At 68.3% G+C, this 56,721-nt stretch carries 51 protein-coding genes, 1 tRNA gene and 1 pseudogene (2 of these 53 cut by a window edge); 35 read left to right on the forward strand and 18 right to left on the reverse strand.

Annotation, left to right across the window (positions count from 1 at the left end; translation table 11 throughout):
- From smpB to ACTJI6_RS07475, 3 genes are all read left to right on the forward strand, one after another.
- Window positions 1-368: the 3' portion of an SsrA-binding protein SmpB gene (smpB, locus tag ACTJI6_RS07465; protein ID WP_126153670.1), read on the forward strand. It extends 103 nt beyond the left edge of the window; only the last 368 of its 471 coding nucleotides appear in the window; its start codon lies off the left edge, out of view; the stop codon is at window positions 366-368.
- 63 nt (window positions 369-431) lie between these two features.
- Window positions 432-1,286, forward strand: coding sequence for a 3-mercaptopyruvate sulfurtransferase (gene sseA / locus ACTJI6_RS07470; protein ID WP_440799243.1), 855 nt, complete (start codon window positions 432-434; stop codon window positions 1,284-1,286).
- Entirely contained in the window at window positions 1,286-2,467 is a 1,182-nt protein-coding gene (locus tag ACTJI6_RS07475) for an amino acid aminotransferase (RefSeq protein WP_440799245.1), read from the forward strand. The genes sseA and ACTJI6_RS07475 overlap by 1 nt, the downstream gene beginning before the upstream one ends.
- Here ACTJI6_RS07475 and ACTJI6_RS07480 read toward each other — a convergent pair.
- Window positions 2,448-4,613, reverse strand: coding sequence for a ComEC/Rec2 family competence protein (locus tag ACTJI6_RS07480; protein WP_440799247.1), 2,166 nt, complete (start codon window positions 4,611-4,613; stop codon window positions 2,448-2,450). The two genes, ACTJI6_RS07475 and ACTJI6_RS07480, sit on opposite strands and share 20 nt — an antisense overlap.
- Before the next feature lie 98 nt (window positions 4,614-4,711).
- On the opposite strand from ACTJI6_RS07480, the gene gltX reads away from it, so the two are divergent.
- The 3 genes from gltX (at window position 4,712) to ACTJI6_RS07495 (ending at window position 8,228) form a co-directional block, all read left to right on the forward strand.
- Window positions 4,712-6,106 (forward strand): glutamate--tRNA ligase, encoded by a 1,395-nt coding sequence (gene gltX, locus ACTJI6_RS07485; protein ID WP_440799249.1) that lies wholly within the window; start codon window positions 4,712-4,714, stop codon window positions 6,104-6,106.
- 90 nt (window positions 6,107-6,196) lie between these two features.
- On the forward strand, window positions 6,197-7,489 hold the full coding sequence (gene gltA, locus ACTJI6_RS07490) for a citrate synthase (RefSeq protein WP_440799251.1): 1,293 nt from the start codon (window positions 6,197-6,199) through the stop codon (window positions 7,487-7,489).
- A gap of 88 nt (window positions 7,490-7,577) precedes the next feature.
- Entirely contained in the window at window positions 7,578-8,228 is a 651-nt protein-coding gene (locus ACTJI6_RS07495; protein ID WP_440799253.1) for an SDR family NAD(P)-dependent oxidoreductase, read from the forward strand.
- Window positions 8,229-8,337: 109 nt separating this feature from the next.
- On the opposite strand, the gene ACTJI6_RS07500 is transcribed toward ACTJI6_RS07495, so the two are convergent.
- From ACTJI6_RS07500 to ACTJI6_RS07520, 5 genes are all read right to left on the reverse strand, one after another.
- Entirely contained in the window at window positions 8,338-10,149 is a 1,812-nt protein-coding gene (locus ACTJI6_RS07500; protein WP_440799255.1) for an aminopeptidase P family protein, read from the reverse strand.
- On the reverse strand, window positions 10,146-10,838 hold the full coding sequence (locus tag ACTJI6_RS07505) for a metal-dependent hydrolase (protein WP_440799257.1): 693 nt from the start codon (window positions 10,836-10,838) through the stop codon (window positions 10,146-10,148). Before ACTJI6_RS07505 ends, ACTJI6_RS07500 begins: the two co-directional genes overlap by 4 nt.
- Before the next feature lie 58 nt (window positions 10,839-10,896).
- Entirely contained in the window at window positions 10,897-12,633 is a 1,737-nt protein-coding gene (recJ, locus tag ACTJI6_RS07510) for a single-stranded-DNA-specific exonuclease RecJ (protein ID WP_440799259.1), read from the reverse strand.
- Window positions 12,634-12,683: 50 nt separating this feature from the next.
- Window positions 12,684-13,649 (reverse strand): class II fructose-bisphosphatase, encoded by a 966-nt coding sequence (glpX, locus tag ACTJI6_RS07515; RefSeq protein ID WP_126153680.1) that lies wholly within the window; start codon window positions 13,647-13,649, stop codon window positions 12,684-12,686.
- Window positions 13,650-13,727: 78 nt separating this feature from the next.
- Window positions 13,728-13,979, reverse strand: a complete 252-nt coding sequence (locus ACTJI6_RS07520; protein ID WP_440799261.1) for a BolA family protein — start codon at window positions 13,977-13,979, stop codon at window positions 13,728-13,730.
- A 69-nt stretch (window positions 13,980-14,048) separates the two neighbouring features.
- Between ACTJI6_RS07520 and ACTJI6_RS07525 the strand changes: the two genes are divergently transcribed.
- Window positions 14,049-14,675, forward strand: a complete 627-nt coding sequence (locus ACTJI6_RS07525; protein ID WP_440799263.1) for a DnaJ domain-containing protein — start codon at window positions 14,049-14,051, stop codon at window positions 14,673-14,675.
- Window positions 14,676-14,746: 71 nt separating this feature from the next.
- On the opposite strand, the gene lnt is transcribed toward ACTJI6_RS07525, so the two are convergent.
- Entirely contained in the window at window positions 14,747-16,225 is a 1,479-nt protein-coding gene (lnt, locus tag ACTJI6_RS07530; protein ID WP_440799265.1) for an apolipoprotein N-acyltransferase, read from the reverse strand.
- A gap of 469 nt (window positions 16,226-16,694) precedes the next feature.
- Window positions 16,695-18,242, reverse strand: a pseudogene (locus ACTJI6_RS07535) (DEAD/DEAH box helicase); the annotation flags it as partial.
- 279 nt (window positions 18,243-18,521) lie between these two features.
- Here ACTJI6_RS07535 and argS point away from each other — a divergent pair.
- The 7 genes from argS to ACTJI6_RS07570 all read left to right on the forward strand — a co-directional run bounded on the left by argS (window position 18,522) and on the right by ACTJI6_RS07570 (window position 25,403).
- The gene (argS, locus tag ACTJI6_RS07540) at window positions 18,522-20,264 is read left to right on the forward strand and encodes an arginine--tRNA ligase (protein WP_440799267.1); all 1,743 of its coding nucleotides are present in this window, start codon (window positions 18,522-18,524) and stop codon (window positions 20,262-20,264) included.
- 73 nt (window positions 20,265-20,337) lie between these two features.
- Window positions 20,338-21,456: an SPOR domain-containing protein gene (locus ACTJI6_RS07545; protein ID WP_440799269.1), complete on the forward strand. Its 1,119-nt coding sequence runs from the start codon at window positions 20,338-20,340 to the stop codon at window positions 21,454-21,456.
- Window positions 21,456-22,445: a beta-N-acetylhexosaminidase gene (nagZ, locus tag ACTJI6_RS07550; protein ID WP_440799271.1), complete on the forward strand. Its 990-nt coding sequence runs from the start codon at window positions 21,456-21,458 to the stop codon at window positions 22,443-22,445. Before ACTJI6_RS07545 ends, nagZ begins: the two co-directional genes overlap by 1 nt.
- 115 nt (window positions 22,446-22,560) lie before the next feature.
- A complete protein-coding gene (locus ACTJI6_RS07555) occupies window positions 22,561-23,409 on the forward strand; it encodes a segregation and condensation protein A (protein WP_440799272.1) in 849 nt (282 codons plus the stop codon).
- A gap of 59 nt (window positions 23,410-23,468) precedes the next feature.
- The gene (scpB, locus tag ACTJI6_RS07560) at window positions 23,469-24,068 is read left to right on the forward strand and encodes an SMC-Scp complex subunit ScpB (protein WP_440799783.1); all 600 of its coding nucleotides are present in this window, start codon (window positions 23,469-23,471) and stop codon (window positions 24,066-24,068) included.
- 4 nt (window positions 24,069-24,072) lie between these two features.
- Window positions 24,073-24,264, forward strand: a complete 192-nt coding sequence (locus ACTJI6_RS07565; protein ID WP_126153689.1) for a hypothetical protein — start codon at window positions 24,073-24,075, stop codon at window positions 24,262-24,264.
- Window positions 24,265-24,302: 38 nt separating this feature from the next.
- Complete coding sequence (locus tag ACTJI6_RS07570; protein WP_440799275.1) at window positions 24,303-25,403, forward strand: THUMP domain-containing class I SAM-dependent RNA methyltransferase; 1,101 nt, start codon at window positions 24,303-24,305, stop codon at window positions 25,401-25,403.
- A gap of 65 nt (window positions 25,404-25,468) precedes the next feature.
- Here the strand turns inward: ACTJI6_RS07570 and ACTJI6_RS07575 are convergent, their stop codons facing one another.
- The 4 genes from ACTJI6_RS07575 to ihfA form a co-directional block, all read right to left on the reverse strand.
- Entirely contained in the window at window positions 25,469-26,536 is a 1,068-nt protein-coding gene (locus ACTJI6_RS07575) for a 2'-deoxycytidine 5'-triphosphate deaminase (RefSeq protein WP_440799277.1), read from the reverse strand.
- A 57-nt stretch (window positions 26,537-26,593) separates the two neighbouring features.
- Window positions 26,594-26,671: transfer RNA gene (locus ACTJI6_RS07580), tRNA-Pro, on the reverse strand.
- A gap of 79 nt (window positions 26,672-26,750) precedes the next feature.
- Complete coding sequence (locus tag ACTJI6_RS07585) at window positions 26,751-27,335, reverse strand: MerR family transcriptional regulator (RefSeq protein ID WP_440799279.1); 585 nt, start codon at window positions 27,333-27,335, stop codon at window positions 26,751-26,753.
- Window positions 27,336-27,350: 15 nt separating this feature from the next.
- Window positions 27,351-27,653 (reverse strand): integration host factor subunit alpha, encoded by a 303-nt coding sequence (ihfA, locus tag ACTJI6_RS07590; RefSeq protein WP_126153693.1) that lies wholly within the window; start codon window positions 27,651-27,653, stop codon window positions 27,351-27,353.
- Window positions 27,654-27,826: 173 nt separating this feature from the next.
- Between ihfA and ACTJI6_RS07595 the strand changes: the two genes are divergently transcribed.
- Entirely contained in the window at window positions 27,827-28,105 is a 279-nt protein-coding gene (locus ACTJI6_RS07595; protein WP_440799281.1) for a DksA/TraR family C4-type zinc finger protein, read from the forward strand.
- Window positions 28,106-28,109: 4 nt separating this feature from the next.
- Here the strand turns inward: ACTJI6_RS07595 and ACTJI6_RS07600 are convergent, their stop codons facing one another.
- From ACTJI6_RS07600 to ACTJI6_RS07615, 4 genes are all read right to left on the reverse strand, one after another.
- Window positions 28,110-29,084 carry a beta-ketoacyl-ACP synthase III gene (locus ACTJI6_RS07600; protein ID WP_126153695.1) on the reverse strand — a complete coding sequence of 325 codons (975 nt, stop codon included), beginning with the start codon at window positions 29,082-29,084 and terminating at the stop codon, window positions 28,110-28,112.
- Window positions 29,081-30,190, reverse strand: coding sequence for a phosphate acyltransferase PlsX (plsX, locus tag ACTJI6_RS07605; protein ID WP_126153696.1), 1,110 nt, complete (start codon window positions 30,188-30,190; stop codon window positions 29,081-29,083). Before plsX ends, ACTJI6_RS07600 begins: the two co-directional genes overlap by 4 nt.
- A gap of 22 nt (window positions 30,191-30,212) precedes the next feature.
- Complete coding sequence (rpmF, locus tag ACTJI6_RS07610; RefSeq protein ID WP_126153697.1) at window positions 30,213-30,419, reverse strand: 50S ribosomal protein L32; 207 nt, start codon at window positions 30,417-30,419, stop codon at window positions 30,213-30,215.
- A gap of 243 nt (window positions 30,420-30,662) precedes the next feature.
- A complete protein-coding gene (locus ACTJI6_RS07615; protein ID WP_206436877.1) occupies window positions 30,663-31,193 on the reverse strand; it encodes a YceD family protein in 531 nt (176 codons plus the stop codon).
- 154 nt (window positions 31,194-31,347) lie between these two features.
- On the opposite strand from ACTJI6_RS07615, the gene ACTJI6_RS07620 reads away from it, so the two are divergent.
- Window positions 31,348-31,788, forward strand: coding sequence for an outer membrane protein assembly factor BamE (locus ACTJI6_RS07620; protein WP_338142917.1), 441 nt, complete (start codon window positions 31,348-31,350; stop codon window positions 31,786-31,788).
- Between the two features lie 31 nt (window positions 31,789-31,819).
- Here ACTJI6_RS07620 and ACTJI6_RS07625 read toward each other — a convergent pair whose 3' ends face one another.
- Window positions 31,820-32,818, reverse strand: coding sequence for a serine hydrolase domain-containing protein (locus tag ACTJI6_RS07625; RefSeq protein ID WP_126153699.1), 999 nt, complete (start codon window positions 32,816-32,818; stop codon window positions 31,820-31,822).
- Between the two features lie 115 nt (window positions 32,819-32,933).
- Between ACTJI6_RS07625 and ACTJI6_RS07630 the strand changes: the two genes are divergently transcribed.
- From ACTJI6_RS07630 to ACTJI6_RS07705, 16 genes are all read left to right on the forward strand, one after another.
- On the forward strand, window positions 32,934-33,659 hold the full coding sequence (locus tag ACTJI6_RS07630; protein ID WP_440799285.1) for an SseB family protein: 726 nt from the start codon (window positions 32,934-32,936) through the stop codon (window positions 33,657-33,659).
- Between the two features lie 49 nt (window positions 33,660-33,708).
- Window positions 33,709-34,401, forward strand: coding sequence for a CDP-alcohol phosphatidyltransferase family protein (locus ACTJI6_RS07635; protein WP_126153701.1), 693 nt, complete (start codon window positions 33,709-33,711; stop codon window positions 34,399-34,401).
- Between the two features lie 12 nt (window positions 34,402-34,413).
- On the forward strand, window positions 34,414-35,880 hold the full coding sequence (locus ACTJI6_RS07640; RefSeq protein ID WP_440799287.1) for an ABC transporter substrate-binding protein: 1,467 nt from the start codon (window positions 34,414-34,416) through the stop codon (window positions 35,878-35,880).
- 1 nt (window position 35,881) lies between these two features.
- Window positions 35,882-37,144, forward strand: coding sequence for a DUF2254 domain-containing protein (locus ACTJI6_RS07645; protein WP_440799289.1), 1,263 nt, complete (start codon window positions 35,882-35,884; stop codon window positions 37,142-37,144).
- Between the two features lie 713 nt (window positions 37,145-37,857).
- A complete protein-coding gene (locus ACTJI6_RS07650) occupies window positions 37,858-39,414 on the forward strand; it encodes a 2-isopropylmalate synthase (protein WP_440799291.1) in 1,557 nt (518 codons plus the stop codon).
- 201 nt (window positions 39,415-39,615) lie between these two features.
- Window positions 39,616-40,212: a hypothetical protein gene (locus ACTJI6_RS07655; RefSeq protein ID WP_126153705.1), complete on the forward strand. Its 597-nt coding sequence runs from the start codon at window positions 39,616-39,618 to the stop codon at window positions 40,210-40,212.
- Window positions 40,213-40,469: 257 nt separating this feature from the next.
- Window positions 40,470-41,504 carry a rod shape-determining protein gene (locus ACTJI6_RS07660; RefSeq protein ID WP_126153706.1) on the forward strand — a complete coding sequence of 345 codons (1,035 nt, stop codon included), beginning with the start codon at window positions 40,470-40,472 and terminating at the stop codon, window positions 41,502-41,504.
- 27 nt (window positions 41,505-41,531) lie between these two features.
- Window positions 41,532-42,467 (forward strand): rod shape-determining protein MreC, encoded by a 936-nt coding sequence (mreC, locus tag ACTJI6_RS07665; protein ID WP_440799294.1) that lies wholly within the window; start codon window positions 41,532-41,534, stop codon window positions 42,465-42,467.
- A complete protein-coding gene (locus ACTJI6_RS07670) occupies window positions 42,464-42,994 on the forward strand; it encodes a rod shape-determining protein MreD (RefSeq protein WP_126153708.1) in 531 nt (176 codons plus the stop codon). The genes mreC and ACTJI6_RS07670 overlap by 4 nt, the downstream gene beginning before the upstream one ends.
- Window positions 42,991-44,931 (forward strand): penicillin-binding protein 2, encoded by a 1,941-nt coding sequence (gene mrdA, locus ACTJI6_RS07675; protein WP_440799296.1) that lies wholly within the window; start codon window positions 42,991-42,993, stop codon window positions 44,929-44,931. The genes ACTJI6_RS07670 and mrdA overlap by 4 nt, the downstream gene beginning before the upstream one ends.
- A gap of 4 nt (window positions 44,932-44,935) precedes the next feature.
- Window positions 44,936-46,075: a rod shape-determining protein RodA gene (gene rodA / locus ACTJI6_RS07680; RefSeq protein WP_440799298.1), complete on the forward strand. Its 1,140-nt coding sequence runs from the start codon at window positions 44,936-44,938 to the stop codon at window positions 46,073-46,075.
- Between the two features lie 2 nt (window positions 46,076-46,077).
- Window positions 46,078-46,992 carry an NAD(P)-dependent oxidoreductase gene (locus ACTJI6_RS07685; RefSeq protein ID WP_440799786.1) on the forward strand — a complete coding sequence of 305 codons (915 nt, stop codon included), beginning with the start codon at window positions 46,078-46,080 and terminating at the stop codon, window positions 46,990-46,992.
- Between the two features lie 139 nt (window positions 46,993-47,131).
- Window positions 47,132-47,629, forward strand: a complete 498-nt coding sequence (locus ACTJI6_RS07690) for a biliverdin-producing heme oxygenase (RefSeq protein WP_126153711.1) — start codon at window positions 47,132-47,134, stop codon at window positions 47,627-47,629.
- Window positions 47,626-50,187 carry an HWE histidine kinase domain-containing protein gene (locus ACTJI6_RS07695; RefSeq protein ID WP_440799300.1) on the forward strand — a complete coding sequence of 854 codons (2,562 nt, stop codon included), beginning with the start codon at window positions 47,626-47,628 and terminating at the stop codon, window positions 50,185-50,187. The genes ACTJI6_RS07690 and ACTJI6_RS07695 overlap by 4 nt, the downstream gene beginning before the upstream one ends.
- 149 nt (window positions 50,188-50,336) lie before the next feature.
- Window positions 50,337-51,635, forward strand: a complete 1,299-nt coding sequence (locus tag ACTJI6_RS07700) for an MFS transporter (protein WP_440799302.1) — start codon at window positions 50,337-50,339, stop codon at window positions 51,633-51,635.
- Between the two features lie 31 nt (window positions 51,636-51,666).
- Window positions 51,667-52,710: an AbrB family transcriptional regulator gene (locus ACTJI6_RS07705; protein WP_440799304.1), complete on the forward strand. Its 1,044-nt coding sequence runs from the start codon at window positions 51,667-51,669 to the stop codon at window positions 52,708-52,710.
- Here the strand turns inward: ACTJI6_RS07705 and ACTJI6_RS07710 are convergent.
- Window positions 52,707-53,366 carry a GntR family transcriptional regulator gene (locus ACTJI6_RS07710; RefSeq protein ID WP_126153714.1) on the reverse strand — a complete coding sequence of 220 codons (660 nt, stop codon included), beginning with the start codon at window positions 53,364-53,366 and terminating at the stop codon, window positions 52,707-52,709. The genes ACTJI6_RS07705 and ACTJI6_RS07710 overlap by 4 nt on opposite strands.
- A 156-nt stretch (window positions 53,367-53,522) precedes the next feature.
- Here ACTJI6_RS07710 and ACTJI6_RS07715 point away from each other — a divergent pair, with 156 nt between their 5' ends.
- The 3 genes from ACTJI6_RS07715 to ACTJI6_RS07725 all read left to right on the forward strand — a co-directional run.
- Entirely contained in the window at window positions 53,523-54,902 is a 1,380-nt protein-coding gene (locus ACTJI6_RS07715) for an SLC13 family permease (RefSeq protein ID WP_126153715.1), read from the forward strand.
- Between the two features lie 84 nt (window positions 54,903-54,986).
- A complete protein-coding gene (locus tag ACTJI6_RS07720) occupies window positions 54,987-56,306 on the forward strand; it encodes a malonyl-CoA decarboxylase (RefSeq protein WP_440799789.1) in 1,320 nt (439 codons plus the stop codon).
- On the forward strand, window positions 56,303-56,721 hold the 5' portion of the coding sequence (locus ACTJI6_RS07725) for a malonate--CoA ligase (RefSeq protein WP_440799306.1). Its footprint extends 1,093 nt past the window's final position; only the first 419 of its 1,512 coding nucleotides appear in the window; its start codon is at window positions 56,303-56,305; the stop codon falls past the right edge of the window. The genes ACTJI6_RS07720 and ACTJI6_RS07725 overlap by 4 nt, the downstream gene beginning before the upstream one ends.

The raw sequence follows: 56,721 nt of genomic DNA on the forward strand, positions 1-56,721 counted from the left end.
CGGGGTCCGAGGTGAAGTCCCTGCGTACCGGCCAGTCGAACATCGCCGAAAGCTATGCCTCGGTCGAGGATGGCGAATTGTGGCTGATCAACGGCTATATCGCCGCCTACAAGCAGGCCGGCGTGTTCGGGCACGAGGAACGCCGCAAGCGCAAGCTGCTGGTCAGCCGCAAGGAACTGGCGCGGCTGTGGCAGGCCGTCGGGCGCGAGGGGATGACGCTGGTGCCGCTGGTGATGTATTTCAACCACCGCGGCATCGTGAAGCTGAAGATCGGCGTCGCCAAGGGCAAGAAGAACCACGACAAGCGCGAAACCGACGCCAAGCGCGACTGGAACCGCCAGAAGCAGCGGCTGCTGAAGCAGGGCTGACAGGCCATTGCGCGGGCGGGCATCGCCCTGTAGATCAGGCCCGCATCATGAGCGGAGAGGGCCATGCAGGACGATCCGAAAACGCTGGTCTCGACCGAATGGCTGGCGGCGCATCTGAACGATCCCGACCTGCGCATCCTGGATGCAAGCTGGCACATGCCCGCCACCGGCCGCGACGGCCGGGTCGAATATGACGCGGCGCATATTCCCGGCGCGCGGTTTTTCGACATCGACGCGATTTCCGACAAGCGGTCCGCCCTGCCGCACATGGCGCCGCCGGTGGAACTGTTCATTTCCCGGATGCGGGCGATGGGCGTGGGCGACGGGCATCAGGTCGTCATCTATGACAATTCCGACGTGCGCAGCGCCGCGCGGGCCTGGTGGACCTTCCGGCTGATGGGCAAGACCGACGTGGCGGTGCTGGACGGCGGCTTCGCCAAGTGGCAGGCCGAGGGCCGCCCGACCGAGGACATGCCGCCGATCCTGCGCGACCGCCACATCACCGTGCAGCGCCAGGCGGGGCTGGTGCGCGACGTGACCCAGGTCGCCGCCGCCAGCAAGCTGGGCGATCACGACATCGTCGACGCCCGCGCCGCCGAACGGTTCCGGGGCGAGGCGCCCGAGCCGCGCCCCGGCCTGCGGTCCGGCCATATCCCCGGCGCGAAGAGCGTCCCCTTCGGGCGGCTGCTGAACGCCGACGGCACGATGAAGGCGCCCGAGGCCCTGCGCGCGGAATTCGAGGCCGCCGGGGTCGATCTGAAAAAGCCCGTCATCACCAGTTGCGGCAGCGGCGTTACCGCCGCCGTGCTGTCCCTGGCGTTGGAGCGGATCGGGCACCGCAACCACTCACTTTACGACGGAAGCTGGACCGAATGGGGCAGCTTCCCCGACCTGCCCATCGCAACCGGAGACGCCTGATGCTGTCGAACCTCAAACCGCAAGCCCCCGATTCGATCCTGAAGCTGATCGAGGAATTCAAGGCCGATACCCGGCAGGGCAAGATCGACCTGGGCGTCGGCGTCTACAAGGATCCGCAGGGGGTGACGCCGGTCATGCGGGCGGTCAAGGCGGCGGAACAGCGGATCTGGGAAACCCAGACGACCAAGGCCTATACCGGGCTGGCCGGAGAGACGGATTACCGCGACGCCATGGCGCGGATGGTTTTGCGGGACGTGCCCTCGGACCGGCTGGCGTCGCTGGCGACGGTGGGCGGCACCGGCGCGATCCGGCAGGCGCTGGAACTGGCGCGGCTGGCCAATCCGGGGGTGACGGTCCATGTCTCGAACCCGACCTGGCCCAACCATCTGTCGATCATGACGTTCATGGGCCTGCCCTTCGTCGAATACCGCTATTTCGACCCCGAGACGCGCGGCGTCGATTTCGACGGGCTGAAGGCCGACATCGCCAAGGCCGGCAAGGGCGACATCGTGCTGCTGCACGGCTGCTGCCACAACCCGACCGGCGCGAACCTGACGCCGGAGCAATGGGCCGAGATCGCCGCGATCCTTGAAAAATCCGGCGCCATCCCGCTGATCGACCTAGCCTATCAGGGCTTCGGCGACGGGCTTGATGCCGATGCCGAGGCGACCCGCCTGATCGCCGCCCGCCTGCCCGAGGTGCTGATCGCCGCGTCCTGCAGCAAGAACTTCGGCATCTATCGCGAACGCACCGGCATCCTGTTCGCGTTGGCGGAAAACAGTGCCGCGCGCGATCTGGCGCAAGGCTCGATGGCGTTCCTGAACCGCCAGAACTATTCCTTCCCGCCCGACCATGGCGCCCGGATCGTCAGCACCATCCTGACGGACGAGGCCTTGCGCGCCGACTGGGCCGCCGAGCTGGAGGAGGTTCGGAACACCATGCTGGGGCTGCGCGCGCAACTGTCGTCCGAACTGCGCGTTCTGTCGGGCAGCGACCGCTTCGACTTCATCGGCCAGCATCGCGGCATGTTCTCGCGTCTGGGCGCGACGCCGGAACAGGTCCAGAAGCTGAAAACCGACGCGGCGATCTATATGGTCGGCGATTCGCGGCTGAACATCGCCGGGCTGAACCAGCATACGGTGCCGGTCCTGGCCCGCGCGATCATCGACGCGGGGATCTGATCAGCCCGGATCGCGGCGNCAGGACCGGGCCGTCGTCATCGAAGCCGATGGCCATGGCCCCGGTTTCCCGCAAGCGCGACTGGTCCAGCATCAGGCAGGGCCAGTCGCCCCCCTTGACCCTTGCCGCGACCACGACGATGCGCCCTGGCTGACAGGCGGCGGGGGCGCGGGTCTCGGCCCCCTTGCCGGTGAAATGCCAGATTTGCCAGCCCTGCGGCAGCGCGGCCATGCGGTCGCGCTTGTCGCCCTGCCAAGCGGGGCGGGCGGCCGATTGCTCTTGCGTGGCGATGTCGCCGTCCTCTTGCAGCCAGGTACTGACCACGAAGGCTCCGCCCGAGGGTTTTGAAGCTGCCCGGCCCTGCGCCGTCATCAGACCGACCGCCTCGCCCTCGGGTGCGACCAGCAGCAGCGGGCGGCTGGCGGTCAGCCAGATCGCGCACGAGGCCGCCAGCATCGCCATCCCGGCCAGCAATCCCGCGCCCGCCAGGCTGCGCCGCAGGGTCAGTCCCTGCCAGCACAGCACCGCCAGCGTCGCGCCGAAGCACATCAGCGGGATCACCGGCGCGGGGGGCAGGGGCAGGGCGGTGACCGCGCCGCCCAGGCCCGCCACATAGTCCGCGACCCACAGCATCCAGCGGGTGCCCAGGCCCATCACCCACAGCGCCGGACCCGCCAGCCCGATCGGGGCCAGCAGCGCGCCGATCACGCCCGCAGGCATCACCAGGGCGCCCATCACCGGCACCACCAGCAGGTTCGCCAGCAACCCGTATTGCGCCATCCGGTTGAAATGCGCCGCCGCCAGCGGCGAGGTGGCGATGGATGCCACCAGCGACGACACGATCAGCATCGCCACCGGCCGCAGCCAGAAGGGCATATGCGGCGACACCCGCGCCCAGGGACCGGCCGACAGGATCAGGGCGACGGTGGCCGCAAAGCTCATCTGGAAGCCGGGATGGGTCACGGCCTCGGGCGAATAGATCAGGATGATGGTCGCGGCCAGGGCGATGGTGCGCAGCGATACGGCCCGCCTGTCGGCGATGATCGCCAGCAGCATCACCGCGACCATCACGAAGGCCCGTTCGGTGGCGACCCCGCCGCCCGACAGCCACAGATAGGCGGCCGACGCGGCCAGCGCGCCAAGCGCCGCAAGCTTGTGGACCGCCTGCGGCAGCGGGGCGCCCAGGCCCTGCGCCAGCACCAAGGCCATGCGCAGGGCGGTATAGACGAAGCCCGCCAGCATCGACATGTGCAGCCCGGAAATCGAGATGATGTGATACAGGTTCGAGGCCCGCATGACCTCGTTCGTGGCTTCCTCGATCCCCGAGCGGTCGCCGGTCATCAACGCGGACGCGACGGCGCCTTCCTGGCCGCCGATTCCGTCCTGGATCGCCCGGCTGACCGCCATGCGCGCGCGGTGCATGGCCCACAGGCCGCCCTGGGCCGGTTCCACAGTCATGATGGGGGTGCGGGTATAACCCACGGCGCCCAGCCCCTCGAACCAGGCGAGCCAGCGGAAATCGAAGCTGCCCGGAGAGGCCGGGGCGGGCGGTGGGCCAAGATGGCCGGTCAGCATCACCCGCCGGCCCAGGGGCGGCAGCGGGTCGGTCTGGTCCATCAGCGACAGCCGCACCTTGTCGGGGGTGCGGTCGGGCGCGGTGTCCCGCAGCCCCACCCGGTCCAGCGTCAGCCGGATCCGGTCGCGGGCGGAACGGTCGATGTCCACCAGCCGCCCCTCAATGGGGCCGTAATAGCGCCATTCCATCACCGGCGCGGCAACCATCGCCGACCGCAGCCCGATCAGGCCGAAGCCCAGGATGCCCAGCAACAGCGCCATGGACCCGATCCGCAGCGCGTCGGCCAGCGGCCAGCCGATCCGCCCGCCTTCGGCCCAAGGCAGCGCGACCCGTCCCGCCGCAAGCGCCACCAACGCCAGTAGGCCAAGCGCGGTCCAGATACTGACGCCTGGCGCAACGGGCAGGGCGAACCACAGCGCGATCCCCGCCGCCATGCAGACCGGCACCCAGGCGAACAGACCGGCGCGCTGCGTGGCAGCCATCCGGGCGGGCCGCGCTGCCGCAGGGCGCGGCGCGGCCCGCGCGCCGGAAAACCCCGGCAGCGCGGTGATGTCGCCCTGGGCGGCAGCCATTCTTGTCCTTTCGCACCGGCTTCTCTATTCCTGCCGCGAAGGATGGCATGGACTGCTTACCAAAGCGTTAATGCCGCATCGACCCAAGGAAGGCCGCCATGTCCGATACCCAGGTTGTCACCCGCTTCGCGCCGTCCCCGACGGGATACCTGCATATCGGCGGGGCGCGCACGGCGCTGTTCAACTGGCTTTACGCGCGCGGCCGGGGCGGCAAGTTCCTGCTGCGGATCGAGGATACCGACCGCGCCCGGTCCACCCCCGAGGCGACCGAGGCGATCCTGAAGGGCTTGGCCTGGCTGGGCCTGGACTGGGACGGCGATCCGATCAGCCAGTTCGAGCGCCGCGACCGCCATGCTGCCGTCGCCCGCCAGATGCTGGCCGACGGCACGGCCTACAAGTGCTTTTCCACGCCCGAGGAAATCGCCGCCTGGCGCGAGGCCAACCCCCGCCAGCCGTTCCAAAGCCCCTGGCGTGACGCGACCGACCTGCCGGACCGCCCCTATGCGATCCGCCTGCGCGCGCCGCGCGACGGCGAGACGGTCATCGACGATGCCGTGCAGGGCCAGGTCCGGGTCGCCAACGACCAGCTGGACGACATGATCATCCTGCGTTCGGACGGCACGCCCACCTATATGCTGGCGGTGGTGGTGGACGATCACGACATGGGCGTGACCCATGTGATCCGGGGCGACGACCACCTGACCAACACCTTCCGGCAGGTGCAGATCTTCGACGCGATGGGCTGGCCGCGCCCGGTCTTCGCCCATATCCCGCTGATCCACGGCGAGGACGGCAAGAAGCTGTCGAAACGCCACGGCGCCGTGGGCCTGCATGAATTCGCGGCCCTGGGCTATCCCCCTGCGGCGATGCGCAATTACCTGGCGCGGCTGGGCTGGAGCCATGGCGACGACGAATTGTTCGACGACGCCCAGGCGCGCGACTGGTTCGACCTGCCGGGCATCGGCCGGGCGCCCGCGCGGCTGGACTTCAAGAAACTGGAGCATGTGAGCGGCCACCATATCGGCGCCATGGCGGATGCGGATCTGCTGGCTGCCCTGGACGATTTCCTGTCGGAAACCGGGGCACCTGCGCTGACGCAGCGTCAAAGGGATCGGGTCGCCGCAGCGCTTCCGGCGTTGAAGGAAAAGGCGAAAACCCTGCCGCAACTTCTGGACCAGGCGCGATTCGCCCTGATCGACCGGCCGGTCGAGATGGACGAAAAAGCGTCGAAGTCTCTGGACACGGTATCCCGTGGTATGCTGTCCACATTGACTGCCGCAGTGCAGCATGTTAGCTGGACCCGAGACGAGCTGGAGGGGGCGGCCAAGCGGGTCGCCGAGGAGAACGGCGTGGGCTTGGGCAAACTTGCGGCGCCGTTGCGCGCCGCCTTGGCCGGCCGGACGACAACCCCCAGCGTGTTCGACATGATGACGGCGCTAGGCCGCGAGGAATCGCTGGCCCGGCTTCAGGACCAGACGGAATTGGCAGGCTGACGCCTGCCCTTACATGCCAGGGTCGTCCCTGCGAAGTCGCCCTCCGCGCGCGCAAAGGTCGGCCCGGCCCAGCCGGAAAGGACGCTTTGGATGGCCGACGCGAAGACCGCCACACTCAAGATCAACGACGCCGAATACGAGCTGCCGATCCTTCATCCCACCCAGGGACCGGACGTGCTGGACATCCGCAAGCTGTACGGGCAGGCGGATGTGTTCACCTATGACCCCGGCTTCACCTCGACCGCAAGCTGCGATTCGACCATCACCTTCATCGACGGCGACAAGGGCGAATTGTGGTATCGCGGCTATCCCATCGAACAGCTTGCCGCCAAGTCGCATTACCTGGAAGTCTGCTATCTGCTGCTGTACGGCGATCTGCCCACCGCCGAGCAGATGGAGGATTTCGAGCGTCGCGTGACCCGTCACACGATGGTTCACGAACAGATGCACAACTTCTTCCGCGGCTTCCGCCGCGACGCGCATCCCATGGCGACCATGGTGGGCGTGGTCGGCGCGATGTCGGCCTTTTATCACGATTCGACCGACATCAACGATTCCTGGCAGCGCGAGGTCGCCTCGATCCGGTTGATCGCCAAGCTGCCGACCATCGCCGCGATGGCCTATAAGTATTCGATCGGCCAGCCCTTCGTCTATCCGCAGAACGAACTGGATTACGCCAGCAATTTCCTGCACATGTGCTTCTCGGTCCCGGCCGAGAAATACCATGTGGACCCGGCCCTGGCCCGTGCCATGGACCGTATTTTCACGCTGCACGCCGATCACGAACAGAACGCCTCGACCTCGACCGTGCGCCTGGCGGGGTCGTCGGGGGCCAATCCCTTCGCCTGCATCGCGGCGGGGATCGCCTGCCTGTGGGGTCCGGCGCATGGCGGGGCCAACCAGGCCGCCCTGGAAATGCTGCGCGAGATCGGGACGGTGGACCGGATCCCCGAATTCATCGCCCGCGCCAAGGACAAGAGCGATCCTTTCAAGCTGATGGGCTTCGGCCACCGGGTCTACAAGAACTTCGACCCGCGCGCCAAGGTGATGAAGGAATCCGCCGACGAGGTTCTGGACCTGCTGGGCGTCCATGACAACCCGACGCTGCAAGTGGCGAAGGAGCTGGAAAAGATCGCGCTGGAGGACGAGTACTTCATCGAGAAGAAGCTGTATCCCAACGTCGATTTCTATTCCGGCATCATCCTGGAGGCGATGGGCTTCCCGACCTCGATGTTCACGCCGATCTTCGCGCTGTCGCGGACGGTGGGCTGGATCGCGCAGTGGAAGGAAATGATCGCCGATCCGCAGAACAAGATCGGCCGCCCGCGCCAGCTTTATGTGGGCGAAGGCAAGCGCGACTATGTGGATGTAGGCGCGCGCTGATCGGTCGCAGGTTTTCAAAGGCCCCTTCGGGGGCCTTTTTGCATGGCGCGCCTTGCGAAGGCGTCGGGCCGGTGGCAAGGGACAAGCCATGACAGAGACACCCAAAATCGCGCTGATCACCGGCGCATCGCGCGGCCTGGGCGCTGCCCTGGCCGAGGATCTGGCCGCGCGCGGCTATCACGTTCTGGCGGTGGCGCGGACAGTCGGCGCGCTGGAGGAACTGGACGACCGCATCCGCCGCGCGGGCGGCAGCGCGACGCTTGCGCCCATGGACGTGGCCGAGGCGCCCGCCATGCAGCAACTGGCCGAGGCCGTGCTGAGCCGCTGGGGCGGGCTGGATCTGTGGGCGCATTGCGCGATCCATGCGGCGCCCCTGGCCCCCGCGCCGCATGTGGACGGCAAGGACTGGGCAAAGTCGGTGCTGGTCAACATGGACGTGACGCGCGGGCTGATCGCGCTGCTGGAGCCGCTGCTGCGCGCCCGTCAGGGAACTGCGCTGTTCTTCGACGATCCGCGCGCCGGGGAGAAGTTCTTCGGGGCCTACGGCGCGACCAAGGCGGGCCAGATCGCCCTGGCCCGCAGTTGGCAGGCCGAAAGCGCTGCGGTCGGGCCGCGCGTCGTCATCGCCCAGCCCGCGCCGATGCCGACCGCCGTGCGCGCGCGGTTCTTTCCGGGCGAGGATCGGGGGGCACTGACGTCCTGCAAGACCGAGGCGGCACGGATCCTCGACGCACTGTGATTTGCGCCCCGCGGTGGCGGGGGGTAAGAAGCGCCCGGAGGAAAGGTCCAGTGGACGTTTTTCTGCGACGAACGGGCGAAGCCCCGTGCCGGGACCGCCGAGGGTATTTTTACAAAGAAGAAGTCTCCAGGGGCAGGGTCGCCTTTTCGAGCCATCGGCGCGTTTCATCGTTCAGGTGCGGCGACAGCGCATTGCGGACACGCAGGTGATAGGCGTCCAGCCAGTCTATTTCGTCCCGCGACAGCGCCGCGATGTCGATCAGGCGGCGGTCGATGGGGCACAGCGTCAACGTCTGAAACCCCAGCATGGTGCGGCCGGGTTCGGATTCCGCCTCGGTGATGGCGATCAGGTTTTCGATGCGGATGCCGAAGGCGCCTTCGCGGTAATAGCCCGGCTCGTTCGACAGGATCATCCCGGCTTCCAGGGGCAGGGTGCTGGCCCGGCTGATGCGCGCCGGGCCTTCGTGGACGCACAGCGCCGCGCCCACGCCGTGGCCGGTGCCGTGATCGTAGTCCAGGCCCTGCGACCATAGGTATTGCCGCGCCAAGGCGTCCAGATGCGCGCCCGCCACACCTTTCGGAAAGCGCGCCCGGCTGATCGCGATCATGCCGCGCAGGACGGCTGTATAGGGGGCCACGGCATCCCGCAGCGGCGACCCCAGGGCCACCGTGCGGGTGATGTCGGTGGTGCCGTCGGGATATTGTCCGCCCGAATCGATCAAAAGCACCTCGCCCCGCGCCAGGCGGCGGTTGGTGGCGCGGGTGACGCGGTAATGGACGACGGCGCCGTTCGGCCCGGCGCCGCAGATCGTGTCGAAGCTGATATCGGTAATCCCGGCCTCGCGGCGAAGGGCTTCCAGCTTTTCCACCACGTCGATCTCGGTCAGGTCGGCGGGTCTCTGCGCGTCCAGCCAGGCCAGCAGCCGCGTCATCGCCACGCCGTCGCGCAGATGTGCGGCGCGCATCCCCTCCAATTCGGCGGCGTTCTTGCGCGCCTTGGGCAGGATCGCCGGGTCGGTGGCAGGGGCGATCCGGGTGTTGGCGCTGTCCAGCAGGCGGAACGCCGCCTCGGGGGCCGAGGCGGGGTCGAGGCGAACCGGGCCTTCCAGATCCAGCAGCGCGGCGGAAAGGCCCTCGGGATGCAGGATCGCGACCTGGTTGCCCAGATGCGCGCGCAAGGCGTCGTCGAACTTGGCCGGGTCCGCGAACAGGGCGACATGACCGTCATCCGACAGCACCGCGAAGGACTGCACGATGGGGTTCTTGGGCACGTCGCTGCCCCGGATGTTCAGCAGCCAGGAAATCGAATCGGGCAGAGTCAGCAGCGCCGCCGCCTGCCCTTCGTCGCGCAGTTGCGCGGCCAGCCGGGCGCGCTTTTGGGCAGAGGTTTCGCCCGCGAGCGCGTCGTCATGGGCGCGCGCCCGGCCCACCGGCGGGGCGGGGCGGTCTGTCCAGATCGCGTCCAGCGGGTTGCGGTCCACCGCGATCAGGCCGATGCCGCTGTCGGCAAGCGCCTTGTCCAGCGTCTCGATTTCCTGGCGGGTGTGCAGCCACGGATCGAAGCCCAGGCGTCCGCCCGCAGGCAAGGCCTCTCGCAGCCAGTCCGAGGGCTTGGTTTCCGGCCAGGGGACCGGCGTGAAATGGTCCAGATCCAGCTGCGCCTTGACCTGCACGCGGTACCGTCCGTCGATGAACACGCCCGCGCGGTCGGGCGTCACGACGGCAAAGCCCGCGCTGCCGGTGAAGCCCGTCAGCCAGGCCAGCCGCGCATCGGCATCGGCCACGTATTCGCCCTGATGGGCGTCGGCGCGGGGGATGATAAAGGCGTCCAGGCCGTCGGCTGCCAGCCGGGCGCGCAGTTGCGCCAGCCGGGCCGCGTGGTCGCCGCCGCCCGCCGGGGCGTCGAAGGTCTGGAAACTCACAACGCGATCGCCTTCATGACCTGGGGTTCGATCACCCGCACCCCCGGCAGCCCGTCGATCAGCGCCTGCGCCGATTGTTCCAGCAGCGGGAAGGTCTTGTAATGGCAGGGGATCACGGTCTTGAAGTCGAAATATTTCCTGGCGGCCCAGGCGGCGCGGCGCATGTCCATGGTGAAATGGCCCCCGGCGGACAGGATGCCGATATCGGGCCGGTGGTATTCGCCCATCCAGCCCATGTCCGCCATGATGTCGGTATCACCCGAGACATAGATCACATGGCCTTCGCCCGCGATCATGTAGCCCGATTCGTGGCCCGCATAGATCGGCCCGTCCGCGCCGTCCAGCGAACTGGAATGGGTGGCGTTGACCATCGTCACCTTGGCCCCGCCCAGATCGACGGTGCCGCCCTTGTTGAAGCCGATGCCCTCGATGTCGTGATGGGTGATCCAGCTGTTGATCAGGTCATAGATGCCCGCGACGGGAATCTTCAGTTCCTTGGCGATGGCCAGCGTGTCGCCGGAATGATCGCCATGGCCGTGGGTCAGCAGGACATGGGTGGCACCTGCGATGGCGTCAGTGCGGGCGCCCTCGGGGAAGACCGGGTTGCCGGAAATCCAGGGGTCGATCAGGATCACGGCATCCTCGATCTCCAGGCGAAAGCCGGAATGTCCAAGCCAGGTCAGTTTCATCGCGGTCCCCTTGTCGATTGTCCGGGGCAGGTTAGCGGGGCTTGCCGCGGCTGACCAGTCACAGAGGCGCCGCATCCTCCAGCCGCAGCCGCAGGCGTTCGCGGCCGTTCCAGGTCGACAGATCCAGCCTGCCTGCCAGATGGAACCGCCGTCCCCGCGCGCCGATCAGCGCGGGGCCAAGCGGGCCGGTCATCGCCCCCCAGGCCACGGCCTCCAAGGCCGGGCCGCCCGCGCTGCGGAAGGACAGGCGCAGGTGGCTGTCGCCCATGGTCTGCGCGCTGTCGATCACCTGGTCGGCAAAGGCGAAGCGCGGCGCCGGGGCGGCCTGGCCGTAAGGCCCGGCGTCCTCAAGCTGGCGGTACATCTGCGGCGTGGCGCCCGCGCCTTCCAGCAGGCCGGATATGCGCAGGTCGCGCGCGCCCGTCCGCTGGGCCAGATCGGCGGCGATCAGGTCCGCCAGCCGTTCCATCGCCGCAGGGATCTTCGTCTCGGCCACGGTCAGGCCAGCAGCCATCATGTGGCCGCCGCCCTTCAGCAGCAGGCCTTCATCCGCCAGCCGGTGGATCGCGCGGCCCAGGTCGACGCCGGGCACCGAACGCGCCGATCCCTTGCCGATGCCGTTCTCCACCCCGATCACGACCGAGGGGAGGTCGGTCGCCTCTTTCACGCGCGCGGCGACGATGCCCACGACGCCCGGATGCCAGCCGGGACCGGCGGCCCAGGACAAGCGGGCATCACCCCGCGCCTCGACTTGGGCCAGGGCCTCGTCGCGGACGGCGGATTCAATGGCACGGCGGTCGCGGTTCAGCCCGTCCAGTTCGGCGGCCAGCCGCCCCGCCTCGCGGGGATCACGGCAGGCGAGGCACAGCGCGCCCAGATCGGCGCGGCCCACCCGGCCCCCGGCATTGATGCGCGGCCCCAGCAGGAAGCCCAGGTGAAAGGCGGCGGGCGGCCCGTCGAGGCGGGCCACATCCGACAGCGCCACCAGGCCGGGGCGGCGGCGGCGGGCCATGATCGCCAGCCCCTGCCGCACGAAAGCCCGGTTCACGCCGGTCAGCGGCGCCACGTCGGCCACCGTCGCGAGCGCCACCAGATCCAGCATCGCCATCAGGTCCGGCTCGGCGCGTCCCATGCCGCGCAAGACGCGTCCCGCCTGAACCAGCGTCAGGAACACCACGCCTGCCGCGCAGAGATGACCCAGAGATCCGTCCTCGTCCGCGCGGTTCGGGTTCACCACCGCCAGGGCGGGGGGCAGGGTCTCGCCGCCCAGATGGTGATCCAGCACGATCACGTCGGTGCCAAGGGCGGCGGCCAGAGCGTCATGGCTCAGCGTGCCGCAATCGACGCAGACGATCAGATCGTGATCCGCGGCCAGGGCAGCCATGGCGGGCGCGTTCGGACCATAGCCCTCGTCGATGCGGTCAGGGATATACAGGGTCGCACCGCGGCCCTGCTGGCGCAGCCAGTCCAGCAGCAGCGCCGCCGACGACCCGCCATCCACGTCGTAATCGGCAAAGACGGCGATGCGTTCGCCCTTGACCGCAGCCGCGACCAATCGTTCCGCCGCGATCCCCATGTCGCGCAGCGACAGCGGGTCGGGCAGAAGGTCGCGCAGGCGCGGCGTCAGGAAGCCCTCGGCGCCCTCGGCCTCGACCCCGCGCTCGGCCAGGATGCGCGCCACCGGCAAAGGCAGCCCGGTGCGCTGCGCCAGACCCTCGGCCAGCCGGTCGGTTTCGGCGTCCGGGCCGACCCATCGCCGATTCGTCAGCGACCGCTCGATCCCCAGAAACGCCACGCCTGCACCTTCTTCTTTGTCCAAATACCCTCTTGGGGGGCAAGGCCCCCTTACCTGATCGGGTTGCGATAGATCATCCGCCGCACCGAGCCGGTCTTGGACCGCATCAGGATCGTCTCGGTCGTCAGATAGCCGGGTTCACGCTTGACCCCTGCCACGATGGACCCGTTCGTCACGCCCGTCGCGGCAAAGATCACATCGCCCGTCACCAGCTCGTCGCGGGCATAGATGCGGTCCAGATCGGTGATGCCCGCCTTGCGCGCGCGGCCCTTTTCGTCGTCGTTGCGGAACAGCAGCTTGCCCCACATCTGCCCGCCCATGCATTTCAGCGCCGAGGCCGCCAGAACCCCCTCGGGCGCGCCGCCCGAACCCATATACATGTCGATGCCGGTCAGTTCGGCCTCGGCGCAGTGGATCACGCCCGCCACGTCGCCGTCGGTGATCAGCCGGATCGCCGCGCCGGTGGACCGCACCTCGGCCACCAGATCCTCGTGGCGCGGGCGTTCCAGGATGCAGACGGTGATGTCGCTGTCCTTCACGCCGCGCGCCTCGGCCAGGGCGCGGACCCGCTGCGCGGGCGTCATCTCAAGGCTGACCACGTCGGTCGGATAGCCCGGCCCGATGGCCAGTTTTTCCATATAGACATCGGGCGCGTGCAGCAGCGTGCCGCGCGGGGCCATGGCGATCACCGTCAGCGCGTTCGGCATGTCCTTGGCGGTCAGCGTCGTGCCTTCCAGCGGATCAAGGGCGATGTCCACCTCCGGTCCCTGGCCGGTGCCGACCTCCTCGCCGATATACAGCATCGGGGCCTCGTCGCGCTCACCCTCGCCGATCACCACGACGCCCTTGATGTCCAGCATGTTCAACTGGTCGCGCATCGCGTTCACGGCGGCCTGGTCGGCGGCCTTTTCGTCGCCGCGCCCGATCAGCCGGGCCGAGGCATGGGCCGCCGCCTCGCTGACGCGGGCCAAGCCAAGCGAAAGCATCCGGTCGTTGAAATCCTTGGGGGCGGTCATGTCGATCCCTCTTTCCGACAGTTCGGGCGCGTTCTACGCGCGCACCGTGACAGCGGCAAGGCTGTAGGCGCTAACGGATCAGACCTCGGACAATTCCAGCGCCAGCGCGTGGATGCGGGGCACGATGTCGCCCAGGGCCTGATGCACCAGCCGGTGCCGCTGGACCCGGCCCAGCCCGGCGAAATCGGGGCTGGCCATGCGGATGCGGAAATGGGTCTGGCCGCCGTCGCGGTATCCGGCATGGCCGCGATGGCTTTCGCTTTCGTCGATCACCTCCAGCCGGGTGGGGCGCAGCGCGGCCAGCCTGTCGCGCATTTCATCGGCAATCATTCGTCAAGACCTTTCATGTCGCGTCAAAAACCCTAAACTGCCGCCTCCGAGTCGCAAAGGTGCCCCACAATGAGCAGTAACGACCCGTTCGGCTTCGACATTTCGGCCGCGAAGGACAAGAAGCGCAAGACCAAGGGCCGTCGCGGCATGTCGGGGGCCTTCGAGACCTCGACCCGGATCTGCGACAAGCAGGGCTGCGAAGAGCCTGGCCAGTACCGCGCGCCCAAGAACCCTCGGCAGCTGGACGACTATTTCTGGTTCTGCAAGGAGCATGTCCGCGAATACAACGCGAACTGGAACTACTTCCAGGGTCAGTCCGAGGAGGAATTTCAGCAGTTCATCGACAACGCGACCGTCTGGGAGCGCCCGACCAAGCCCTTTGGCCGCGCCGCGGCCGAGGACAAATGGGCGCGCCACGGCGTCAGCGATCCGCTGGAGATCCTGGGCGCCAACGGCACCGCCCCCGAGGCGCGCGCCAAGGCCAGCCGCAAGCTGCCCCCGACCGAGCGCAAGGCCCTGGACATCCTGGAAGCCAAGGACACTTGGACGCGGGTCGAGATCCGCAAGCAATACAAGTCGCTGGTCAAGGATCTGCATCCCGACATGAACGGCGGCGACCGGTCGGACGAAGACCGGCTGGCCGAGGTTGTCTGGGCTTGGGACCAGGTGAAGGACAGCCGGTTCTTCAAGGACTGAAGGTGGCGGGGGCTGCCGCCCCCGTCCGCTGCGCGGACTCCCCTGCGGATATTTGGGCACAGAAGATTCGGTCAGGCGAGGAGGTTTCGGTCGGGCCGGCGGCGGGTGATCGCCAAGCCGAGCATGAGAGCGGCCAGCAGGATCACCGGGGCGTTGCCCCACCGCATCCAGGGCGTTTGGGGCAGGGGCGCGGGCAGGGCGGCGTCGATCTTGCCCGCCACGCCCAAGGGCAGCGACTGGCGGATCCGGCCATGCGGGTCGATCACCGCGCTGATGCCGGTATTGGCGGCGCGGATCAGCGGCAGTCCGGATTCGATGGCGCGCAGCCGGGCCTGGGCCAGGTGCTGATAGGGGCCGGAGAATTTCCCGAACCAGGCGTCGTTGGTGGCTTGCAGCAGCCAGGAGGGCCGCTGGTCCAGGCCGCGCAGGTGCTGGGGAAAGATCGCCTCGTAGCAGATCAGCGGCTGGAAATCGGGCATGCCGGGGACTTGCATAACCACGGGGCCGGGGCCTGCGGAATAGCCGTTGCCCTGCTGGGCGACGAAGGCGCCGATGCCGATCCGCGCCAGGGCGTCGCCCCAGGGGACGTATTCGCCGAAGGGGACAAGGTGGAACTTGTCATAGACCGCGCCGATGGTGGCGTCGGGGTTCAGCGTGACAAGGCTGTTGTAGAACCGGCTGCCGTCGCGCCGCTGGATGCCCAGGACCAGGGGCGCGCCCGCCGCCTGCGCCATCGCGGGCAGCACCGGGTCGGCATCCTCCAGCAGGAAATTCACCGCCGTTTCGGGCCAGATCACCACGTCCCGGCGGCCGGGTTCCGCCGACAGGTCCAGAAGACGCTGGAAAAACACCGCCGCCCATTGGGGATCCCATTTCAGATCCTGCTGGGCGTTCGGCTGGACGATCCGCAGGCGCGCGGGGCTGTCCGGGCGCAGGGGCTGGGACAGCCGCGCCAGACCCGCGCTCCATAGCCCGCCGGTCAAGGCGACCGCCAAGACCACGGCGGGCAGCGGCCGGATCAGCGCGGGCAGCGCCGCCAGGGTCAGGGTGATCGCGCCAAGGCCCAGTGCCCCGGTCCAGGCCGCCGTCTGCGCCAGGGGCGTGTCGATCCAGGCATGGCCGATCAGCGCCCAGGGCAGGCCGGTGAAGATCCAGCCGCGCAGCCAGTCCGACAGCAGCAGCGACGCCGCGATGGCGATGGCCCGGCACGGGCCGGGCACAGTCAGGCGCGCGGCAAGCGCGGCTGGGACGGCCCAGAACAGCGCCCCGCCCAAGGCCATCAGGACCAGGGCGAAGGGCGCCATCCAGCCATGGATTTCAGGCTCGACCAGGAACGGCTCGACGATCCAGGACATCGACAGGGCGAACCAGCCGAACCCTGCCGCCAGCATCGGCAGGAAGACCCCGCCCCGTCGCGCGACGCGGTGGATCAGGATCGCCAGGGCCAGAGGCGTGGCGATCCAGAGGCCGAAGGGCGGCAGGCCAAGCGCCGCGACCAGCCCGAGGGCCAGCGGGATCCAGAGCTGCCGCAGGGGCGGACGGCCGGGCATTGGCGGGAAATCAGGCCTCGGCTTCGGCACTGTCCACAGGGGCGGGTTCCTCGGCCTTCTTGCGGCGGGTGCGCTTGGGCTTGGGGGCAGCTTCGGCTTCCGCCTCGGGGGCGGGGGCGTCCGCAGCGGGTTCGGCTTTCTTGCGGCGCGTCCGCTTGGGCGTTTCGGCAGGCTCGGCCGGGGTTTCGGGCTGAGCCTCTGCCTCGACCTCGGCCTTCTTGCGGCGGGTGCGCTTGGGCTTCGGCGCTTCCTGGGCCACGGGTTCTGCGGCAGCTTCTGCGGCAGGTTCCGGGGCTTCGGGCGTCGGCGCCTGGGTGGCCGGTTCCACGGGGTCACTTGCGGGCGTTTCTGGTGCGGGGGCGTCCTGCGCGGCCTCGGGCGCTACGGCGTCGATGGGGGTTTCGACCGCTGCGGTTTCCACGGCAGGCTCGGCTTTCTTGCGGCGGCTGCGGCTGCGGCGCGGCTTGTCGGCCTTGCCTTCCGCCTCGGGCTGGGCGGCTGCCTCGGCCGGGCGCGGCCGGTCGTCGCTGTCCGGCGAGGTCGAGGCGAGGGCGCGGCGCAGTTCCACCAGCATGAATTCGGGAACGTGGTCGCCCATGCCCATCACGGCGGGGCCGCGATTGTCCTCGCGCCGGCCACGCCGGTCGCGGGACGGGTCGCGCCGGTCATGGCCGCGATCCTGGGGCCGCTCGTCGCGCCGTTCCTCGCGGACGGGTTCGCGGCGGGCTTCCTCGCGAGGCGGTTCGGGCGCGCGGTCCTCTCGCCGTTCCTCGTCCCGGCTGCGGGGCTTGTCGCGGCCACGAGACTTGTCGCGGCCCGGACGGCGGTCGTCGCGGCCTGCGTTGCGGTCGGTTTCGGACACGGTGAATCCTTCCGGCAGGGCCGCGCGCGGCAGGGTCTGCTTGACCAGGTTTTCGATGGCGGCCAGGTATTTTTCGTCGGACGGGGTGGCGATGCTGAAGGCGCTGCCCAGCCGTCCGGCCCGACCGGTGCGGCCGATGCGGTGGACGTAATCCTCGGCATGGGACGGCAGGTCATAGTTGAAGACATGGCTGACCGCCGGAATGTCCAGCCCCCGCGCCGCCACGTCCGAGGCGATCAGGAATTTCAGCTTGCCGTCGCGGAAATTGTCCAGCGTGCGGGTCCGATGGCTCTGGTCCAGGTCGCCATGGATCGGCGCCGCGTCGTAGCCGTGCTTGGCCAGCGACTTGGCCACGATGTCCACGTCGGTCTTGCGGTTGCAGAAGATGATGGCGTTTTTCAGACCTTCGCCCTCGGCGTCGATCAGGGCGCGCAGCAGGTCGCGTTTCTGCTTGGCTGCCAGGTCGCGGCGGCTGGGGGTCAGCTCGACCAGCTTCTGAGTGATCGTTTCGCTTGTGGTGGCCTGGCGCGCGACCTCGATCCGCTCGGGGGCGTGCAGGAAGGTGTTGGTGATCCGCTCGATTTCCGGTGCCATGGTGGCGCTGAAGAACAGCGTCTGACGGGTGAAGGGCGTCAGTTGGAAGATGCGTTCGATATCGGGGATGAAGCCCATGTCCAGCATCCGGTCGGCCTCGTCCACGACCATGATCTGCACGCCGGTCAAAAGCAGCTTGCCGCGTTCGAAATGGTCCAGCAGCCGCCCCGGCGTGGCGATCAGCACGTCCACGCCTCGGTCGATCAGCTTGTCCTGTTCGCCGAAGCTGACGCCGCCGATCAGCAGCGCCTTGGTCAGGCGGGTGTGTTTCGCATAGGTGTCGAAATTCTCGGCCACCTGGGCGGCCAGTTCGCGGGTCGGGCACAGGACCAGCGAACGCGGCATCCGTGCGCGGGCGCGGCCCCGGCCCAGCATGGTGATCATCGGCAGCACGAAGCTGGCGGTCTTGCCGGTGCCGGTCTGCGCGATCCCCAGCACGTCGCGGCCTTCCAGGGCGGGGGGGATGGCGCCGGCCTGGATCGGCGTCGGCGTCTCGTACCCGGCCTCGGCGATGGCCTTCAGCACGTTGGGATCAAGCTTCAGATCGGAGAATTTCGTCATTCAGGGGCTTTCCAAAGGCTTTGCGCGCCGGACCCCGACGCGATGCGTTCCACCGCCGCGAAGCCCGGATGGCTGGGTGCGGCCTGCAATGGGACGCAGACTGGCACGCCCCTTCAGTCGGCCCGCCGGATGCGGGCCATGCAGCGCCTTAGACCAAGTGGACGGCCACGTCAATGTTTTCACCGGAAAACCTTGCGTAAAAGGCCGCGGCTTTGGGCTTTGTGTTGACCGCGCCCCGCCCCAGACGCTAACCCGCAGGGGACAGTCAGGAAAGCGATGATGAACCTATTCACCGATCTGCGCGGCGTCGTGCTGGCCGCGCTGGAGCAGATGACGCAGGCGGGCGAGCTGCCCCCGGACCTGGATTTCGCCAATGTCGCGGTGGAACCGCCGCGCGATCCGGCCCATGGCGACATGGCGACCAATGCCGCGATGGTGCTGGCCAAGCCCGCCGGGATGAAGCCGCGCGACATCGCCGACCGGCTGGCCGCCCGGCTGACCGATCCGCGCATCGCTGCGGCCGAGGTCGCGGGACCGGGCTTTCTGAACCTGCGCCTGTCCCCCGCCGTCTGGCGCGGGGTCGTCGCCGCCGCCCTGAACGAGGGCGAGGATTTCGGGCGGTCCACCATCGGCACGGGCCAGAAGGTCAACGTGGAATTCGTCAGCGCCAACCCCACCGGCCCGATGCATGTGGGCCATGTGCGCGGGGCGGTCTTTGGCGACGCCTTGGCGAACCTGCTGGCGTTCTCGGGCCACCAGGTGACGCGCGAATATTACATCAACGACGGCGGCGCGCAGGTCGATGTGCTGGCGCGTTCGGCCTACGAGCGTTACCGCGAGGCCAATGGGCTGGAACCGGAAATCCGCGAGGGGCTGTACCCCGGCGACTATCTGATCCCGGTGGGCGAGGCGCTGAAGGCCAAGTACGGCGACAGTCTTCTGAACAAGCCCGAATCCGACTGGCTGGCCGAAATCCGCGATTTCGCGACCCAGGCGATGATGGAGATGATCCGCGACGATCTGGCGGCGCTTGGCGTGCGCATGGATGTCTATTCCAGCGAGAAGGCGCTGTACGGCACCGGCCGGATCGAGGCCGCGATCGCCCGCCTGGAAAGCCTGGGCCTGATCTATCGCGGCGTTCTGGAACCCCCCAAGGGCAAGCTGCCCGAAGACTGGGAGGAGCGCGAGCAACTGCTGTTCCGGTCCACCGCGCATGGTGACGACGTGGACCGGCCGATCCAGAAATCGGACTGCGCCTGGACCTATTTCGCGCCCGACATCGCCTATCACTGGTCGAAGATCGAACGCGGCTTCGATGCGCTGATCGACGTGTTCGGCGCCGATCACGGCGGCTATGTCAAGCGGATGCAGGCGGCGGTCAAGGCGCTGTCGGACGGGCGGGTGCCGCTGGACATCAAGCTGATCCAGCTGGTCAAGCTGTTCAAGAACGGCGAGCCGTTCAAGATGTCCAAGCGCGCGGGCACCTTCGTCACGCTGCGCGATGTGGTCGAACAGGCGGGCGCCGACGTGACGCGCTTCGTCATGCTGACGCGCAAGAACGACGCGCCGCTGGATTTCGATTTCGCCAAGGTGCTGGAGCAGTCCAAGGACAACCCGGTCTGGTATGTCCAGTATGCCAGCGCGCGGGTCCATTCGGTGCTGCGCCGCGCGGGCGATTCGGGCGTCGATGTCAGCGATTCGGCCCTGGCATCGGCGGATCTGACCCGGCTGGCCCATCCGGCCGAACTGGATCTGGCGCGGAAGGTCGCCGAATGGCCCCGACTGGTCGAACACGCGGCCCGCGCCCACGAACCGCACCGTATCGCCTTTTTCCTTTATGAGATCGCCTCGGACCTGCATTCGCTGTGGAACCGGGGCAACGACGACCCGACCCTGCGCTTCGTGCAGGATGGCAATCCGGACACGACCCAAGCAAAAATCGCGCTGGTGCGCGCAGTTGGCGTTGTTATTTCAAGCGGTCTCGCTATCCTTGGGGTCACGCCGGTCAAGGAAATGCGCTGAACGTACAAAGCGCCCCCGCCGGTTGGAACGGGCAGTCAAGTTCAAGTCGGATCAACCGGCAGGCAGGCAGGCTATGGCAGTGATGGATTTCCGCGAAGGCGGCTATGTGTTCTCGCGTCACAAGGTGAAGCGCGAATTCTCGTATGACCAGGGCGGCTCGGATCAGCCGCAAGAGGATCAGGCCCGATTCGCGGCCGATCCTCAGGGCAATGACAGCCTGACGGCCCGATTCGCCCGGCTGACGCATTACCTGGGCGCGGTCGCCTCGGTCGCGCTGATGGTGGGGCTGATGGTCTGGGGCTGGCAACTGGTGTCGCGCGACGTGTCGGGCGTGCCGGTGATCCGCGCCATCGTCGGCGACGCGCGCACCGCGCCCTCGGATCCCGGCGGGGAACTGACGAACTATACCGGCTATGCGGTCAACACCGTGGCCGAAGGCGCCGATCACCAGCCGACCCAGCAGGTCGCCATCGCCCCCGCGCCGGTCGGCCTGTCGGACGAGGATGTGGCGATGGGCCAGTTGGGCGCCACGCCGCGTCAGCCCTCGGCGGTGTCGGAAACCCCGCTCAGCTTCGACGGCGAACCGATCGTGCCGCTGTCCGACAGCGAGGCCCGCGCCCTTGCCGAAGCCCAGGCCGAGGCGCAGCGCCTGGCCCTGGCCGACAGCGCCGTGCAGGATGCCGCCATCAGCGACGCCCCGGCCAGCGAAGGCCCGGTGAACGAGGCGCTGACCGACGAAAACGGCGCCCCCGCCCAGGCCGCCGCCATCGCCGAGGCTTTGGCGCTGGCTCAGGCCGAGGCCAATCCCGGCGTGCTGACGGCCTCGACCCGGCCCGCGCCGCGCCCGCGCAGCACCCGCGTCGCCTCGGCCGGGACCACCGCCACCGATGCCCGTCCCGTCGCCGCCGAAAGCCGCCCGGAACCGGCCGCCCCCGCCCCGGTGTCCCAGGCCAGCGGCCCGCAGGTCCAGTTGGGCGCCTTCGACAGCAACGCCATCGCCGCCAGCGAATGGAACCGGCTGATGAACAAGCATGTCGTTTTCGGCGGCAAGCAGCAGGTGATCCAGCAGCATCAGTCGAACGGCCGCACCTTCTGGCGGCTGCGCGTCGCGGGCTTCGAATCGCTGTCCGAGGCGCGCCAGTTCTGCGCCGCGCTGAAATCGGCCGGCACGGACTGCCTTGCCCTGAACTGATGCCTGCCAACGCCACGATCCTCGGCGGGATCGCCGGGACCGAACTGACTGCGGCCGAGCGGGATTTCTTCCGTGCGGCCGATCCCTGGGGCTTCATCCTGTTCGGCCGCAATGTCGACAACCCTGACCAGTTGCGCCGCCTGACCGGCGACCTGCGCGACGCGGTGGGCCGCGATGCGGTCGTCACCGTCGATCAGGAAGGCGGGCGGGTGCAGCGCCTGCGCGGCCCGCATTGGACCGAATGGCCCGCGCCGCTGGATCAGGCCGCCGCCGGGCCGCGCGCGATGTGGCTGCGCTATGCCCTGATCGGCCGGGAATTGCGCGCGGTGGGGATCGACAGCAACTGCGCCCCTACGCTGGACGTGGCGCAGGCCAATACGCATCCGTTCCTGCGCAATCGCTGTTTCGGCACCGACCCCGACACCGTTGCCATGCTGGGCCGGGCGGCGGCGGACGGGATGCTGGCGGCGGGCGTGCTGCCGGTGATGAAGCACATGCCGGGCCATGGCCGCGCCGTGGCGGACAGCCATCACGACCTGCCCACGGTGGCCGCGCCCCCAGCGGATCTCGAGGCGATGGACTTCGTCCCGTTCCGCGCGCTGAACGACCTGCCGATGGGGATGACCGCGCATATCCGCTTCACCGCCTTGGATGACGCCCCTGCCACCGCCTCGCGCCGGATGATCGGCCTGATCCGCGACCGCATCGGCTTCGACGGGCTGCTGATGACCGACGACATCACCATGAACGCTCTGTCTGGAACCCAGGCCGAGCGCGCGGCGGCCTCCATCGCGGCGGGCTGCGATCTGGTGCTGCATTGCAACGGCACCATCGCCGACATGGAGCCGGTGGTGGCCGCCGCTGGGGCGATGACCCCGGACGTGCAGCGCCGCGCGGCCGCCGCTTTGGCGCAGCGCGGCGCCCCGCAGGATATGGATTTCGCCGCGCTGATGGCCGAATGGCGCAGCCTGACCGGCGCCATCGCCTGACGCTTCTTCTTCACGAAATTATCCTCTGGGACAGGCCCGAAGGGACGGGGGCTGAAAGCCCCCTGCAAGGGGGGGCGTCTTGACTCCGGCCGGGGCAGGGCCGACTCTGGCGGCCATGACCGAAAGGAACCCCGTGGCCCGCGCCGCCAGCGACATCCCCTATCTGCGGCCCGTTCATGGACCCGCGTCCGACGCCGACAGCGTCGCGCAGCGCCGTGCCGAGGAAGCGCTGATCGTCGATGTGGACGGCTATGAAGGCCCCCTGGATCTGCTGCTGACGCTGGCGCGGGTGCAGAAGGTCGATCTGATGAAGATCTCGGTTCTGCATCTGGCCGAGCAATACCTGGCCTTCATCGAACAGGCCCGCAGCCTGCGGATCGAGCTTGCCGCCGATTACCTGGTCATGGCCGCATGGCTGGCCTTTCTGAAGTCGCGCCTGCTGCTGCCTCCCGACCCCGAAGCCGAAGGCCCTTCGGCCGAGGAAATGGCCGCGCATCTGGCCTTTCAGCTTGAACGGCTGGCGGCGATGCGGCAGGCGGCGGCGCAGCTGATGGGCCGGAATCGGCTGGGGATCAGCCGGTTCCAGCGCGGGTCGCCGGAAACCGTGGCGAAGAAACGGCGCACCGAATGGCAGGCGGGGCTGATCGATCTGATGCGCGCCTATGCAAGGCTGAAGACGCGCGACGAATTCCGCCCCTATGCCTTCGACCGGCAGGACGTGTTCACCATGGAACAGGCGCTTGACCGGCTGCGCGGCCTGATCGGCTATGCGGGCGACTGGACCGACCTGTCCGATTTCCTGCCGGACGGCTGGGCCAGCCGGGGCGCGCGCCGCCGCTCCGCCACGGCGGCGACCTTCGCGGCCTCGCTGGAGCTTGCGCGGCAGGGCCGGATCGAGATACGGCAGCCGGGCCCCTTTGCCCCGATCAGCTTTCGCCGCAAACCCGTGACCGACCAGCCGTGACCGATCCCGCTGCCGCCACCGCCGACATCGACTTTCCGCCCCTGGCGCAGCAGGAGCGCATGGTCGAGGCGATCCTGTTCGCATCCGGCCAGCCGCTGAGCGTGCGCGACCTGGCCGCACGCCTGCCCGCCGGTTGCGACCCGGCCGAGGCCTTGGCAGGGCTGCGCCGGATCTATGCCGGGCGGGGGGTGGTGCTGGAACGGATCGGCGACGGCTATGCCTTCCGCACCGCGCCCGACCTGTCGTTCCTGATGCAGACGGAAACCGTCGAACAGCGCCGCCTGTCGCGCGCCGCCATCGAGACGCTGGCGATCATCGCCTATCACCAGCCCGTCACCCGCGCCGAGATCGAGGAGATTCGCGGCGTCGCCGTATCGCGCGGCACGTTGGACCAGTTGATCGAGATGGAATGGGTCCGCATCGGTCGCCGCAGAATGACGCCGGGACGGCCCGCGACCTTCGTGGTGACGGAAACCTTCCTGGATCATTTCGGCCTGGAATCGGCCCGCGACCTGCCGGGATTGGCCGAACTGCGCGCAGCGGGATTGCTGGAATCGCGCCCGCCGGTCGAGGGGCTGCATATGCCCCTTGCCTTGCCCGAAGGGGACGACGATATCGGCGCCTCGGAACCCGGTGAAGACCTGTTCGAGGACGAATGACCCCATGACCCTGGCCAAGTTCATTGCCCTGCTGTCCCGGCTGCTGGGCCGCCGCCTTGCGGGGCGGGGCATCGACAAGGGTGTCGACCGCCTTGCCAAATCCGGTGGCGCCTCGGCCCGGCAGGCCAAGGACATGCGCCAGGCGGTCAAGCGCGCCCGCCGCGCCGCCCGCCTGACCCGCCGCATCGGGCGCTGACACTCGCCTTTGCAGGCCGGCCGCGTTAGGGCTGCGCGATGGATGAGAGATTCGAGATTTTCCTGGTGGCGACCCCGGGCCTGGAAGCCCCTCTGGCCGCCGAGGCCGCTGCCCTGGGCTGGCAGCCGGTGGTGGGACCGGGCGGCGTGACGATCACCGGCGGCTGGGCCGATGTCTGGCGCGCGAACCTGTGGCTGCGCGGCGCGACGCGGGTGCTGGCGCGGGTGGGCAGCTTTCGCGCGCTGCATCTGGCGCAGCTGGACAAGCGGGCGCGCAAGTTCCCCTGGGCCACGGTCCTGCGGCGCGACGTGCCGGTGCGGGTGGAAACCACCTGCAAGGCCAGCCGCATCTATCACGCGGGCGCGGCCACCCAGCGGATCGAACGCGCCATCGCCGACGAACTGGGCGCGCCGCTGGCGCCCGACGCGGCCCTGGTCGTCAAGGTTCGGATCGAGGACGATCTGGTGACGATCAGCCTGGATACGACGGGCGAATCGCTGCACAAGCGCGGCCACAAGGAAGCCGTCGCCAAGGCCCCCATGCGCGAGACCATGGCCGCGATGTTCCTGCGCGAGATGGGGTTCGACGGCAGCCAGCCGGTGCTGGATCCGATGTGCGGGTCGGGCACCTTCGTGATCGAGGCCGCCGAGATCGCGGCAGGCCTGGCACCGGGCCGCAGTCGCAGCTTCGGCTTCCAGCAGCTTGCGAGCTTCGATGCGGCCGCCTGGGAGACGATGCGCACCGCCGCCGCGCCGCATCCGGCGCCCGCGCAGTTTTTCGGCAGCGACCGCGATGCAGGGGCCATCCGCATGAGCCTCGCCAATGCCGAGCGGGCGGGGGTAGCCGGGCTGACTCGTTTTGACTGCCGCGCCATCGGCGATCTGCAACGCCCCGACGGCCCGCCCGGCATCGTCATCGTGAACCCGCCCTATGGCGCACGGATCGGCAACAAGGGGCCGCTGTTCGGGCTGCACGCAGCTATGGGTGCGGTGTTCCGCGAACGGCTGCAAGGCTGGCGGGTGGGGATCGTGACCAGCGAAGGGGGGCTGGCCAAGGCCACCGGCCTGCCGCTGGAATCGGGTCCGGTCGTGGCGCATGGCGGGCTGAAGGTGCGGCTGTGGCAGACGGGGATGGTGTAGGCCCAAGGCCGGGGGCGCTTCGCCCCCCGGACCCCCCGAGGATATTTGGACAAAGGTGAGAGGGCCTAGCGGAACTGCTTGGCGAGCTTCAGGCCCTGGCCCTGGTAGTTCGACTTGATGCCTGCGCCATACAGCCGGTCGGGGCGGGCGGCCATGCGTTCATAGACCAGACGCCCGACGACCTGGCCGTGTTCCAGCACGAAGGGCGCCTCGTGGCAGCGGACCTCCAGCACGCCACGCGCGCCGGCGCCGGTCTCGCCGATGCCGAAGCCAGGGTCGAAGAATCCCGCGTAATGGACGCGGAATTCGCCGACCATCGCCAGATAGGGGGCCATCTCGGCCGCGTAGTCGGCCGGGATCGCCACCGATTCGCGGCTGACGAGGATGTAGAAGGCGCCGGGATCCAGGATCAACCGCCCCCGGTCGGCACGCAATTCGTCCCAGAAATCGCGCGCGTCATAGGCGCCGATCCGGTCGAGGTCGATCACCCCGCTGTGGGGGCGGGCGCGATAGCCGACCAGATCGCCCCGGTCGGGCTTCAGGTCGACGGAAAAGCCCAGGCCGTTGTCGATCAGCGCCTGGCCGCCGACCAGAGGTTCGCGGGCGTTCAGGTCGCGCAGCTGGTCGTCCGACAGCACCGCCTGGCCCTGCCGCAGCCGCAACTGGTTCAGGCGCATCCCGGGGCGGACCAGGACCGAAAAGCTGCGCGGGCAGATCTCGGCATAGAGGGGGCCGTCATAGCCTTCGGGCAGGCGGTCGAACTCGGTGCCGCCATCGGCCACCAGTCGAGTCAGCAGATCCAGCCGGCCGGTCGAGGATTTGGCATTGGCGACCGCCGTCAGCCCGCCGGGCAGGGACAGGCGTTCGATCAGCGGGACCAGATAGACGCAGCCGCGTTCCAGCACCGCGCCGCCGGTCAGGTCCATCTGGTGCATCTGCACATCGGCAAGCCGGACCATCACCCGCTGGCCGCGCCCGGCCAGGAAGCTGGCGCGCAGGCGATAGGCGACATCGCCCAGACGCAGGTCCAGGCTGGCGGGCTGGATCTGTTCCGGGATGATCGCCGGGTCCGCGGTGATCGCGCCGGACTGGATCAGGGCGCGGATGCCGCTGTCGGGAAGAACGCCGTTCATGCCGAAACCTTTCATGCGAAAACGCCCACCCCCGGCAAGGGATGGGCGTTTTCGAAATGGTCGGGCCGGAGAGATTCGAACTCTCGGCCTTCCGCCCCCCAGACGGACGCGCTAACCAGACTGCGCCACGGCCCGACGCGCACCGTATAGAGCGATCTTGCCTGCCTGCACAAGGCCCGCAAGACGGAAATCTGCGCCGCAAAGGCCCGAGATGTCAGCAAATCCGCGCCAAGCCGTCGCGCAACTGCGCCAGGGCCTGCCGTCCCGTGCGGACCAGGGGATCGGCGGGGCGAAGTTCTTGCAGGCGGGCGTTCATCGCCACCAGCCGCCCCAGCCAACCGGGCGCGGGGCGACCCTGGGCCGCATGACCGACCGTTGCCGCCGGGCGCCGGCGATGGCGGGATTTCGGCCCCGATGCGGGCCGTGGATCGTCCAGCGGGCCGTCCTGACGCAGGGTGTTGTCCGGCTGGCCGTCGTCCTGGGGGCTGTCGATCAGGGTATCGTCGGGTTCGGGCAGATCGGCCAAGCGGAGCGATCCGCGTTCCCGCAGCGCGGCGCCCCGGTCACGGGCCATCAGCATCTTCGCGCCTCGGATGGTCAGTCCTTCGTCGCGCAGCACGGTGCAGAGGCCGGCCGCCAGCCGCACGTCGTCGGGGCGGTAATAGCGCCGCCCATCGGGGCGTTTCATCGGCTTCAGCAGTGAGAACTGCGTTTCCCAATAGCGCAGGACATGGGGCGCCACGCCCAGCAGGCGGGCAACCTCGCCAATCGACCGGAATGCGTCTGCGCCTTTCGTCATCGGGTCAGAACGCCCCTAGCCCTTGTTTCCGGCCGCCACGCGGTCCTTCATCAGGTGCGAGGGGCGGAAGGACAGGACGCGACGGGGGGTAATCGGCACTTCCTCGCCGGTCTTGGGGTTGCGGCCGATCCGTTCGTTCTTGTCGCGCAGGCTGAAAGTGCCGAAGGACGAGATCTTCACCTGTTCGCCCCTTACCAGGGCGTCCGAGATATGGTCCAGGACCGATTCGACAAGCTGGGCGGATTCGTGGCGCGACAGGCCGACATCCCGAAAAACGGCTTCCGCCAGATCCATCCGAGTCAGCGTCTTCTCACCCATGAGTTTTCCCCTTTGATTTCACCAGGATGGTGGGAATCGTTCAGCCTGTCAACGACAAGCGGGCTTTTTCGTTCCGATTCAAGGGCCGCACGAGGCAACGATTGCGCGACCGCCCCGAACCGTTGCAACCGGGCCGCCTTGTCCTATCTGTAAGAGGATCGGAGGAGGATGCGATGGCCGGAGGATGGGCGCGCGACGACGCGGTGAACGACCAGATCGAGATCAGCACGGCCGAGGCCGTGGCCCGCGCCCGGCTACGCGCCGGACAGGGCAGGGGCGTGCGGGCAAGCGCCACGGCCTGCATCGACTGCGACGAACCCATTCCTGAAGCGCGGCGGCAGGCCCTGCCGGGGGTGCAGCTTTGCGTGGACTGTCAAGCGGATCGCGACCGTGCATTCCGTCCTGCGGCGGGCATCAACCGGCGCGGCAGCAAGGATTCGCAGTTGAAATAACCGCTTACCAGCGCAGGACGACCGATCCCCAGCTGAGCCCGCCGCCGATCGCCTCGGTCACGATCAGGTCGCCTTGGGCAAAGCGGCCCTGGGCATCGGCCACCGACAGCGCCAGCGGAATCGACGCGGCCGAGGTGTTGCCGTGGTCGGCGACCGTCAGCACCACCTTGTCCATCGGCAGGCCCATCTTTTGCGCCGTGGCGGTGATGATCCGCGCATTGGCCTGGTGCGGCACCAGCCAGTCCACGTCGGCGGGCGTCAGCCCGGCCTTGTCCAGGGCGACATGGGCGGTTTTCGCCAGCTTTTCGACGGCATGGCGGAAGACCAGGTTGCCCTGCATCCGCAGATGCCCCGCCGTGCCGGTGGTGGACACGCCGCCGTCGACATACAGCAGGTCGCGGTACTGGCCGTCGCTGTTCAGGTCGCTGGCCAGGATCCCCCGGTCGTCGCTGGTGCCGGCACTCTCCTGCGCTTCCAGCACCACCGCACCGGCACCGTCGCCGAACAGCACGCAGGTGCCGCGGTCGGACCAGTCCATGATGCGCGAGAACGTCTCGGCGCCGACGACCAGGACGCGTTTCGCCATCCCGCCGCGAATCATCGCGTCGGCATTGGCCAGCGCGAAGACGAAGCCCGCGCAGACCGCCTGCACGTCATAGGCGAAGCCATGCGTCATCCCCAGCCCGTGCTGGATCATCGTGGCGGACGCCGGAAAGGTATAGTCGGGGGTCGAGGTCGCCAGGACGATCCCGTCGATGTCGTCGGGACGCAGGCCGGCCTTGTCCAGGGCCGCGCGGGCGGCGCGCAGGCCCATGTCGCTGGTCGCCTGGCCTTCGGCCGCGAAATGCCGCCGCTCGATCCCGGTGCGCGAGCGGATCCATTCGTCGGTGGTGTCCAGCTTGTCCTCGAACCAGGCGTTCTCGACAATGCGTTCGGGCAGGTAATGGCCGGTTCCCCGGATCACGGATCGCAGGGTCACGACGCGGCCTCGCTTTGAGGGCCGGATGCGACCGAGGCGGCGCCCTGGGCCACGCGGGCGGCCAGGCGGTCCTGGAAGCCGGATTTGGCCAGTTGGAAGGCCAGCTTGATCGCGGCGGACACGCCGGTCGCGTCGGCGGAACCGTGCGACTTGATGACGGTGCCGTTCAGGCCCAGGAAGATCCCGCCGTTGACACGGCGCGGGTCGATGCGCTTTTGCAGGCGTTTCAAAGAGGTCATCGCCAGCACGGCGGCAAACTTGGACATGATCGAATTCGCGAAGGCGTCCTTGAGAAGGGTGCCGACCAGCTTGGCCGTGCCTTCGCCGGTCTTCAAGGCGATGTTGCCGGTGAAGCCGTCCGTGACGATCACATCCACGCGGTTCGAGGGCAGGTCGCCCCCTTCCACGAAGCCCACGTAATCGAACTTGCCCGCATCGGCGGCTGCCAGGATCATGTCCTGGGCCTGCTTCAGTTCGGCCCGGCCCTTGTGCTCCTCGGTCCCGACATTCAGCAGGCCGACGCGGGGGCGTTCGACGTCCAGGCCGTTGCGGGCATAGGACGCGCCCATCAGCGCATATTGCAGCAGGTCATGGGCGTCGGCGCGGATATCGGCGCCCACGTCCAGCATGATGTTGAAGCCCTGCGGGTTCAGCGACGGCCACAGGCAGGCGATGGCGGGGCGGTTCACGCCCGGCAGCTTGCGCAGGCGCAGCATCGACAGGGCCATCAGCGCGCCGGTATTGCCGCAGCTGACGGCGGCCCCGGCCTCTCCGGTCCTGACCGATTCGATGGCCGACCACATCGAGGTGCCGTCGCCCTTGCGCACGATCTGGCTGGGCTTGTCGTCCATGGTGACGACGCCTGCCGCGTGACGGATGTCGCAACGACCGGAAAGCGCCTTGCGGCGCCCGACAAGGCGGCGAAGCTCTGCCTCGTCGCCATGCACGATGAACCGGATTTCCGGGTTCTTGGCCGCGCTTTCGGCCATGCCCGCGACGACAGCCACGGGGCCGCGATCGCCGCCCATGGCATCGACCGATATCACCACGCCGCCCCCGTGGTCGGGGGCGGGCGTTGCGGTCTGGGTCACGTCACGGTCGGTCATCTGGCGCGGTTGCCAAGCCCGATCAGGCCGCGTCGTCGTCCAGGTCGATCTCATTCGCCTGCGCGATCACTTCGCGGTCGGCGTAGTGGCCGCAGGACGGGCAGACGTGGTGCGGGCGCTTCAGCTCGCCGCAGTTCGAACATTCGTTCGGGTTGCCCGCAACCAGGGCATCGTGGGCGCGGCGCATGTTCCGGCGGGACCGGGTAACGCGATTCTGAGGGACAGCCATGTCACAACCTCGGGTTTGAGGGGGTGCGACGCGCTGGCGTCTTGCGCATCCCCAGGGATTTGAATTCGAAAATGAACCGCGCAGATACGCCATGACGGCCCCGCCCGCAACCCCTTGCGTCGGGGCAGGCAGGGCTAATTGCACCGGCGCGCGGGCTTTCCGCCAGCGTCACGCGCGGGGCGGCGTCGGAATCCACGCCCGCTGTGGCACCAGGGCCACGGTGGGGCGGTCGGCGGGCCGGAATCAGCCCTGGTCCGCCTCTCCGCCGCGCAGCAGCCGGTCCAGCCCCGCGAAGGGACGGCGGGTGTCGGCGACGGGCTCCTGGGGTCCGGTGTCCAGTTCGGCCCCTTCCGCGCGCGGGTATTCCGGCAGGGCCAGGGCCAGTTCCTCGATCATCACGGCGGCCAGGTCGATGAACTGCCCCAGCGGTTCCAGCCGGTCGTCGGGCATTTCCACCTCGTCGCCCTGGGGGGCGGCAAGGTGGGGCGAATAATGCCGCTCGACCTCCTCGTCCAGGGCGGTCTTGACGGGCTTCAAGGTGATAACGCAGGGCTGGGTGACGCGGGCGCGCAGCCGTCCGGTCAGTTCCCAGGCCTCGCCCGCCTCGGCGCGGATTTCTCCGGTAAAGATCAGCTTCGACAAGCCGCCGATGCCCAGTTCGGCGGCGATGGCCGCGCAGCGGTCGGCATCGGGCGTCAGCGAAAAGGCGGTGGGCGCGCGCGGGTTCAGATGCGCGACGCGCAGGCGGTCGGGCTGGTTGGCGGGGGCGGTCATGGCGGGGCCTTTGTCATGTCGTCCGGGGAATCGGCACCGGCGGTCGGCGGCAAATCCCCGGCGGGATTGTCATTCTTGAGCGCGGTGCCCGAGTTTGCTAAGCCGGACGGGCCGCGTCAACAGTCCGAGCAAGGGAAACCACGGAATGAAAGCCATGAAGACTGCACTGGTTCTGGCTTTCGTGGCCGTCCTGGGGCTTGCCGCCTGCGCGCCGGTCTATCGCAACCACGGCTTCATCCCCGCGCCCGAGGATCTGTCCCAGGTCGTCGTCGGCCAGACCACCGTGGACGAGCTTCAGGGCCTGATCGGCCGTCCCTCGGCCCAGGGCCTGCTGACGGGATCGGGTTGGTACTATGTCGGATCGCGCTGGCGCCATTACGGCCCGATGGAACCGCGCGAGGTCAGCCGAGAGGTCGTGGCCGTCTCATTCGCGCCCAGCGGCGTGGTGACGAATGTCGAACGTTTCGGGCTGGAGCGCGGCCGCATCGTCACCCTGTCGCGCCGCGTGACCGAAGGCAGCGTGACCGAGATCTCGCTGATCGGGCAGCTGCTGGGCAACCTGGGCAACTTCCAGGCGGCGGACATCATCGACTGACGCAGGGCGCGTGCCTGCATGTGCCCGGCCGCTACAGGGTCTGCACGATCCGGTCCGCCAGCATGTGCAGGTCGTTGCGGTATCCCGTCCGCGCCGAGGGCTGGTCGGGATCCGAGGTCATGGCGATGGCCACCGCAGGCTGCCGCCCGGTCGCGGGAAAGACATAGATCATCTGCCCGCCATAGCCCCAGCCGTATCGCACCGGACGCCCGCTGGCCTGGCCGATGAACCAGCCATAGCCATAGCCCTGCCCGCTGAAGATCGACGCGGTGCGCGACCGCCAGCTTTCCGCGATCCAGTCGGCGGGGACCACCTGCCGTCCGCCCGCGCGGCCCCCATCGGCATAGACCGCGCCGAAGGCCAGCAGGGACCGCGTGGACATCGCCATCTGGTTGCCGCCCAGATAGATGCCCTGGGGATCGCGTTCCCACCCCGTGATGGCGAAGCCGGGCACCTCGCCCAGCCAGTCGCGCGCCAGATCCAGCGTGGACCGCCCCGTCACCCGCGTCAGGACGGCCGAGACCAGATGCGTCGAGGCGGTCGAATACTGCATCCGCCCGCCCGGATCCTGGGTGAAGGGCGCGGCCAGGGCGGCGCGCACCCAGTTGCGGCTGCTGACCCAGGCCCCGTAATTCGCGCCCGACTGCCGCTCCAGCCCGGCCTGCATCGACAGAAGATGGCCCAGCGTGACCGTGGCAAGGCGGGGGTCGGGGTCGTCGGGCAACTGGTCGCGCAGGATCGGCGCGATGGGCTGGTCGGGGCCGTCCAGATCGCCCCGGTCGATGGCGATGCCTGCCAGGGCCGAGATGATCGATTTCGAGGCAGACTTGATGTTCGTGGGGCTGTCGGGCGTGAAGCCGTGATAGCCGCGCGCGGCGATCTCCCGGCCGGCGGACCAGACGGCGACGGCGCGCAGGTTCTCCAGCCGCCGGGCGTCGTCGAGGATCGGGTTCAGGTCGGCCTGCGCCCGGACGGGGGCGGCAAGCAGCGGCGACAGGCCGGCGGCCAGCAGAAGGGTGCGTCGGTTCATCAGCGATATATGGGCGGCGGGCGCGCATCGGGGAATCACGCTTGCGTCAGCAGGGCCTTGCCGGGCGCGCCCGCCGCGATTAGGGCGGGGCCGTCCCCGATCCGAAGGCCATGCCATGACCGCGCTTGACGACCTTGCCCCGGTTCCCTTCCACGACGCCGACGCCCCGCAGCGCGCGCGGATGCTGTCGCGGCTGGCCGATACGGAACTGGCCGTGGCCCTGGCGGCGGAACCCGAGGGCGATACCGTGGAACTGCGCATCTTCCCGCTGGACGGCGGCCCCGTGGCCCTTGCCTGCGATGCCGAGGATCGGCTGGCGGGCTTCTTCGGCGGGCCGGTGGCCTATGCCGCCATGCCGGGGCGGGTGCTGGCGGGGCTGCTGAAATCCGAAGGCGCGGGGCTGCTGGTCAATCCGGGCCAGCCGTCGGAAATGCTGCTGGACGCCGCCATGCTGGATTGGCTGACCGGCGCGCTGTCCGCCGCGCCCGAGGCCACGGACGCCCGCCTGCGCCTGACCCCGCCCGCCCCCGCCACCGTCGAGGCGTTGGCTCAGCCCCTGGCCGAACGGCTGGGCGACATGCGCGGGCTGATCGCGGGCGCGGCGCTGGCCGGGACGGGCAACGGTCATGTCCTGCTGGTCGCGGGCGCCGATCCCGCCCATCAGCCCGCCATCGCCAAGGCCCTGGCCGAAGCGCTGGCCTTCCTGCCCGAACAGCCCGGCGGCGTGGATGTCAGCTTTACCGATGCGGCGTTGCCTGCGGGTATCCTGCGCTTCGACCTGTCGGTGCCCGAGACGCCCCAGTCGCCGCGGCGCCCGAAAGGCCCGCCGATCCTGCGCTGATCGGCGCTGCACGGTTGCGTGATCGCCGCCAAACTGCCAGAACCGGACCATGAAGACACGTCACAAAGCGCTTTCCGTCCACCTTCTGACCGCCACCGGCGCCGTCCTGTCCATGCTGGCCATGCTGGCCGCGGTCGAGGGCGAATGGTCGCTGATGTTCTTGTGGCTGGTCGTGGCCCTGGTCGTCGACGGCATCGACGGTCCGCTGGCGCGGCGATACGATGTCAAGATCAACTCGCCGACCTATGACGGCGTGCTGATGGACCTGATCATCGACTATCTGACCTATGTGTTCATCCCGGCCTACGCGCTGTTCAAGTCGGGGCTGCTGTCGGGCTGGACCGGCTGGTTCGCGATCATCGTCATCGTCTATGGCAGCGTGATCTATTTCGCCGACACGCGGATGAAGACCAGGGACAATTCCTTTTCCGGCTTTCCGGGCTGCTGGAACATGGTGGTGCTGGTGCTGTTCGCCACCGATCCGCACTGGACGGTGATCCTGACGATCGTCGTCGCGCTGACCGTGGCGATGTTCCTGCCGATCAAGTTCATCCACCCGGTGCGCACCGAACGGTGGCGGGCGATCTCTCTGCCCGTTTCGATCCTGTGGTGCGTCTTCGCGGCCCGCGCCGCCTGGGTCGATTTCCATCCCGACAGCTGGGCCAACTGGGGGCTGGTCGTGACATCCTTGTGGCTGATGCTGGCGGGGGCCGCGCAGCAGCTGCTGCCCGAACGCGCCTGACGGAGGACGCCGATGATCCATGCCCTGAAACCCCTGGCGGCGCTGATGCTGCTGGCCCTGCCCGCAAGCGCCCAGGACGCCATCACCCTGGGCATGGTGCTGGAGCCGCCGAACCTCGACCCGACCGGCGGCGCGGCGGCGGCCACCGACGAGGTGGTCTATGCCAATGTCTTCGAGGGTCTGACCCGCTTCGGCCCGAACGGCGCCATCGAGCCTGCGCTGGCCGAACGCTGGGACGTTCAAGAAGACGGCCGTGTCTATGTCTTCCACCTGCATGACGGCGTGACCTTCCATAACGGCGCGGCTTTCGATGCCAGCGACGTGGTGTTCACGCTGGACCGCGCCCGCGCGCCCGATTCGACCAATGCCCAGAAGGTGCTGTTCCAGGGCATCGAGACGGTCGAGGCCGTGGATCCGCTGACCGTCCGCGTCACCCTGACCGTGCCGGACGGCAACTTTCCCTTCAAGATGGCCTGGGGCGATGCGGTGATGCTGGACCCGGCCAGCGTGGACGACCTTGCCACCCGGCCTGTCGGCACCGGCCCCTTCCGGTTTGACCGATGGGTCCAGGGCGACCGGATCGTGCTGACGGCCTTTGACGGCTATTGGGGCGAAAAGCCCGCGCTGAAGACCGCGACCTTCCGCATCATCGGCGACCCCTCGGCGGCGTTTGCCGCGATGATGGCAGGCGACGTGGATGCCTTCCCGAACTTCCCCGCGCCCGAGACGCTGCCGCAGTTGCAGGCCGATCCGCGCTTCCAGGTGATCGTCGGCACCACCGAGGGCGAGACGATCCTGGCGATGAACAACGCCCGCGCGCCTCTGGACAATATCAAGGTCCGTCAGGCCATCGCCCATGCGATCAACCGCCAAGACATCATCGACGGGGCGATGTTCGGCTATGGCACGCCCATCGGCAGCCATTTCGCGCCGCACCACCCCGATTACGTCGATCTGACCGGGTTGTCGGAATACGATCCCGAAAAGTCGAAGGCCCTTCTGGCCGAGGCGGGGGTCGGCCCGATCACGTTGCGCCTGGCCCTGCCGCCCACCCCCTATGCCCGTCGCGGCGGAGAAATCGTGCAGGCCCAGCTTGCCGCCGTGGGCATTCAGACGCAGATCGCCAACATGGAATGGGCGCAATGGCTGGAAACCGTCTTCAAGGGCGGCGATTTCGACCTGACGATCATCAGCCATACCGAGCCGCTGGACATCGATATATATGCCCGCCCCGACTATTACTTCCGCTATGCCAGGCCGGATTTCGTCGCGCTGATGGACCGCTTGCAGGCCGCCGTGACGCCCCAGCAGCGCAGCGATCTGTATCGGCAGGCGCAGGAGATGATCGCGAACGATTACGTCAATGCCTTCCTGTTCCAGCTTGCCAAGACCGGCGTCGCGGATGCCCGGATCCAGGGGCTGTGGGAAAACGCCCCTACCCAGGCCAACGACCTGACCAAGGTGCGGTGGGCGCCCTGACATGTCCCGGCTGCGCTGGATCCTGTCGCGGCTGCGCCGGACGCTGTGGGTGCGCGTCGCGCTCTATGCGGTGCTGGGGGTCGCGGCGGCGGTGGCGGCGACGCTGGCCGCCTGGTTGCCCTGGCCCCTGCCCATCGACATCAGCGCCGAAGCGATCGACAGCCTGCTGAACGTCATCGCCAGCAGCATGTTGGCGGTCACGACCTTTTCTGTCACGGCGCTGACCTCGGCCTATGGCTCGGCCACCTCGAACGCCACGCCCCGCGCCACCCGCCTGCTGACCGAGGACGACTTCATCCAGTCGGTGCTGGCGACCTTCATCGGGTCGTTCCTGTTCAGCATTGTGGGCCTGGTCGCGCTGCGGGTCAGCGTCTACGGCCCGCAGGGCCGGGCGCTGCTGTTCGTGACCACGGTGCTGGTCATCGTCCTGATCGTGCTGGCGCTGCTGCGCTGGATCCACCAGCTGACCAAGCTGGGCCGCGTGGGCGACACCATCGACCGGCTTGAGGACGCGACCCGCCGGTCCATGCAGGCGCGGCTGGACCTGCCCTTCCTGGGTGGCCGCCCGCTGCCCGACGACGCGCCCGACGCCCCCGCCATCCTGTCGGACCAGGTGGGCTATGTCGAATTCATCGACACCGCCGCCCTGTCCGACCTGTGCGAGGATCGCGGCATCGGGCTGGACATCCGCGTCCTGCCGGGCGCCTTCGTCTATCACGGCAGCACGCTGGCCGTGCCGCGCGGCGGAACCGTCGACAACGATCTGGCCGACCGGGTGCATCGCGCCTTCACCATTTCGGCCGCGCGGTCCTTCGACCAGGATCCGCGCTTCGGCGTGATCGCCCTGACCGAGGTCGGAATGCGCGCCCTGTCCGCCGCCGTCAACGATCCCGGCACCGCAATCGACGTGATCGGGCGGCATGTGCGGCTGCTGACCTTCTGGGGCGACGGCTGGCACAAGGCCGAGACGCAGGAACCCCGCTATCCCCGCCTGCGTCTGCCGCCCCTGCGCCACGAGGACATGCTGGACGACGCCTTCTACATAATGGCGCGCGAGGCTGCGGGCCATATCGACATCCTGACGCGGCTGATCAAGGGCCTGGACGCGCTGACCCGCACCGGCCCCCAGGCCGCGCGTCAGGCGGCGGCTGCGCAATTGCGGCTGGCGGCCGACCGGGGCCTGGCGGGCCTGCCCAGCCAATATGACCGCGACCGCCTGCGGCAGGTGCTGGAGGGCCTGGATCGCGGCTGGCGCGGGGTGTGATGTCCGGTTCGGCGCTTTTGCGGGTCTTTTCCGGGCCTGCCGCCTGTGTCTTGGGCTTTCTTCTGCTGGTCACGGCGGCAGGGTGGTTTTGGCTCGGGCCAGAGCGTGACTTCGGCGGGGCCGAGCATCTTGACCATGCTGTCATCCGAAACCTGCGGTCTGATCCCGAACCCACCGCGATCACGCTGGACCGCATCCTTGTCTCTGACGCTGCGATGGTTTGCATCATCGCGCCCTATTTCGACCTGGCGCTGCATGACAGCCCGCATGGGGCCTTGATCCGCCGGATGGATCGGGACTTCAGCCATGACGGGGTGGTCCGCGTGGGATTGTTCGACCCGGCAGGGGGAATGCTTGCGGATCTGTCCCTTCCACGGCGCATGGTTGATGTTGAACCCGGGTTTCGCTCTGACTGTCGTCCGCCGGGACATATCCTGGTTCAACGTGACGGGGATCGATCAAAGGTAATGGTTCTGCAACGGCGGCCCTGAGGCAATTTCCCCTTTTCAAACACTTTCCTCGACGGCATAGTCCCCGCCATGACCCGGATGCTGGACATTCCCGCCGCCTCGACCGCGCCTTTCGGCGCGCGTCTGGTCGTGAACCTCCGCGGTCTGCTGCTTCTTACGCTGCGCTGAGCGGGTCTCCGGGCCGCCGCTCAGCCAGGAACGTGCCCGGTCATTCCCGACAGACCCCGTAAGAAAGCACATCCCATGACCGACAAGAACCGCGTCGTCATCTTCGACACCACCCTTCGCGATGGCGAGCAGTCGCCCGGCGCCACCATGTCCCACGAGGAAAAGCTGGAAATCGCGTCCATGCTGGACGAGATGGGCGTGGACATCATCGAGGCGGGCTTCCCTATCGCCTCCGAAGGCGATTTCGCCGCCGTGTCAGAGATCGCCAAACAGGCGAAGAACGCCGTGATCTGCGGTCTGGCCCGCGCGCAGTTGCCCGACATCGACCGTTGCTGGGAGGCCGTGCGCCACGCGAAACGCCCGCGCATCCACACCTTCATCGGCACCTCGCCCCTGCACCGGGCGATCCCGAACCTGGACATGGACCAGATGGCCGAACGGATCGAGCAGACCGTGACGCACGCCCGCAACCTCTGCGACAACGTGCAATGGTCGCCAATGGATGCGACGCGGACCGAACATGACTATCTGTGCCGCGTGGTGGAAATCGCCATCAAGGCGGGCGCCACCACCATCAACATCCCCGATACCGTGGGCTATACCGCCCCGCGCGAATCGGCCGATCTGATCCGCATGCTGCTGGAACGCGTGCCGGGGTCGGAAAACGTGGTCTTCGCCACCCATTGCCACAACGACCTGGGCATGGCGACCGCCAACGCGCTGGCCGCCGTGGAAGCAGGCGCCCGCCAGATCGAATGCACCATCAACGGCCTGGGCGAACGGGCGGGCAACACCGCGCTTGAGGAAGTCGTGATGGCGCTCAAGGTGCGCCACGACATCATGCCCTTCGACACCGGCATCGACACCACGAAGATCATCGGCATTTCCCGCCGCGTGGCCCAGGTCAGCGGTTTCCCGGTGCAGTTCAACAAGGCCATCGTCGGCAAGAACGCCTTTCTGCACGAATCGGGGATCCACCAGGACGGCGTGCTGAAGAACGTCGAGACCTTCGAGATCATGCGCCCCGCCGACATCGGGCTGAATGAAACCAACATCGCCATGGGCAAGCATTCGGGCCGCGCCGCCCTGCGCGCCAAGCTGGCCGATCTGGGATACGAGGTCGGCGATAACCAGTTGAAGGACATCTTCGTGCGCTTCAAGGCCTTGGCCGATCGCAAGAAAGAGGTCTATGACGAGGATATCGTGGCGCTTGTCCAGGACGCCTCGGCCAATACCGGCGACGATTTCCTTCAGGTCAAGCACCTGCGCGTGGTCTGCGGCAGCGACGGGCAGTCGGCGGATCTGACAATGGTCGTGGACGGGCAGGAACAGACCGTCCATGCCACCGGGGACGGCCCGGTCGATGCCTGCTTCAATGCCGTGAAGCAGATCTTCCCGCACAATGCGACGCTGAAGCTGTATCAGGTCCATGCCGTGACCGAAGGCACCGACGCCCAGGCCACCGTCAGCGTGCGGATGGAGGAGGACGGCCGCATCGTGAACGGCCAGGCCGCCGATACCGACACGATCCTGGCCAGCGTCAAGGCCTATGTCGGCGCGCTGAACCACCTGATCGTGCGCCGTACGCGGGCGGGGCGCGACGGCAAGGAAATCAGCATGTATTCGCACTGACGCCCGTTCACGGCGGATGCTTTCCAGCCCCGGTGCCACGGCGCCGGGGCTTTCCGTATTAAGCCTGTACAAAAAGACAGCCGCGCGGCATCGTCATTTCGTTGACGTAAACGTCATGGCATGAGAGATCCCTCGCCAGGCAGAGAATCTGCCGGGCCTTTTAATTGTTTTGGTGCTGAATGCGCCAGTAAAGAGGATAAGATGCGCGCCTTCTGTCTTGCCATCGCGACCGCCCTGATGGCGGCCGGGGCTGCCAACGCCGCCACCCTGACCGAGGGTACCGGAGCCGCCGAATTTTCGCACGACTGGAAAAACCCCACCATCGTCGCCGCAGGCGTCGATCACATTTCGGGCAGCTGGGACGTCCAGAACGATCACGACATCCTGGGCTTCACCTCGCTGAAGGCGGGTGCGCAGACCATCACGCTGACCTTTTCGCCCAAGACGCCCATCGGCGCGACCGACTGGTCGTTCTCGGCCGGGGGCGAACTGCGCTATCAAACCTATGCGCCGAAATACAGCGCCTGGGAGGGCACGACGTTCGGCAGGGTCGCCCTGAACCACGCGAACCGCGGCGGTGATTTCACCTATGCGCTGAACCTGGGCGACGATTTCGCCGGCGTCCTGTATTTGGGCCTTTACGGCACCCATGGCAGCCTGAACTACAACATCGCCGTTCCGGGCAATGCCGTGGCCGAACCCCAGCCCGCGCCGGTCCCGCTGCCCGCCGGCGCCGCGCTGCTGCCCGCCGGTGTTGCCGCGCTGGCCCTTCTGCGCCGTCGCCGCAAGGCGCGCTGACGGTCAGGCAATCTATGAAGGGTGCCCTCGCCGGTCGGGGGCGCCCTTTTTCATGCCTGCGCCGCATCTGCGCCCCGCAACCAGGGCATGTGCCCGGTTCCGCCGATCACGGCAACGGGGCTTTCGCGCCGCAGCCGAGGCTTCTATATGGGGACACCACCTGGGAAGCTTCGCGCGTCGATTCCGCGCCGTGGCTGCGCCATAGGCGGACAAGAACGGGCATCAGCCGGTGAAACCGGCGCGAAAGGGATACGGGCATGGCATTCGGCGGTTTGTTTTCGACCGACATCGCAATCGACCTCGGGACGGCGAACACGCTGATCTATGTGAAGGGCAAGGGGATCATCCTCAACGAACCCTCGGTCGTGGCCTATCACGTCAAGGACGGCAAGCGGCAGGTGCTGGCCGTGGGCGAGGACGCGAAGCTGATGCTGGGCCGGACCCCCGGCAGCATCGAGGCGATCCGGCCCATGCGCGAGGGCGTCATCGCCGATTTCGACAGCGCCGAACAGATGATCAAGCACTTCATCAAGAAGGTGTTCAAGCGCAGCGGCTTTTCCAAGCCGAAGGTGATCGTCTGCGTGCCGCACGGCGCGACCCCGGTCGAAAAGCGCGCCATCCGCCAGTCGGTGCTGTCGGCGGGCGCCCGCAAGGCCGGGCTGATCGCGGAACCGATCGCGGCGGCCATCGGCGCGGGGATGCCCATCACCGAGCCGACCGGCTCCATGGTCGTGGACATCGGCGGCGGCACGACCGAGGTTGCCGTGCTGTCGCTGGGCGACGTGGTTTACGCGCGTTCGGTCCGCATTGGCGGCGACCGCATGGACGAGGCGATCATCAACTATCTGCGCCGCAACCAGAACATGCTGATCGGCGAATCCACGGCCGAGCGGGTCAAGACCAGCATCGGTACGGCGCGGATGCCCGATGACGGGCGCGGTGCCACGATCATGGTGCGGGGCCGCGACCTGCTGAACGGCATCCCCAAGGAGATCGAGATCAGCCAGGCCATGGTGGCCGAGGCGCTGGCCGAGCCCATGCAGGCCATCTGCGAGGCGGTGATGGTCGCGCTGGAGGCGACGCCGCCGGACCTGGCCGCCGACATCGTGGATCGCGGCGTGATCCTGACGGGCGGCGGAGCGATGCTGGGCGACCTGGATCTGGCGTTGCGCGAGCAGACGGGCCTGTCGATCACGCTGGCCGACCAGCCGATGAACTGCGTGGCGCTGGGCACGGGCAAGGCGCTTGAATACGAAAAGCAGCTTCGCCACGTCATCGACTACGACAGTTGAGAGGCGGCCCGGAAGGGGGCTGCGTGAATGGCACGCAAGGGACCAGATTTCGCCACACCCGTGCGGCGCGTGCTGATCGCGCTGATGGCGCTTGTGCTGGTGGCGCTGTTCCTGTTCTGGCGCATCGACAGCCCGCGCGCCGAGGCGATGCGCATCGCCATCATCGACCGCGTGGTGCCCCGCTTCGAATGGGCCCTGGCGCCGGTCACGCGGGCCAGCCAGATGATCGGCGGGTTCCAGTCCTATGCCCGGATCTATGAGCAGAACCAGGAACTGCGCCGGGAGTTGCAGCAGATGCAGGCCTGGAAGGAAGCCGCCGTCCAGCTGGAGCAGGAAAACTCCAAGCTGATGGCGCTGAACAATGTCCGCATCGACCCGGCGCTGACCAGCGTCACGGGCATGGTAATGGCCGACAGCGGGTCGGCCTTCCGCCAGTCGGTGCTGCTGAACGTGGGCGCGCAGGACGGCATCGTCGAAGGCTGGGCGACGATGGACGGGCTGGGCCTTGTCGGCCGCATCTCGGGGGTGGGCCAGCGGACCAGCCGGGTGGTGCTGCTGACCGATCCGTCGTCGCGCATCCCGGTGACCGCCCAGCCGTCCGGTGAACGGGCGCTGCTGACGGGCGACAACACGTCGCTGCCGTTCCTGGATTTCATCGAGATGCCCGACAATGTGCGGCCCGGCGACCGGGTCGTCACCTCGGGCGATGGCGGGGTGTTTCCGCCGGGGCTGCTGGCGGGGCAGGTGGTCCAGGGCAGCGACGGGCGGATACGGCTGCGGCTGGCGGCCGATTACGGGCGGCTGGAATTCCTGCGGGTGCTGCGGTCCCATCCGGCCGAGATGGTGGTGGACAGCGGCGCGGTGATCGCGCCCGGCGACCGGGGCCTGATCGGACCGCAGCGGCCCGCCTCGCCGGTCGAGGCAGCGGTGGCGTCCGATCCGCTGGCCACGGGCGCCGAATGATGAACCGGCAGGTGCTGATCGGAACGATCCTGTTCTGCACGGCCATGGCGGTGCTGCTGTTCCTGCGGCTGCTGCCCCTGTCGCCGGGCACGACGCGCTGGCCGGGACCCGACCTGGAATTGTGCCTGGTGCTGGCCTGGATGCTGCGCCGTCCCGACCAGCTTGCCGCCCCGGTGATCGCCCTGGCCTTCCTGGTCCAGAACGCCATCCTGTTTCATCCCTTGGGCCTGTGGCCCGCCATCGTGCTGGCCGGATCCGAGGCCGCACGCCTGCGTGAGGGGCGTTGGCGCGATGGGCCGTTCATGGTTGAATGGCTGCGCGTGTCGGTCCTGATGGGCGTGATGATGCTGGGTTATCGCTTCGCGCAGGTGGTGTTCATGCTGCCGGTTCCGGCCCTGGGGCAGGTGATCCTGCAATACATCGCCACCGTCGCCGCCTATCCGGCGGTGGTGCTGGCCGCGCGCGTCCTGTTCGGGCTGCGCCGCGTCACCCTGGCGGAAGCCGAGCAGATGAGGTTCGCCCGATGACACGAACGCCGCGCCAGACCGGCGACACGGGCCGGGGCATCGGCCGCCGGGGGCTGTTGCTGGCGGGCATCCAGTTGGGCGTTGTCACGACCCTGGCGCTGAAGCTGCGGTCGATGCAGGTCGAACATGCCGAAGAATACCGGATGCTGGCCGACGGCAATTCGATCAAGATCCGCCTGCTGGTGCCCGCGCGCGGCCTGATTCACGACCGCAACGGCATCGTCATCGCCGGGAACGAACAGAATTACCGCGTCACCCTGACGCGCGAGGAAGCGGGCGGCGACGTGGAACCCGTGCTGCGCCGCCTGGCCCGGCTGATCCCGATCAGCGACGCCCGCATGGCCGAGCTTCTGGACGAATTCTCCAAGCGCAGCGCGATCACGCCCATCGTGCTGGCCGACCGGCTGACCTGGGAACAGTTCAGCTCCATCGCCGTGAACGCCCCGTCCTTGGCGGGGGTGACGCCGGAATCGGGCCTGTCGCGCGTCTATCCGCGCGCGGGCGACATGGCGCATGTGCTGGGCTATGTCGGGCCGGTATCCGATTACGACCTGTCCAAGATCGAGGATCCCGACCCGGTCCTGATGCTGCCGGAATTCCAGTTGGGCAAGGTCGGCTTCGAGGCCCGGATGGAGGACGTGCTGCGCGGCAAGGCCGGGCAGCGCCGGGTCGAGGTGAACAGCGCGGGCCGCGAAATGCGCCAGTTGTCCCGCCAGGAAGGCGAACAGGGCGCCACGGTGCAGATGTCGCTGGACGCGCGGTTGCAGAATTACGCCGCGCAACGCATGGGCACCGAAAGCGCCGCCGCCGTGGTCATCGACGTGCAGACCGGCGACATCCTGACGATCTGTTCCTCGCCCAGCTTCGATCCGAACAAGTTCGTGCGCGGGATTTCCTCGCCCGATTACAAGGCGCTGATGGAACATGACCACCGCCCGCTGGCCGACAAGACGGTGCAGGGGGTCTATCCTCCGGGATCCACCTTCAAGATGGTCACGCTGCTGGCCGGGCTGGAATCGGGCGTCATCAATGCCGGGACGCGCTTTTACTGCCCCGGCCATACCGAGGTCGGCGGCCGCCGGTTCCATTGCTGGCGCCGGGGCGGCCATGGCAGCGTCGATGCGATCACCAGCCTGTCGCACAGCTGCGACGTTTATTATTACGAACTGGCCCAGCGGGTCGGCATCGACCGCATCGCCGCCATGGCCCGCAGGCTGGGGCTGGGGCAGCGCCACGACCTGCCGATGTCCGCCGTCGCCGAGGGCATCGCCCCCGACCGGGCCTGGAAACAGGCGCGCCACGGCCAGTCCTGGCAGGTCGGCGACAGCCTGAATGCCTCGATCGGGCAGGGCTATGTGCTGGCCTCGCCCTTGCAACTGGCGGTGATGACCGCGCGCATCGCCACGGGGCGCGAGGTGAGGCCTCGGCTGGTGCGCGCCATCGACGGCGTGGCGCAGCCGGTGGCCGATTTCCCGGATCTGGGACTGAACCCGGCTTTCCTGCGCACCGCGCGCGCGGGCATGGACGCGGTGATGAATTCCGACAGCGGCACCGCCCGCCGGTCGCGCATCATCCGCGAGGACTGGCGCATGGCGGGCAAGACCGGCACCAGCCAGGTCCGCAACATCACCGCCGCCGAACGCGCACGCGGCGTTGTGTCGAACGACCAGCTGCCCTGGAACCGGCGCGACCACGCGCTGTTCGTCTGCTATGCGCCCTTCAACGCGCCGCGCTATGCGGTGTCGGTGGTGGTGGAACATGGCGGCGGCGGATCGGCGGTGGCCGCGCCCATCGCGCGGGACATCCTGCTCTATGCGCTGGCGGACGGGCTGCCGCCGCTGGATGCCGTGCCCGGCGACCAGCGGACCGAGATGGAGGAACGCCACAACGCCATGCACCTGTTCACCCCCGAACCGCCGCGCCTGACCAGGGCCTGACGCGATGTCCTATCTTGATTACAAGGTCGCCCAGACCCCGACCGGCATCCGCAAGATCCTGTATCTGAACTGGCCGCTGGTCTTCCTGATCGCGGCGGTGGCCAGCATCGGCTTCCTGATGCTGATCTCGGTCGCCGGGGGCCGGGTCGACACCTGGGCCGAACCGCAGATGTATCGCTTCGCGGCGGGCATGGTCATCATGATCGCGCTGGCCTTCGTGCCGATGTGGTTCTGGCGCGGGATTTCGGTGCCCGCCTATATCTGCTGCTTCCTGCTGCTGGTCGCGGTGGAACTGGTGGGCGAGATCGGCATGGGCGCGCAGCGCTGGATCGACATCGGCCCGATCCGGCTGCAACCGTCCGAACTGATGAAGATCTCGCTCGTGCTGCTGCTGGCGGCCTATTACGACTGGCTGCCCGCGCATCGGGTGTCGCGCCCCCTGTGGGTGCTGATTCCGGTGATCCTGATCCTGGCGCCGACGGCATTGGTGCTGATCCAGCCGGATCTGGGCACCTCGATCATGCTGGTGGCGGGGGGCGGCATCCTGATGTTCGCGGCGGGTGTGTCGCTGTGGTATTTCGCCGTCGTGATCGCCGCCGCCGTGGGGATGGTCGCCACCGTCATGGAAAGCCGGGGGACCGACTGGCAGTTGCTGAAGGACTATCAGTTCCGGCGCATCGACACCTTCCTGGATCCGACCGCCGATCCGCTGGGCGCGGGCTACAACATCATCCAGAGCCAGATCGCCCTGGGATCGGGCGGCTGGTCCGGGCGGGGCTTCATGCAGGGCACGCAGTCGCGGCTGAACTTCCTGCCCGAAAAGCACACCGACTTCATCTTCACCGTTTTGGCCGAGGAATTCGGCTTCGTCGGGGCCATGTCGCTGCTGGGCCTCTATACGCTGATCATCGGCTTCTGCCTCTATTCGGCGCTGTCGAACCGCGACCGCTTCGCCGCGCTGATCACGGTGGGCATCAGCGGAACGTTCTTCCTGTATTTCTCGATCAACATGGCCACGGTGATGGGGATGCTGCCCGCCAAGGGATCGCCCCTGCCGCTGGTCAGCTATGGCGGCACCTCGCTGATGATCCTGATGCTGGGCTTCGGGCTGGTGCAGGCCGCCCATGTCCACAGGCCGCGATGAGGATGCGCGTCCTGTTCGCCGCCCCCGATGCGCTGTGGCCGGAATGGGCGCCTGCCCTGACCGCCCTTGCGCCCGAGATGGATCTGGTGCGCCCCGATCTGGCGGCCGCCGATCCGGCCGGGATCGACGCGATCATCTTTGCGCCGGGCGGGCCGGTCAGCGACCTGTCGCCCTTCGTGAACGCGCGGCTGGTGCAAAGCCTGTGGGCCGGGGTCGAACGGATCGTGACAAACCCCACCCTGACGCAGCCGCTGGCGCGGATGGTCGATCCGGGGCTGGCGCGCGGCATGGCGGAATATTGCACCGGCTGGGCGATGCGCGCGCATCTGGGAATGGACCGTTACGCGCAGGACGGGGTCTGGCGCAACGCCCTGACGCCGCCCTTGGCCGAGGGGCGGCAGGTGACGATCCTAGGGATGGGCGAACTGGGCCGCAGCGTCGCGGCCATGCTGAGGGGCATCGGGTTCCGCATCGCGGGCTTCAGCGCATCGGGCCGCTCGGTGCAGGGGGCCGAGGTCACGACCGACCTGAGCCGCGCCCTGTCGCGTGCCGAAATCCTGATCTCCCTGCTGCCCGACACCCCCCAGACGCGGGGGCTGCTGGACGCCGACCGGCTGGCGCTGCTGCCGCAAGGCGCCTGGCTGATCAATCCCGGAGGCGGCACGGTGCTGGACGACGACGCGCTGCTGGCGGCCCTGGACGGCGGCCGGCTGGGCCACGCGGTGCTGGACGTATTCCGCACGGAACCGCTGCCCCCCGGCCATCCCTTCTGGTCCCATCCCCGCGTCACCGTCACCCCCCATATCGCCGCCGAGACGCGGGTCAGCACAGCCGCCCCCGTCGCGGTCGAGAACCTGCGCCGAGCCATGGCGGGCCGTCCGGTCCTGCATCTGGTGGATCGCGGGCGCGGTTACTGAACCGATCACGACTAACTTACGTTAACGGCATCTGGGGGTTTCCGCTATTGCGGCATTTCGGCAAGCGCCGGTATGTCTGGGAAAACAGTTCGAAAGCTGGCGCATGATGGCCAATGACACTTCCCTGCGTCGCGTTCTGATGACAGAGACACGCGACCTGCATGTCCGCCTGGACGATGCGATCGGCAGCTTTGCCGACCCCGCCGCCTATCGCGCCTTTCTGTCCGGCAGCTATGCGTTCCGGGCGGCGGTCGAACCGGCGCTGGCCCGCCCCGGCTGGCAGGTGCAGCGCCTGGCCCCGCTGATCGCGCTGGATCTGGCCGATCTGGACATGCCCCGTCCCGCCCTTCCCGATGCGCCGGTGCTGGCGGACCCGGCGGCCCAGGCCGCCGCCTGCTATGTGCTGGAGGGTTCGGCCCTGGGTGCGCGGCTGCTGGCCCGGCGCGCGGCGGACCAGGGCTTCACGCCCGAACGCGGCGCCCGCCACCTGGCCGCGCAGACCGGATCCCCGCGCCGCTGGCGGCAGTTCCTGGACTGGCTTGAGGGCGCCGACATTCCCCCGGCCCCGGCGGTGACGGCCGCGCGCGCGGTCTTCGGGCTGGCGCTGCGGGCCTATGGGGTCAAGGCGCCGGCATGAACGAAAACGCCCTCTCCGATGCTTCCCTGGTCGGCCAGCCCATCGACCTGACCAATTGCGATCGAGAGCCGATCCACATCCCCGGCAGCATCCAGCCCCACGGATGCCTTCTGGCCTGCGACAACACCGCGCGCCGGGTGGTGTATCGATCCGCGAATACGGCGGCGACACTGGATCTGCCCGGCGATCCCCTGGGCCTAACCCTGGCCGAGGCGATCGGATCCGAACCCGCGCACCGGCTGCTGAACGCCTTGGCGGTGTCGGGCCAGAAGCCGCGCCCGGCCCTGGCCTTCGGCGTGACTGTGAACGGCCGGGAACTGGACGCCACCATCCACCGCTTCAAGGGCCGCACGATCGTCGAATTCGAACCGGCCTCGAACCGGCTGGGGACGATCATCAGCCTGGCGCGCACGGTGATCGAACGGCTGCGCGCCACCGAGGACACTGAACGGCTGGTCGCCCAGGCCGCGATGCTGATGCAGGCGCAGCTGGGCTACGACCGGGTGATGATCTATCAGCTGGGCGAGGATGGCGCGGGCAAGGTCGTGGCCGAGGCCAAGCTGGACGACCAGGAAAGCTTTCGCGGCCAGTATTTCCCGGCCAGCGACATTCCCCAGCAGGCCCGCGCGTTGTATCTGCGCAATCCGATCCGAGTGATCGGCGACGCGTCCTTCACGCCGGTGCCGGTCCAGGGCGACGATTCCCAGGCCGAACCGCTGGATCTGTCCTATGCCCATCTGCGCAGCGTGTCCCCGATCCATTGCGAATACCTGCGCAACATGGGGGTGGCGGCGTCGATGTCGGTGTCGATCATCATCGACGGGGCGTTGTGGGGGCTGATCGCCTGCCACCACTACTCTCCCAAGGTGCTGGACATGGCGGACCGCGCGGCGGCCGAGATGGTGGGCGAGTTCTTTTCGATGCATCTGGACGCGCTGACCCGCAAGCAGGCGCGGGACGCCGAACTGGACGCGCGGCGCGCTCTGGACGACCTGCTGGTCGATGCCAGCCAGAACGAGGATGCGGGCCAGGCCCTGCAAAGCCGCTTGCCCGATCTGGCTGGGCTGATCGCGGCGGACGGCATCGCCATGTGGCTGGACGGGTGCTGGACCACCCTGGGCCACGCCCCCGACCGGGCGCAGGCCGCGCCGATCCTGGCGCTGTCCGAAGGTCTGCCCGAAGGCCAGGTGTTCCAGACCGACTGCCTGTCCGACCTGCTGCCCGATGCCCCCGACCTGACAGCCCTTGCCGCCGGGGTGATGATCATCCCGCTGTCGCGGCGGCCGCGCGACTTCCTGTTCTACTTCCGCCGCGAGGCCGTCCAGACGCTGGACTGGGCGGGCGATCCGAACAAGACCTATGCCACGGGCCCGTTCGGCGACCGCCTGACCCCGCGCAAAAGCTTCGCGATCTGGAAGGAAACCGTCCGCCACAAAAGCCACCCCTGGTCCGAGGCCGACCGCCGCTTTGCCGAGGCGCTGCGCATCGCCGTGGTCGAGGTGCTGCTGTTCAACAGCGAGGTGCTGGCCGACGAACGCTCGCGCGCCGCCGTGCGGCAGCGGATGCTGAACCAGGAACTGAACCACCGCGTCAAGAACATCCTGGCGGTGATCCAGTCCCTGGTCAGCCGCAAGCCCCGCGACGACGAGGCGTTGGTCGATTACGCCGATGCGCTGCGGGGCCGCATCCAGGCCCTGGCCTTCGCCCATGACCAGGTGGTCCGCGACGACCAGGGCGGGCTGCTGGGCGACCTGCTGGGGGCCGAGCTTGGCCCCTATGCGGGCGACGGCAAGCCGATCCGCCTGGACGGTCCCGCGGTGGCCCTGGACGGGCGAGCCTTTTCGGTCATGGCGCTGATCTTTCACGAAATGGCGACGAATGCCGCGAAATACGGCGCCCTGTCCCGGCCGGGCGGGCACCTGTCGGTGGACTGGCAGATCGACAGCGACGGCCATTGCCGGATCCGCTGGACCGAGGACGGGCTGGAGGGGTTGGTCCCGCCGCAGCGGTCGGGCTTCGGATCGGCGCTGATCCAGCAGTCGCTGCCCTTCGACCTGGGCGGCGAAAGCCGCATCGACTATCGCCCGCAGGGGATCGCCGCGGCCTTCATGCTGCCCGCCGATTTCATCCGCCTTGCCGATCCCGGCCCGCTGGCCCGGCCCCGGCCCATCGCGGCCCCGGCCTCGGTCCATCCCCTGTCCGGCCGCCGCGTCCTGCTGGTCGAGGATCAGACCCTGATCGCCATGTCGCTTCAGGCGGAACTGGAGGATCGCGGCCTGCACGTCACCGGCCGCGCCGCGACCGTCGCGGCCGCCCTGGCGCTGATCCAGGCCGATCCGCCGGATCTGGCGGTCCTGGACGTGAACCTGACGGGCGAGGATTCGCTGCCCGTGGCCGAGACCCTGCGCGCCCGGTCCATTCCCTTCGTCTTCGCCACCGGCTATGGCCGCGACATCGGCCTGCCCGAAGGCTTCGCGGACATCCCCATCGTCGGCAAGCCCTATCAGATCGGCGACATCCTGCAAAAACTGGCCGAGGCCGGGGGCTGGTCCGCCTGACCCACGACCCGGCTGCAAGGCTGCCATGCCGGCGCAATTTTCGGCGTGGCGCGCATTTCCTTGGGGCAAGTTTTGCGCTAGCGGGGGCGCCGACCGGCATCTTCCGCGATTCCGGCGCCCCACTTCCATGACAAGCGGATCAACGACCGATGACTGATCAGACGATTTCCGCGCCCACAGCGGCGCGCGGCGGCACCTCCGTCAACTCTCCGGCACGGGTGCTGCTGGCCAGCCTGATCGGCACGACGATCGAGTTCTTCGATTTCTACGTCTATGCGACGGCAGCCGTGCTGGTCTTTCCCGCGCTGTTCTTCCCGGCGGCGGATCCGACGACCGCGCTGCTGGCTTCTTTCGCCACCTTCTCGATCGCCTTCTTCGCGCGGCCCTTCGGCGCCATCGTCTTCGGCCATTTCGGCGACCGGGTCGGGCGCAAGGCCACGCTGATCGCGGCGCTGCTGACCATGGGCGTCTCGACCGTCATCATCGGCCTGCTGCCCACCTATGCCCAGATCGGCGTCGCCGCGCCCGCGCTGCTGGCGCTGTGCCGGTTCGGGCAGGGCTTCGGCCTGGGCGGCGAATGGGGCGGCGCGGTGCTGCTGGCGACCGAGAACGCGCCCGCGGGCAAGCGCAGCTGGTACGGCATGTTCCCGCAGCTTGGCGCCCCGGTGGGGCTGTTCCTGTCCTCGGGCTTCTTCTGGGTACTGCTGCATTTCATGAGCCAGGACGACCTGCTGGCCTGGGGCTGGCGCCTGCCGTTCCTGGCGTCGATCGTGCTGATCGTGCTGGGAATGTGGGTGCGCCTGTCGATCACCGAAACCCCCGAATTCGCCGAGGCCGTCAGGCGTGATCAACGCGTCTCGGTCCCCGTGGTCGAACTGTTCCGCCATCACAAGCGCAGCCTGTTCCTGGGCACCTTTGTCGCGCTGGTGACCTTCGTTCTGTTCTATATCTGCTCGGCCTGGCTGCTGTCCTATAACGTCAAGGTGCGCCAGATCGCCTTCATGGATGCGCTGCTGATGCAGATCTATGGCTCGGTCATCTTCGGTCTGGCGATCCCGCTGGCGGGCAAGATCGCCGATGCGACCGGGCGGCGGCCGTTCCTGGTCGTGGTCACGGTGCTGATCGGCGCCTTCTCGTTCCTCCTGGCGCCTCTGATGGGCGGCAGCGCGGCCAGCCTTTACGTCTTCATCACCGTCGGCATGTTCCTGATGGGGCTGACCTATGGCGTCATCGGCGCCGCGCTGGCCGCGCCCTTCCCGACCAAGGTGCGCTATACCGGCGCCTCGATCACCTTCAACTTCGCGGGGATTTTCGGCGCCTCGCTGGCGCCCTATGCGGCGACCTGGCTGCAACAGAACTATGGCCTGGCCCATGTCGGCTATTACCTGCTGGCAGCGGCGGTGGTCACGTTGCTGTGCATCCTGGCCTCGGGCCGGGACGAGGTCTAGTCTTTCCAGACAGTCGAAGGGAGGGCGGAGGGTGGTCGGCGGATTGCGCGTGCATCAGGCGGTGACGCTGCTGATCGGCGTCACCGGGGTCGCGCTGTTTTCGGTGCTGCACCTGCCGCTGCCCTTCCTGTTCGGGCCGATGATCGCGTCGCTGGTCGCGGCCCTTTGCGGGGTGCGGCTGGCCGGTCTGGGGCAGGCCTCGGTCGCGGCGCGGTCGGTTCTGGGGGTCGCCATCGGCGCATCGGTCACCCCGGCGCTGCTGGCCGAACTGCCGTCGATGCTGGCCTCGGTCGCGATCATTCCATTCTATATCCCCGCCATCGGCCTGGTCGGGGTGCCGTTCTTCCGCCGCTTCTGCGGCTTCGACCTGGTGACGGCCTTCTATGCCGCGATGCCGGGGGGCGCGGCGGACATGACCATCTTCGGGGCCGAAGCCGGGGCGAACATCCGCCAGGTCTCGCTGGTCCATGTGACGCGGCTTCTGGTGATCATGATCGTCGGCCCGCTGGTTCTGGTGGGCCTTTACGGCGTCGAACTGACGCATCCGGTCGGCAAACCCGCATCCGACATTCCGGTCCTTGAACTGGCCGTCATGGCCGCCGCCGCCCTGCTGGGCTGGAAGGCGGCCGAGCGGGTCGGGTTGTTCGGCGCGGCGATCCTGGGTCCGCTGATCGCGGCGGCGGCGCTGTCGCTGCTGGGCGTCCTGCACATGCGCCCCCCGCGAGAGGCGCTGTTGGCCGCGCAATTCCTGATCGGCATCGGCATCGGCGTCAGCTATGTCGGCGTCACCCTGCGCGAACTGCGCGAAACGGTCGCGGGCGGCGCGGTCTTCGTGCTGATCCTGGCGGTGATCGCGGGCGCAGTGACGGAGTTCGTCACCGTCACGGGCCTCGCCCCGCCGGTCGAGGGCTTCCTGGCCTTCATGCCCGGCGGTCAGGCCGAGATGTCGATGCTGGCCCTGATCGCGGGCGCCGATCTCAGCTTCGTGGTGGTCCACCACATCACGCGCGTGATCCTGGTGCTGACCGGCGCGCCGATCCTGTTCCGGCTGATCCGGCGGCGCGGGCGCGGCTAGGCCAGCGTCTGGCGCAGCACCGCGATCAGGTCATGGAAGCGGTCGCCCTGGACGATCACATGATCCCGCAGCGCCTGCGCTGCCGCCTCGCCGTCGCCGTCGCGGATCGCCGCGACGATGGCGTCATGTTCGGCGAAGGACCGGCCCATGCGGTTGCGGACCTGCAACTGCATCCGCCGATAGGGTTGCAGCATCGCGTGCAGCCGCGCGGCCTCTTGCATCAGGAAGGCGTTGTGCGTCGCGCGATAGATGCAGTGGTGAAAGTCCGAATTGCGCAGGTAATACGCCTCGACCTCGCCCGCCTCGGCCAGGCGGCGGCAGTCGTCATGGACCTGCTGGAAGGCGTCCAGTTCGGCCTGGGTGATGCGGCGGGCGGCCAGGCGGGCGCAGCTTGCCTCGATCTCGGCCATGACCTCGAAGCGTTCGGCCAGTTCCTCGGGCGTCCACTGGCTGACGAAAGTGCCGCGCTTGGGCATCACCCGCACCAGGCCCGAGGCCTCCAGTTGCTGGAACGCCTCGCGGATGGGGGTCCGGGAACAGTCAAATTCGCGCTCCAACGCCTCGGGGTCCAGGCGGGTGCCGGGCAGGTATCGGCCCGCGACGATGGCATCCTCCAGGGCGCGCCGGATGCGCAGGGTATTGGGAACGCTTGCCACGCCTGATCCTCCTGCCAGGAGTCTAGCCCAGCAGAGCAGAAACATCCAACAACAATTCTGTTATATACATCATGCGGACGCAGGCGTATAACCATGGCGGGGGGAGGATTCGTGCGGAGGCGGATCCCCTGATCGTCGCGCTATGGGGAGAGCCGCATGACACCACATCTGATTTCCATCTATGCCTTGGTCCTGATGTTCGTGATCGCGACCATCTGGCCGATCAACATGGGCGTTCTGGCCTTTGTCGGCGCCTTTCTGGTCGGCACGCTGCTGGCGGCGCAGACCACCAAGGACATCATCGCGGGCTTTCCGGGCGGGCTGTTCCTGACCCTGGTCGGCATCACCTGGCTGTTCGCGCTGGCCCAGAACAACGGCACCATCGACTGGCTGGTGCGCATGGCGGTGCGCGCGGTCAAGGGCCGCATCGGCGCGATCCCCTGGATCATGTTCGGCATTTCCGCGCTGCTGACGGCTGTGGGCGCGGTCAGCCCCGGCGCGGTCGCCATCGTCGCGCCCATCGCCTTGGGCTTTGCCTTCCGCTATCACATCAGCCCGCTGCTGATGGGCCTGATGGTCGTTCACGGTGCGCAGGCCGGGGGCTTTTCGCCCATCAGCATCTATGGCGGCATCACCAACGGCGTGGTCGCCAAGGCGGGGCTGCCCTTGTCGGCGATGACCACCTTCGCGGCCAGCTTCGCGGTCAACGCGGCGGTCGCGGCGATCCTGTTCATGGTGTTGGGCGGGCGCAAGCTGATGGCCGCGCGCGACGTGATCGAAACCGTAAACGTCCCGCATGTCGATATCGCCCGCGCCGCCACCGGCCCGCAGATTTTCGGCGACAGCGAGGCCGAGGCCCTGTCCCGCCGCATCGGCGCGGAAGCGGGCGGCGATTCCAACCGACTGGTGGCCGAGGTGGACGAGGGCAACCAGCCCGACGGCACGCCCTATCAGATCTTCACGCTGGCCGGGCTGGTCCTGCTGGCGATCCTTGTGCTGGCCTTCAACCTGGACATCGGCTTCGTCGCCCTGACCATCGGACTGGCGCTGGCGCTGTGGAACCCGACCATGCAGAAACGCGCCATGGCTCAGGTCGCCTGGCCGGAAATCATGCTGATCACCGGCGTTTCGACCTATGTCGCGGTGTTGCAGGCGATGGGCACCATCGACTTCGTGGGCGATTCCGTGGCCGGCATGGCCTCGCCCCTGCTGGCGGCGCTGATGCTGTTCTTCATCGGCGCGGTGGTGTCGGCCTTCGCCTCGTCCACCGCGGTGCTGGGGTCGCTGATCCCGCTGGCGGTGCCGTTTCTGCAGGGCGACAACGGCGTCAGCGCCATCGGTTTCATCGCCGGGATGGCGGTCGCGTCCACCATCGTCGATGTCAGCCCGTTTTCCACCAATGGCGCGCTGGTGCTGGCCAATGCGCATGGCGTGGACAAGCAGGCCTTCTTCCGCAAGCTGCTGAACTATGGGGCCATCGTGACCGTGGTCGCGCCCGTGGTGCTGTGGCTGATCTTTGTCGTGCTGCCGGGCTGACCCGACGGCACCCGTCCCAAGGAGACACGCGTGACCAGGACCGTGCAGACCTCTCGCTCGAACCGCTTCGGCGACCTGTTCGACATGTTGACCGACCGGGGCCGCGCCCTGCTGCGCTGGCGCGATCCGGCGGGGCAGGTGACAGCGCCCCCCGGCCTGCCCGAGATGGGCGAATTGCTGCTGTCCCGGCGGGGCGAGGCTTCGGGCGTGGCCCTGGCCCGCGCCCTGGTCGCCGCCTTCGAGGACGCGGACGAGGGCAAGCGGCTGGAGTTTCTGGCGACGCTCGCCGACCGCTTCGGTCCCGATCCCAAGGCCGTCGGCAAGGCCGTGGCGGCCATCCAGGCACAACCCGATTCGGTCGAGGCCCTCGAGGCGCTGCACAATGCCGCCGAACCCCGCCGCCAGGAACTGTTCCGCCGCCTGAACCTGGCCCCCGGCGGCACGGCGGCCCTGGTCCGCATGCGCGAGGAACTGCTGCGCCATCTGAAGGACAACCCGTCCCTGCGCCGGGTGGACAGCGATTTCGCGCATCTTTTTGCGTCCTGGTTCAACCGAGGTTTTCTGGTGCTGCGCCATATCGACTGGAACACCCCCGCCGCGATCCTGGAAAAGATCATCCGATATGAGGCCGTCCACGCCATCCAGAACTGGGACGACCTTCGCAACCGCCTGCAACCGACCGACCGGCGCTGCTATGGCTTCTTCCACCCGCAACTGGTGGACGAACCGCTGATCTTCGTCGAGGTCGCGCTGACCCAGGCGATCCCCGACACCGTGGCCCCGCTGCTGGATCTGGACCGCACCCCCATCGAGGCCGATCAGGCGGACACGGCGGTGTTCTATTCCATTTCCAACACGCAGCGCGGTCTGGCGGGGGTGTCCTTCGGCAATTTCCTGATCAAGCAGGTGGTCGAGGATCTGAAGGCCGAACTGCCCGACATCCAGACCTTCGTCACCCTGTCGCCGGTGCCGGGCTTCGCCGCCTGGCTGGCCAAGGCGCGGCAGGGGGACGACCTGCTGGACGACGACCTGCGCGCCGCCTTGAAGCCCCTGGACCAGCCCGGCTGGCATGTCGATCCCGACGCGGCGCAGGCCCTGCGCGCGCCGCTGCTGGCCGCCGCCGCGATCTATTTCCTGCGCGCCCGCGACGCGAGGGGCCGGGCGGTGGATCCCGTCGCCCGCTTCCACCTGGGCAACGGCGCCTGCCTGGAGCGGCTGAATTTCGGCGGCGACGTATCGGCGAACGGATTGAAGCAGTCGCACGGGCTGATGGTCAATTACCTCTATGACCTTGACCGGATCGAGGCCAACCACGAGGCCTTCGCCGAACGCACCGAGATCGCCGCATCGGATTCGGTGCGACGCCACCTGCCCGCGCCAACCACCACGAAAGAAAAGCCATGACCGCCAACCTGTTCCACATCCTCGAATCCGGCATCGCCGATCCTGACGCCACCGCCATCGAAACCGATGCGGGCGGGCGCATCAGCTATGGCGATCTGGTCGCCCGCGCGGGGCGGATGGCCAATGCGCTTGTGTCGCTGGGCGTGAAACCCGGCGACCGGGTGGCGGCGCAGGTGGAAAAGTCGGTGCAGGCGATCATCCTCTATCTGGCCACCGCGCGCGCGGGCGCGGTCTTTCTGCCGCTGAACACCGGCTATACTCCGGCCGAGATCGACTATTTCATCGGCGATGCCACGCCTGCGGTCTTCGTCTGCGACCCGGCCAAGGCGGATGCGCTGGCAGATGCCGCCGCGCGGGCCGGGGCGCGGATCGTGACGCTGGATGCCAAGGGGCAGGGCAGCCTGACCGACGCGGC

Origin of the sequence: Paracoccus sp. 22332 (genome assembly GCF_052045125.1) — a bacterium.
Lineage (GTDB): Bacteria > Pseudomonadota > Alphaproteobacteria > Rhodobacterales > Rhodobacteraceae > Paracoccus > Paracoccus haematequi_A.

Bases quoted from the DNA above. Each gene is read 5' to 3' on its own strand.
- ACTJI6_RS07660 (WP_126153706.1), top strand. From the start codon at position 40,470: ATGGCATTCGGCGGTTTGTTTTCGACCGACATCGCAATCGACCTCGGG.
- ACTJI6_RS07595 (WP_440799281.1), top strand. From the start codon at position 27,827: ATGGCCGGAGGATGGGCGCGCGACGACGCGGTGAACGACCAGATCGAG.
- ACTJI6_RS07640 (WP_440799287.1), top strand. From the start codon at position 34,414: ATGATCCATGCCCTGAAACCCCTGGCGGCGCTGATGCTGCTGGCCCTG.
- mrdA (WP_440799296.1), top strand. From the start codon at position 42,991: ATGACACGAACGCCGCGCCAGACCGGCGACACGGGCCGGGGCATCGGC.
- gltX (WP_440799249.1), top strand. From the start codon at position 4,712: ATGTCCGATACCCAGGTTGTCACCCGCTTCGCGCCGTCCCCGACGGGA.
- lnt (WP_440799265.1), bottom strand. From the start codon at position 16,225: ATGCCCGGCCGTCCGCCCCTGCGGCAGCTCTGGATCCCGCTGGCCCTC.
- ACTJI6_RS07520 (WP_440799261.1), bottom strand. From the start codon at position 13,979: ATGATTGCCGATGAAATGCGCGACAGGCTGGCCGCGCTGCGCCCCACC.
- ihfA (WP_126153693.1), bottom strand. From the start codon at position 27,653: ATGGGTGAGAAGACGCTGACTCGGATGGATCTGGCGGAAGCCGTTTTT.
- ACTJI6_RS07575 (WP_440799277.1), bottom strand. From the start codon at position 26,536: ATGAACGGCGTTCTTCCCGACAGCGGCATCCGCGCCCTGATCCAGTCC.
- ACTJI6_RS07545 (WP_440799269.1), top strand. From the start codon at position 20,338: ATGGCAGTGATGGATTTCCGCGAAGGCGGCTATGTGTTCTCGCGTCAC.
- ACTJI6_RS07700 (WP_440799302.1), top strand. From the start codon at position 50,337: ATGACTGATCAGACGATTTCCGCGCCCACAGCGGCGCGCGGCGGCACC.
- rodA (WP_440799298.1), top strand. From the start codon at position 44,936: ATGTCCTATCTTGATTACAAGGTCGCCCAGACCCCGACCGGCATCCGC.
- ACTJI6_RS07505 (WP_440799257.1), bottom strand. From the start codon at position 10,838: ATGAAACTGACCTGGCTTGGACATTCCGGCTTTCGCCTGGAGATCGAG.
- ACTJI6_RS07495 (WP_440799253.1), top strand. From the start codon at position 7,578: ATGACAGAGACACCCAAAATCGCGCTGATCACCGGCGCATCGCGCGGC.
- ACTJI6_RS07620 (WP_338142917.1), top strand. From the start codon at position 31,348: ATGAAGACTGCACTGGTTCTGGCTTTCGTGGCCGTCCTGGGGCTTGCC.
- mreC (WP_440799294.1), top strand. From the start codon at position 41,532: ATGGCACGCAAGGGACCAGATTTCGCCACACCCGTGCGGCGCGTGCTG.
- ACTJI6_RS07570 (WP_440799275.1), top strand. From the start codon at position 24,303: ATGGATGAGAGATTCGAGATTTTCCTGGTGGCGACCCCGGGCCTGGAA.
- ACTJI6_RS07695 (WP_440799300.1), top strand. From the start codon at position 47,626: ATGAACGAAAACGCCCTCTCCGATGCTTCCCTGGTCGGCCAGCCCATC.
- glpX (WP_126153680.1), bottom strand. From the start codon at position 13,649: ATGACCGCCCCCAAGGATTTCAACGACCGGATGCTTTCGCTTGGCTTG.
- ACTJI6_RS07635 (WP_126153701.1), top strand. From the start codon at position 33,709: ATGAAGACACGTCACAAAGCGCTTTCCGTCCACCTTCTGACCGCCACC.
- ACTJI6_RS07670 (WP_126153708.1), top strand. From the start codon at position 42,464: ATGATGAACCGGCAGGTGCTGATCGGAACGATCCTGTTCTGCACGGCC.
- ACTJI6_RS07625 (WP_126153699.1), bottom strand. From the start codon at position 32,818: ATGAACCGACGCACCCTTCTGCTGGCCGCCGGCCTGTCGCCGCTGCTT.
- argS (WP_440799267.1), top strand. From the start codon at position 18,522: ATGAACCTATTCACCGATCTGCGCGGCGTCGTGCTGGCCGCGCTGGAG.
- ACTJI6_RS07585 (WP_440799279.1), bottom strand. From the start codon at position 27,335: ATGACGAAAGGCGCAGACGCATTCCGGTCGATTGGCGAGGTTGCCCGC.
- ACTJI6_RS07685 (WP_440799786.1), top strand. From the start codon at position 46,078: ATGCGCGTCCTGTTCGCCGCCCCCGATGCGCTGTGGCCGGAATGGGCG.
- ACTJI6_RS07715 (WP_126153715.1), top strand. From the start codon at position 53,523: ATGACACCACATCTGATTTCCATCTATGCCTTGGTCCTGATGTTCGTG.
- nagZ (WP_440799271.1), top strand. From the start codon at position 21,456: ATGCCTGCCAACGCCACGATCCTCGGCGGGATCGCCGGGACCGAACTG.
- ACTJI6_RS07555 (WP_440799272.1), top strand. From the start codon at position 22,561: ATGACCGAAAGGAACCCCGTGGCCCGCGCCGCCAGCGACATCCCCTAT.
- ACTJI6_RS07615 (WP_206436877.1), bottom strand. From the start codon at position 31,193: ATGACCGCCCCCGCCAACCAGCCCGACCGCCTGCGCGTCGCGCATCTG.
- ACTJI6_RS07565 (WP_126153689.1), top strand. From the start codon at position 24,073: ATGACCCTGGCCAAGTTCATTGCCCTGCTGTCCCGGCTGCTGGGCCGC.
- ACTJI6_RS07720 (WP_440799789.1), top strand. From the start codon at position 54,987: ATGTTGACCGACCGGGGCCGCGCCCTGCTGCGCTGGCGCGATCCGGCG.
- scpB (WP_440799783.1), top strand. From the start codon at position 23,469: ATGGTCGAGGCGATCCTGTTCGCATCCGGCCAGCCGCTGAGCGTGCGC.
- sseA (WP_440799243.1), top strand. From the start codon at position 432: ATGCAGGACGATCCGAAAACGCTGGTCTCGACCGAATGGCTGGCGGCG.
- ACTJI6_RS07525 (WP_440799263.1), top strand. From the start codon at position 14,049: ATGAGCAGTAACGACCCGTTCGGCTTCGACATTTCGGCCGCGAAGGAC.
- rpmF (WP_126153697.1), bottom strand. From the start codon at position 30,419: ATGGCTGTCCCTCAGAATCGCGTTACCCGGTCCCGCCGGAACATGCGC.
- ACTJI6_RS07475 (WP_440799245.1), top strand. From the start codon at position 1,286: ATGCTGTCGAACCTCAAACCGCAAGCCCCCGATTCGATCCTGAAGCTG.
- ACTJI6_RS07650 (WP_440799291.1), top strand. From the start codon at position 37,858: ATGACCGACAAGAACCGCGTCGTCATCTTCGACACCACCCTTCGCGAT.
- ACTJI6_RS07690 (WP_126153711.1), top strand. From the start codon at position 47,132: ATGACAGAGACACGCGACCTGCATGTCCGCCTGGACGATGCGATCGGC.
- ACTJI6_RS07645 (WP_440799289.1), top strand. From the start codon at position 35,882: ATGTCCCGGCTGCGCTGGATCCTGTCGCGGCTGCGCCGGACGCTGTGG.
- plsX (WP_126153696.1), bottom strand. From the start codon at position 30,190: ATGACCGACCGTGACGTGACCCAGACCGCAACGCCCGCCCCCGACCAC.
- ACTJI6_RS07630 (WP_440799285.1), top strand. From the start codon at position 32,934: ATGACCGCGCTTGACGACCTTGCCCCGGTTCCCTTCCACGACGCCGAC.
- ACTJI6_RS07655 (WP_126153705.1), top strand. From the start codon at position 39,616: ATGCGCGCCTTCTGTCTTGCCATCGCGACCGCCCTGATGGCGGCCGGG.
- gltA (WP_440799251.1), top strand. From the start codon at position 6,197: ATGGCCGACGCGAAGACCGCCACACTCAAGATCAACGACGCCGAATAC.